Source organism: Syntrophorhabdus sp. (genome assembly GCA_012719415.1).
GTDB lineage: Bacteria > Desulfobacterota > Syntrophorhabdia > Syntrophorhabdales > Syntrophorhabdaceae > Delta-02.
In genome coordinates this window covers 1-44,786 of record JAAYAK010000313.1, presented here as the reverse complement: position 1 = coordinate 44,786, position 44,786 = coordinate 1, and the positions used below count along the sequence as shown (strand labels likewise).

Annotated in this window: 39 protein-coding genes; 9 read left to right on the top strand and 30 right to left on the bottom strand. The window is 58.6% G+C overall.

Translation table 11 applies throughout. The features are described from left to right. Nucleotides 1-342: 342 nt before the first annotated feature. The 3 genes from GXX82_17595 to GXX82_17585 form a co-directional block, all read right to left on the bottom strand. Nucleotides 343-1,239 carry a hypothetical protein gene (locus GXX82_17595; protein NLT24860.1) on the bottom strand — a complete coding sequence of 299 codons (897 nt, stop codon included), beginning with the start codon at nt 1,237-1,239 and terminating at the stop codon, nt 343-345. A 10-nt stretch (nt 1,240-1,249) separates the two neighbouring features. Next, the gene (locus GXX82_17590) at nt 1,250-2,179 is read right to left on the bottom strand and encodes a site-specific DNA-methyltransferase (GenBank protein ID NLT24859.1); all 930 of its coding nucleotides are present in this window, start codon (nt 2,177-2,179) and stop codon (nt 1,250-1,252) included. Nucleotides 2,180-2,560: 381 nt separating this feature from the next. Continuing rightward, the gene (locus GXX82_17585) at nt 2,561-3,283 is read right to left on the bottom strand and encodes a hypothetical protein (GenBank protein ID NLT24858.1); all 723 of its coding nucleotides are present in this window, start codon (nt 3,281-3,283) and stop codon (nt 2,561-2,563) included. 359 nt (nt 3,284-3,642) lie between these two features. Here GXX82_17585 and GXX82_17580 point away from each other — a divergent pair, with 359 nt between their 5' ends. Then, nucleotides 3,643-3,867: a helix-turn-helix transcriptional regulator gene (locus GXX82_17580; protein NLT24857.1), complete on the top strand. Its 225-nt coding sequence runs from the start codon at nt 3,643-3,645 to the stop codon at nt 3,865-3,867. A gap of 311 nt (nt 3,868-4,178) precedes the next feature. On the opposite strand, the gene GXX82_17575 is transcribed toward GXX82_17580, so the two are convergent. The 27 genes from GXX82_17575 to GXX82_17445 all read right to left on the bottom strand — a co-directional run bounded on the left by GXX82_17575 (nt 4,179) and on the right by GXX82_17445 (nt 34,212). Continuing rightward, complete coding sequence (locus GXX82_17575; protein NLT24856.1) at nt 4,179-4,958, bottom strand: ADP-ribosylglycohydrolase family protein; 780 nt, start codon at nt 4,956-4,958, stop codon at nt 4,179-4,181. 290 nt (nt 4,959-5,248) lie between these two features. Then, on the bottom strand, nt 5,249-6,250 hold the full coding sequence (locus GXX82_17570; protein NLT24855.1) for a DUF4065 domain-containing protein: 1,002 nt from the start codon (nt 6,248-6,250) through the stop codon (nt 5,249-5,251). Then, complete coding sequence (locus GXX82_17565) at nt 6,247-6,624, bottom strand: type II toxin-antitoxin system MqsR family toxin (GenBank protein NLT24854.1); 378 nt, start codon at nt 6,622-6,624, stop codon at nt 6,247-6,249. The genes GXX82_17570 and GXX82_17565 overlap by 4 nt, the downstream gene beginning before the upstream one ends. A gap of 448 nt (nt 6,625-7,072) precedes the next feature. Next, entirely contained in the window at nt 7,073-7,315 is a 243-nt protein-coding gene (locus tag GXX82_17560) for a hypothetical protein (GenBank protein ID NLT24853.1), read from the bottom strand. 369 nt (nt 7,316-7,684) lie between these two features. Continuing rightward, nucleotides 7,685-8,212 carry a GNAT family N-acetyltransferase gene (locus tag GXX82_17555; protein ID NLT24852.1) on the bottom strand — a complete coding sequence of 176 codons (528 nt, stop codon included), beginning with the start codon at nt 8,210-8,212 and terminating at the stop codon, nt 7,685-7,687. After that, a complete protein-coding gene (locus GXX82_17550; protein NLT24851.1) occupies nt 8,209-8,487 on the bottom strand; it encodes a DUF1778 domain-containing protein in 279 nt (92 codons plus the stop codon). Before GXX82_17550 ends, GXX82_17555 begins: the two co-directional genes overlap by 4 nt. A gap of 179 nt (nt 8,488-8,666) precedes the next feature. After that, nucleotides 8,667-9,455: an ADP-ribosylglycohydrolase family protein gene (locus GXX82_17545; GenBank protein NLT24850.1), complete on the bottom strand. Its 789-nt coding sequence runs from the start codon at nt 9,453-9,455 to the stop codon at nt 8,667-8,669. A gap of 103 nt (nt 9,456-9,558) precedes the next feature. Beyond that, nucleotides 9,559-10,134, bottom strand: a complete 576-nt coding sequence (locus GXX82_17540) for a hypothetical protein (protein NLT24849.1) — start codon at nt 10,132-10,134, stop codon at nt 9,559-9,561. Then, a complete protein-coding gene (locus tag GXX82_17535; protein NLT24848.1) occupies nt 10,131-11,045 on the bottom strand; it encodes a nucleotidyl transferase AbiEii/AbiGii toxin family protein in 915 nt (304 codons plus the stop codon). Before GXX82_17535 ends, GXX82_17540 begins: the two co-directional genes overlap by 4 nt. 257 nt (nt 11,046-11,302) lie before the next feature. Further along, nucleotides 11,303-12,634: a glycerate kinase gene (locus GXX82_17530; protein NLT24847.1), complete on the bottom strand. Its 1,332-nt coding sequence runs from the start codon at nt 12,632-12,634 to the stop codon at nt 11,303-11,305. A gap of 222 nt (nt 12,635-12,856) precedes the next feature. Beyond that, nucleotides 12,857-14,656 (bottom strand): FAD-dependent oxidoreductase, encoded by a 1,800-nt coding sequence (locus GXX82_17525; GenBank protein ID NLT24846.1) that lies wholly within the window; start codon nt 14,654-14,656, stop codon nt 12,857-12,859. Continuing rightward, nucleotides 14,653-15,333 (bottom strand): hypothetical protein, encoded by a 681-nt coding sequence (locus GXX82_17520; GenBank protein ID NLT24845.1) that lies wholly within the window; start codon nt 15,331-15,333, stop codon nt 14,653-14,655. The genes GXX82_17525 and GXX82_17520 overlap by 4 nt, the downstream gene beginning before the upstream one ends. Nucleotide 15,334: 1 nt before the next feature. Next, nucleotides 15,335-15,793, bottom strand: coding sequence for a hypothetical protein (locus tag GXX82_17515; protein NLT24844.1), 459 nt, complete (start codon nt 15,791-15,793; stop codon nt 15,335-15,337). Then, nucleotides 15,780-16,784, bottom strand: coding sequence for a 4Fe-4S binding protein (locus GXX82_17510; GenBank protein ID NLT24843.1), 1,005 nt, complete (start codon nt 16,782-16,784; stop codon nt 15,780-15,782). The genes GXX82_17515 and GXX82_17510 overlap by 14 nt, the downstream gene beginning before the upstream one ends. After that, nucleotides 16,774-17,181, bottom strand: a complete 408-nt coding sequence (locus tag GXX82_17505) for a hydrogenase iron-sulfur subunit (protein NLT24842.1) — start codon at nt 17,179-17,181, stop codon at nt 16,774-16,776. The genes GXX82_17510 and GXX82_17505 overlap by 11 nt, the downstream gene beginning before the upstream one ends. Before the next feature lie 33 nt (nt 17,182-17,214). Next, the gene (locus GXX82_17500) at nt 17,215-18,885 is read right to left on the bottom strand and encodes a CoB--CoM heterodisulfide reductase iron-sulfur subunit A family protein (GenBank protein ID NLT24841.1); all 1,671 of its coding nucleotides are present in this window, start codon (nt 18,883-18,885) and stop codon (nt 17,215-17,217) included. Beyond that, nucleotides 18,882-21,596, bottom strand: coding sequence for an FAD-dependent oxidoreductase (locus GXX82_17495; GenBank protein ID NLT24840.1), 2,715 nt, complete (start codon nt 21,594-21,596; stop codon nt 18,882-18,884). Before GXX82_17495 ends, GXX82_17500 begins: the two co-directional genes overlap by 4 nt. After that, the gene (locus GXX82_17490) at nt 21,596-22,528 is read right to left on the bottom strand and encodes an electron transfer flavoprotein subunit alpha/FixB family protein (protein ID NLT24839.1); all 933 of its coding nucleotides are present in this window, start codon (nt 22,526-22,528) and stop codon (nt 21,596-21,598) included. Before GXX82_17490 ends, GXX82_17495 begins: the two co-directional genes overlap by 1 nt. Beyond that, nucleotides 22,525-23,301, bottom strand: coding sequence for an electron transfer flavoprotein subunit beta/FixA family protein (locus GXX82_17485; protein NLT24838.1), 777 nt, complete (start codon nt 23,299-23,301; stop codon nt 22,525-22,527). Before GXX82_17485 ends, GXX82_17490 begins: the two co-directional genes overlap by 4 nt. A gap of 1 nt (nt 23,302) precedes the next feature. Then, nucleotides 23,303-24,397 (bottom strand): (Fe-S)-binding protein, encoded by a 1,095-nt coding sequence (locus GXX82_17480; GenBank protein NLT24837.1) that lies wholly within the window; start codon nt 24,395-24,397, stop codon nt 23,303-23,305. A 379-nt stretch (nt 24,398-24,776) separates the two neighbouring features. Then, complete coding sequence (locus GXX82_17475; protein NLT24836.1) at nt 24,777-25,922, bottom strand: acyl-CoA dehydrogenase; 1,146 nt, start codon at nt 25,920-25,922, stop codon at nt 24,777-24,779. A gap of 56 nt (nt 25,923-25,978) precedes the next feature. Then, complete coding sequence (locus tag GXX82_17470) at nt 25,979-27,559, bottom strand: acyl--CoA ligase (protein NLT24835.1); 1,581 nt, start codon at nt 27,557-27,559, stop codon at nt 25,979-25,981. 541 nt (nt 27,560-28,100) lie between these two features. Next, entirely contained in the window at nt 28,101-29,402 is a 1,302-nt protein-coding gene (locus tag GXX82_17465) for a TRAP transporter large permease (GenBank protein ID NLT24834.1), read from the bottom strand. Beyond that, nucleotides 29,395-29,883, bottom strand: coding sequence for a TRAP transporter small permease (locus GXX82_17460; GenBank protein ID NLT24833.1), 489 nt, complete (start codon nt 29,881-29,883; stop codon nt 29,395-29,397). Before GXX82_17460 ends, GXX82_17465 begins: the two co-directional genes overlap by 8 nt. A gap of 69 nt (nt 29,884-29,952) precedes the next feature. Beyond that, complete coding sequence (locus tag GXX82_17455) at nt 29,953-30,969, bottom strand: TRAP transporter substrate-binding protein (protein ID NLT24832.1); 1,017 nt, start codon at nt 30,967-30,969, stop codon at nt 29,953-29,955. A 372-nt stretch (nt 30,970-31,341) separates the two neighbouring features. After that, nucleotides 31,342-32,691, bottom strand: a complete 1,350-nt coding sequence (locus GXX82_17450) for a sigma-54-dependent Fis family transcriptional regulator (GenBank protein ID NLT24831.1) — start codon at nt 32,689-32,691, stop codon at nt 31,342-31,344. A 21-nt stretch (nt 32,692-32,712) separates the two neighbouring features. Further along, a complete protein-coding gene (locus tag GXX82_17445; protein NLT24830.1) occupies nt 32,713-34,212 on the bottom strand; it encodes a PAS domain-containing protein in 1,500 nt (499 codons plus the stop codon). Nucleotides 34,213-34,602: 390 nt separating this feature from the next. On the opposite strand from GXX82_17445, the gene tssJ reads away from it, so the two are divergent. The 8 genes from tssJ to hcp all read left to right on the top strand — a co-directional run. Further along, entirely contained in the window at nt 34,603-35,262 is a 660-nt protein-coding gene (tssJ, locus tag GXX82_17440; GenBank protein NLT24829.1) for a type VI secretion system lipoprotein TssJ, read from the top strand. Next, nucleotides 35,259-36,638: a type VI secretion system baseplate subunit TssK gene (tssK, locus tag GXX82_17435; protein NLT24828.1), complete on the top strand. Its 1,380-nt coding sequence runs from the start codon at nt 35,259-35,261 to the stop codon at nt 36,636-36,638. Before tssJ ends, tssK begins: the two co-directional genes overlap by 4 nt. Nucleotides 36,639-36,648: 10 nt before the next feature. Beyond that, a complete protein-coding gene (locus GXX82_17430) occupies nt 36,649-37,305 on the top strand; it encodes a DotU family type IV/VI secretion system protein (protein ID NLT24827.1) in 657 nt (218 codons plus the stop codon). 44 nt (nt 37,306-37,349) lie between these two features. Further along, nucleotides 37,350-40,847 carry a hypothetical protein gene (locus GXX82_17425; GenBank protein ID NLT24826.1) on the top strand — a complete coding sequence of 1,166 codons (3,498 nt, stop codon included), beginning with the start codon at nt 37,350-37,352 and terminating at the stop codon, nt 40,845-40,847. Between the two features lie 26 nt (nt 40,848-40,873). Continuing rightward, complete coding sequence (tssA, locus tag GXX82_17420; GenBank protein ID NLT24825.1) at nt 40,874-42,391, top strand: type VI secretion system protein TssA; 1,518 nt, start codon at nt 40,874-40,876, stop codon at nt 42,389-42,391. 147 nt (nt 42,392-42,538) lie between these two features. Continuing rightward, complete coding sequence (gene tssB, locus GXX82_17415; protein NLT24824.1) at nt 42,539-43,024, top strand: type VI secretion system contractile sheath small subunit; 486 nt, start codon at nt 42,539-42,541, stop codon at nt 43,022-43,024. A 10-nt stretch (nt 43,025-43,034) separates the two neighbouring features. After that, complete coding sequence (tssC, locus tag GXX82_17410) at nt 43,035-44,510, top strand: type VI secretion system contractile sheath large subunit (GenBank protein ID NLT24823.1); 1,476 nt, start codon at nt 43,035-43,037, stop codon at nt 44,508-44,510. A 46-nt stretch (nt 44,511-44,556) separates the two neighbouring features. Continuing rightward, a partial coding sequence (hcp, locus tag GXX82_17405; GenBank protein NLT24822.1) for a type VI secretion system tube protein Hcp occupies nt 44,557-44,786 on the top strand: 230 nt, incomplete at its 3' end.

Sequence of the window (44,786 nt, the reverse complement as noted above, 5' to 3'; positions counted from 1 at the left end):
CCTTCCTTATAGTTACCCGGGAATGGCCCGTCTCCTTCTGTATCTGCCGGATGCTCTTCCCGTAGACCCGGTGCGCCGTCCTGATGTACTCGTACTGATCCATCGTTATCACCCTTTCCCTCCGGTACCGTCGGTCTTGTCTTCAAGACCAAACTTACCAGAGATCGTCTCCGGGGTGGGTCAATTTTCGGTGATCATTTGCCCGTTGGGTGGGTCAGTTTTAGGTTATCACAACCAGGCGAGAAAGGAGTACATGGTGGTCGATGTTGTCGATATCCTGAGAAGGCTTCAGATCGGCTCCTTTTCATGTGCTCAAGAATTGCCTTTCCCGCCCTGACTCATTTAGATGAAACTCCAAATATCTTCACAGAGTAAGTAATCAAAGGTTTTGATATGGTCTTTTAGTATGTTTTCCGTTTTCATATTGGGCCGAATATCGCAATAATAAACTCCGTCCAAAGGGTTAAGCTTTACTGTATACCCCTTGAAATGCCCTGGCAAAAAAGTCGCGTTTATTCCATACTCGTTCTCTCTGCTTGTATTCTTGCGTTGCACATCGTTGAGAAAAATGGCTATATGCGGAGTTACGGTTTCTGTCAGTTTGTTATAAAGAAATTTATCGACGAATATTTTGTCGATTCTGTCTTTGCTTGATGTCTTTATTGACCCGATGACCTTTATACTGTCTTTGTACTGGACTATAAGATCGTGTTGATAGCTCATATCGAACAGTTTTGCTCCGTTCATAAGGACAGGGACTTGAACCACCCCGGCCCGACAAGGAATACCTATTTCTTTGATGATCAACCGTACAAAATTCTCAAATAAATCGCCGTTTAATTTTCTTGCGCGGTTGGATTTACCGGCCGGTAGCGCATCAAGTGCGGCGCCAATACATTGTTGAATGGTGTAGACCGAGTGTAACAGAATGTTTCTTTGTTCGACATCTTTTGAACCAATCTCTCTTGCGACCTTAAGGAGCCTGAGAAATTCTTCGCCCTTCTTAGGAAAAGACTTGATGTCGTACATCAAATTGGAATTAATTGGCCTCGTTATCTGATAGTCTCCTTCGCGGCCATATTGGTAGAAATTGTAGTAGTTTTCGTTTTGGGAAACGATGGTTGCTTGGAGATTGCTTGCAATGTAATCGAGATATGTTCGACAGAAATTAACATATCCCTTCAAATTGGTGAAATTATCTTTATTGGTAGCTTTACCAACGATGGCTCTCAGCCTCATAATTTCAGCCTTATTTTATAGAGTTTCTTCTTTGCATGTTTCCCAAATCATATTGAATCCATTTTTCTATGGGCCAATTCTCCACTAATTCAATGCGCTTGACGGCCCAATCAAGATATTCACGGCTTGTATCGCAACCCAGCCATTTTCGTTTCAGTTGTTCTGAGGTAACCGCCGTCGTCCCAGAACCCAAAAACGGATCTAACACCATGTCGCCGACATTTGAGGACGCTAGAATTATCTTCCTCAACAGTTCTTCCGGTTTTTGCGTTGGGTGTGCGGTTTTTTCGTGCATACCGTTGCAGGTCGTCGGAATGTCGATAACATCTTGAGGCTTAGCACCACCCGGATGTGGTTTCCAAATATGATTTTTCCCATTGCCGTATTGACTCGTCAACGCTTGCGGGTGGTCCGGATATTTTAGGGTGTGCCTTGAATACGGGATTCTAATCAGATCCACATTGAAAGTAAATTGTTTCGATTTTCTAAAAAGCAAAATACTCTCATGCGATCTGCCCCAGTCTTTGCCTAAATTTGCCTTGTTCTTGTAATTCCAAATAATCCATCGACAACTCTTGAAAAACTTCATTGAAGGAGCTTTTAGGTCCGCGAGTATTTCCGAGAATCCACATATATAGAGTGTTCCCGTTTCTTTCAGAACCGTCGCTGCGGGCTCGATCCATTTTAGAGACCACTCAATATACTCTTGTTGAGATTCAAAATTATCCCAATCGGCTTTTTTTATATTGTACGGCGGATCGGCAAAGACCAAGTCCACCGAGTCTTTCGGCAATGATTTCAGCCAAGCCACTGAGTCGCCAATCCAAATCTCCCCATTTGGATGTTTATAAAATAACTCGGGCTTTTCCGGGCTCATCGTATTAGTGTCAAGAGAATATTTTGTGCCATTAAGCTGGGGCTGGCCAAGGAAGGTTGGCATTTCTTTCTGTCGGACAAATGTTTGTCTCATAGGTAATATATAGAGGCTCACCACAGCCGCTACTACGTCTATCATAGCTTAAGGCGTCAAAAAATGGAAGGCCAAAGAGCAGCGGACCCTAGGGAGCAATACGGATTGAGAACGGGCCGGGGGGGTTCCCTGCGAGGCCAGGGGGCCCAGTGGGACATCGTTAGCAAGAAAATAACTCAACCCACAGAAGGATCAGACACCTCATTTTCCCTGAAGAAAAGCAATATGGATTGAGAACGGACCGGGGGGTTCCCTGCGAGGCCAGGGGTTCCCCCGGTCACTAGGGAGCCTAGGGGGATATCCTGTAGTCCTCCTGGCCTGTGGCCTGTGACCCCAAGATGCTCCTGCAGCTTAGCAAAGCTCAACAAGCTTCTCTCTCAGCGCGATGGCCACGGCATGGGTTCTGTTGACCGCATCAAGCTTCTTCATGGTGTTGTCTATGTGGAACTTTACCGTCCGCTCGCTGATCTGCAGGATGGTCGAGATGTCCCATGTGCTTTTGCCTTCCATAAGCCATTTTAAGATCTCTTTCTCCCGGCTGCTCAGGGGTGGCAGATCAGAACGGGCCTTGCCCAGTATCCGGCTCATCGCCTCATGGAGATGAGGGGAAAACAGTGATAAGATGGTCTTGTGCCGCTCTCTCTTGGAAAGTCCGTAATAATGCAAAACACCATTCTCATCGCCGTTCAGGTTCTTTATGCCACAACTGTATCCCTTGCCCTCCCACGTAGCATCAAGACCGAAATCCCGACACAATCCAAACGCCCCCTTGTAGAGTTCACGGGGCTCAACGTAACGCTTGAGTATATCCGACCAATACTGCAGGTCATAGACTCCAAAGCTATCCTTTACATAGGGGTCAATTTCATGGAACCTCTGCTTGACATATTCATCTACAAATTGGTCCGGGTAGTTGTGGTTGACGCTCACGGCCGTAATCTTGCCCGCCAGGTTAACCCTTCCCAGCATGGCACCCGCTTTCTCAAAAGGTACAAGCCGATTCAGTTTTCCAATGAGAATCTCGATCTCGTTGTCCTGAGTGCATCGTGTGGCATCATGTATCAATTCGAGCAAAGAGACTGCTTCATTCTTTGTCAGGTCCTGTATTTTCACGATCGAGTGAGAAAATTCTAAGCCATTTCCGGAATATGTTCAAGCAAATTGACTAGTTGTCGAGCAGAGTTGTCGGGCAGGCAACTAACCCATAGGACCAGCGTGGAAGAAAACCGCACTTCATTTGATCAGCTCAGAATGTGTTCTCGAGAAAAGGGGTGACTTCTTGAAACGCGTCTCCCTCACCCGTACTTTCGGACAGTTGTCTGGATGCCGTAAGCCGATTAGCATATACCGGTACACATGTCCTGAAAGGAGAAGCCAGAACACCCCGCAACCTCGTTTCATTGTTATGCGTCTGAGGGAGGGTACATGGCATTATGAAGAAAGCATCTGCGCAATTCCCTCCGCTCTCTGTACGGGAGCGAGAGATGCTTCGTTGCTTGATGAGTGGAAAGAGCACAAAGGATATTGCTGCAATCCTCGAGGTCAGCGAGAGAACAATAAAGTTTCACATAGACAACATTATGAAAAAACTCGATGCCGAAAACAGAACCCACGCCGTGGCCATTGTTCTTGGAGAAAAACTCATGAAGATCGATTAGATCCGCTGGGCGCAGGGGACTTTGGGCCCTTCTGATTTTCACATTCTCCCGTGTTCTCTGTGCCGTTGGCAATGGCAGTCCAGGAATGATGATAGGTACTGCCAAAACAATGCTCGTCAGCGCTTACTCTCCTTCCAGGAAAACTGTCTCCTTATGGCGTCTCTCCCTACCGTCGCAGACGGGATGCGAAGGCGGCCTGATTCTGGTGGGCTCCGGAATCATCAGACCGGGATCTTTTATTTCGTCTCTTCGTGTCCTCCACACCCTCGAGCAAAGCGGACGTGAGATAATTCTTCCAGTCTTCAGTCTTCCTACAAATACGTCGGCCCGTATTCCCCGCAAAACCGTTCCACAACCCCCCACAGCTCCCCCGGCAAAACCGCCTTCACCTTGTCAAAGACCTCCTGCCCAACCGGACCGTAATACGCTTCGGCGATGGCGCCCGTGATGCAGGCGAGCGTGTCGCTATCACCCCCAAGAGAAATGGCGTTGCGGATGGCGTCTTCGTAGTTGTCGGCGCTCACGAAGGAGATGATGGCTTCCGGTACTGTCCCTTGGCACGATACGTCGAAGCTGTACGACGGGCGGATGCCATCCACCGTGCGGTTGAGATCGTAGCCGAATCGTTCGGTTATTTCCTTCTTGATGAGCTCTTTGTCCCCCGTTGTTCTGGCCAGGAACACGGCCAGCGCCGCGGCCTCTGCGCCTTTGATGCCTTCGGGGTGGTTGTGGGATATTTCCGCCGTGCGGGCGGCTTCGGTGAGGACCTCGTCGACGCTATCGAATGCCCACCCCACGGGACTTACCCGCATGGCGGAGCCGTTGCCCCAGCTGTTGTATGGTTCGGGGGAACTGGAGCTGAGCCAGCGCCTGAAGTCGCCGCCGTACCCCGCGTGCGGATACCGGCGGCCCAGCTCCCACACTGAGCGGCGGTAGTCCCCGTACGTCATGATGGCCTCAGCTACCGCGATGGTAAGAACGGAGTCATCGGTGAAACGGCACCGGGGATGGAAAAGCGGAAAATCCTTCGTCTTGATAGGATGCGCCTCATACACCGACCCAACAATATCACCCGCAATAGCACCAACCATTCACCCACCTCCGACGTTCACTTCCTGCAAATCACAAACACGTCCGACGGGATAAAGAGTATCAAAGACTTGCCTCTCGCCCTCCCGTCGCAGACGGGATCAAGTCCGCAGAGATCGCAGAGAAAGGACGCCGCCTGATCCCGAAGCCTCCCAGGATCAGATTTTGGTAGGCTCCGAAATCTGGCCGCAATCTTTTATGCATTTCTCTGTGCCCTCTGCGGTCTTGAGCGAAGCGGGCGAGAGATAGAGTCTTTTCGTCTTTTCCGCCCCCCCCCAGGACCTGTCTCCACTCACGGAATCTGTAGGGCGTCAGAATATCCATACGAAATACACTGGCCGTCCGCTGTTTCCTGGTATCCTTTCTCCTTGTGGGAGAAATCCCGTATTGCCGTCGCAGTGTAATCCTTGAAGAACTCCTTGACCGTGATCAGTGTCTTGACTTCATTCTCGGAAAACCATGAGAACAGGTCGGGGGTCCTGATCGTTATGAGTTTCTCCGCTATATGGTCCGATCCGCAGGGCACTTCTTCGACTTTCAGTGAATTGTTTCCGATGAGTTCAGCGAAATAGCGTTCGTAGTTGTCAGGCACGGGGCCATGTGTGGCATGCGCATAGCGGGCTCCCGTTATTGATGTGGTCTTTTCCCTGAAGTGACTGAAATCGGCATAGAAGAGGAGCTTGTTCACCTTCGTTTTGAAATCCCCCCCCTTGCAGAAAAAGAGTATCGCGTTCAGAACCCTCGACACGTCGAGATGCCTGTAGCCGCTCAATTCGTTCGCCTCGTACTTCCCGAAGCGCTCCTCGAAGATCCTCTCGAAGGAGAACGTCTCCTCTTCTTCTCTCCTGAGGTTCTCGAGAAACAGCTCCCTTTTCCGGTCGCTGAGCGCGGACGGCGTCTTCTCTACTAGATTGATCAGGTTCCGAGGGTCCATCGCGAGTCGGGCTTCCTTGTCATGGGCCTCGTCCTGCAATGCCCCGTTCTCGTACCGATTGAGGGTTACCTGACCCCAGCCAAGCAACCTGCTGAACTCACTCTGGGTCAGGCCATGTCTCTTTCGAAAGTCCTTGAACTCCCAGGGCTGGAGCATCCCGTGCCGGGAGCGGTACTCCGTATAGGCCTTTTCCAGAGGATCCCCGCCAGCCTTGGGGTCGTCGAAAGTTTCGCCGCAGGCCGAGCACTTGTAATAGGTGACGGGAACTTCTATGCGCTCGCCTTTCACCTTGATCTCTTCAGTGGCGTTGACCACCTCCACGTCCTTAACGTCTTCGCAGTATGGGCAGATGATTCTCATTTCTTCTCTCCTTTCTTTTCATCTCTGAAAGGGAAACGAAGCGGATGTTTTGCCGGGTGAAACGACAGGCACTTCGCTATGGTTTGCGACCTGACCGGCGCCAGTTTCAGCTTGATATATATGTCTGTACCACTCGTGTTTATCCCAAAGACCCACACTTCACCGGGCATGTCCCTGTCTGGGCCCGGCCCCTCGCAGTAATCGTCGACGGTGAGGTTCAAGATCTCATCACGGCAGTTGGCTTTCGTAAAACCCAACCATTCCATGGCTTCCATGAAACCCTCTCGCGTGACAAAGTAGATGCCCTGCTCCTGCGCAACCTTCTTGAAAACCCTCAGGAATGCCTTGACTGCCTCCCGCTTCTCCTCAGTCACTACCCGCCCCTTGATAGAATTCCTGCTACAGATTCATTATACCACGTTATGATAAATAATCAATCATAAGTTATCATATGATATAATATAATTCCAAGAAGACGCCCTTCATCGTCTAAAAAGGCAGTCCCGTTTGTGGTGCATTACCCTCCCGTCGCAGACGGGATGCGAAGCATCAAAGACTTGCCTCTCGCCCGCTTCGCTCAAGACCGCAGAGAGCGCAGAGAAAGGACGCCGCCAGATCCCGAAGCCTCCCAGGATCAGGCGGCATTCTCGGCCCGCCCTTCGGCGGGAGAGAGGACCCTATGTCTTGCCTCCCGTCGCAGACGGGATGCAAAGGCGGCCAGATCGTGGGAGGTTCCGCGATCTGGCCGCAATCTTTTATGCATTTCTCTGTGCCCTCTGCGGACTCTAGCGAAGCGGGCGTGAGATAAGGTCTTTTCGTCTCTTACGGCCTCTCGATCAAGACGATCTCGAGGTCCATCACGTTTGTCCCCGTCGGCCCCGTTATCAATAGCTCCCCCGTTTCCTTGAAGAAGCTATACGAATCATTCCTCTCCAAAAAGTCCCTTGCATCCAACCCCTTCTCCTTCCCTCTCTTCACCGTCCCCCCGTCGACTATCGCCCCTGCCGCATCCGTCGGACCGTCCGTCCCGTCCGTACCCGCCGACAGGAACGTGACGCCTTCCATCCCGTCCCCAGCTATGGCAAAAGGGAGCCCAGTGGGACGTCCCCAAGAAACCAAGAAAGCGCGTTTCTTCGGGGCCTTGAGGCGCTCTGAAGAATAGCTTAATTTCTTAACGTCCCCGTGGTGGGTGCTTTCTCGGCGGGGGTCCTCCCAGTTCCACGAAGAGAACAGTACTGCAGCGATTGGTATGGCGGCAGAACAAATGGGGAAGAGACCTTGAAGAAGAGGGCACAACCGTCGGCGACTGCCGAAAGAATTGACCGAAAGGATAGAATGTGAAAATGCGGAGGGTGTCTCCAAAGTCCAATTTGTTGGCAGAGTGCCCTCTAATAGGTGACCCCGCGGGGTTGGTCGTTTTTTGTTCCGCGACCGCTAAAGCCGGCCTGCCTTCTTTAACTCGGCTTCAAGGGAGGCAAGGGCCATGACGAGGGTCAATGGCGCATCCAGCAGTGGGACCGCGCCATAGGCGGCATACCATTTGGCGGCCCGGTCGTTCTTCCCGTCGATGATGAGGATCACGCCGCCGACTTCAGTTGCGGCGCGCAGGCAGCGCCGGCCGGCCGCGGCGATGAGTTGACCGCCAAGCCCCCGTCCTTGCACGTTTACGTGCGTGGCGATGCGCGCGAGTCTGAAACCCGGTACATCGTGGCGGGCGAGGCCGCGGCGCAGGGTCTTCGGTGCCCGCTCATAGCTGAGCGACGCCGGCGCGAGGCTGTAAAAACCGAGAACGGTCCTGTCGTCAGCGTCGTCGATCGCGAGGATGGTCTTTGCCGCGCCGAGATCGTGACTCTGGCGCGCATAACGGTAGAGAAAATCGTTCAGGTCTGCGTCACCGCAATCGAAATCCTTGCGACCGTGCTTTTTTGCAACAGGCTCTTCGTGCCAGCCCGGAAGGGTCATGCCTTTTTCGGCATCGCCGCGATCGCGGCGCGAAGCCTGGCATTCGCCGGCGGCGGGTTTTCGAGCAGATCGAGAACAAGCAGGCTGTCTCTCTCTGACAGCTTGATGTGTTCTGCCTCCTCGATCACGGCTTCCGCCTCGTGCAACGCGGTCCGCGTCACAAACTCCGTCAGGTCCATGTGGCGCAACGCGGCTGCCCGGACAAGGCGTGCTTTCACCTCCGGCTTGACCCGGAGGTTCATCCTTTCACTAGCTTCAACAACAGCTCTTGGCATGACAGTCTCCTATCTTGTGTACTCACGTAAAGCGTACACCAGTTTTGCGCGCCGGTCAACTTCGCCTGAGCAGGGACAGGAGATCGAGCGAAGAAGCATCAATGTTCTCTCTCGTTTCATCTCTTCGCGCCCTCTGCGAAATCGGTCCCGTCTGCGACGGGTGGGCGCGAGGCAAGCTCTTAGCCCTTCCACACATACACGGGTCCGTATTTTCCGCAAAACCCCTCCGCAATCCCCCACAGGTCCCCCGGCAAAATCACCTTAACCTTATCGAAGATACTCTGCGCAACCGGCCCGTAATATGCTTCTGCAATCGCCCCTGTGATACACGCAAGCGTGTCGCTATCACCCCCAAGAGAAATGGCGTTGCGGATGGCGTCTTCGTAGTCGTTGGCGTCGAGGAAGGCGATGATGGCTTCCGGTACCGTGCCCTGGCAGGATACGTCGAAGCCGTAGGATGGGCGGATGCTGTCGACCGTGCGGTTGAGGTCGTAGCCGAAGCGTTCGGATATTTCCTTCTTCATGAGCTCTTTGTCCCCTGTCGTCCTGGCCAGGAACACGGCTAATGCTGCGGCCTGTGCGCCTTTGATGCCTTCGGGGTGGTTGTGGGATATTTCCGCCGTCCGGGCGGCCTCGGTGAGGACCTCGTCGATGCTGTTAAATGCCCACCCCACGGGACTGACCCGCATGGCGGAGCCGTTGCCCCAACTGTTGTATGGTTCGGGGGAACTCGAGTTCAGCCAGCGTCTGAAGTCGCCGCCGTACCCCGCATACGGATACCGGCGACCCAACTCCCACACTGAGCGGCGGTAGTCCCCGTCCGTCAAAATGGCCTCGGCCACCGCGATGGTGAGCACGGAATCATCGGTGAAACGGCACCGGGGGTGAAAAAGAGGGAAATCCTTCATCTTGACAGGATGCGCCTCATACACCGACCCAATAATATCACCCGCGATAGCACCAACCATTCACTCGCCTCCAATGTTCACTTCCCCCGAATCACAAACACGTCCGCACCTGGCTATGGCGTCTCTCGAGATGTTTCGCATATGTCCCTCCCAGCGGTTCGTTTCATGGGATCAATGAAAGTGCCATGTTACGGGTTGTGGACGGGAAGGGAGCCGCCATTTCTTTGAGCTTTGCGGGGTCGAGGACATCCGTTTCCAGTTCGTCCCTGAAGGGGACATATTTCCTGAGGTACACGGCGTCGAGGAGAGCCTTCTCGGCGGTGGCGATGCTGACCCCGTCTCTCGTGTCGAACCCGAAGAACAGCTTGTCGGCGATCGAGGAGAACTCGATCATGCGGTTCCCGTAGCTGATCCTGTTGCGTGCCCCGTACGTGGAGTGCAGCGTGACGGCCGTGCATGTCAGGGGAACCTGGAGCAAGAGCCCGTGGTAGTTCATAGCCCATTCGCAGGAGACATATGTCGGCATCCGGACGAAGCATGCCACCTCCTCCACGGTGGGGGGCTCACTCCTGAAGATCAGGGCGTTGAAATAGCACCCTTTCGCCAGCCGGGTCACATATCCGACCTTCAGCGCCCGGGTCAGGAAGACGTTGGCGTTGCCGGTGAGCTGCCCGGCGTCGGCGTAGGTGAAGAGCCTGGGCAGTTTCTCCAGTACCGCGAAGCTCGTCTGCCTGCTCATGACCCCGTTTCCCGTTCATTGCCGACGGTTCGGTACCCGGCAAGATCGAGGCCCTCCCCGAGGAGTTTCTCGAATGCTTCACCGGTTGCGGCGAGGATCGGTTGGAAGCTGTCCTTCCTGAGGACCTTCATCACGTCTTCGTGGATGAACCGGCTGAGGTCCCTGTCGATCTCCGCGCGAGCCCTGGCCGCCTCGTCACTTTCGGGGTTTTGTGCCAGTTGAGGGAAATAACCCGGCTCCCTCGTAAGCGCAAAAGGATGCTCGTACATCTCCAGTTTCCTCTTCACCAGCCCGATATCGGGTGTCAGGCTCAGCGTCTTCGTCATAAACCAGATATCGTAGAGATCCCTGCCTTTGAGGTAGCGGCGTTCCAGGAGGGCCCTGATCTTGTCGGAAAAGATCTCCTCCACCGTTTCGATGTTGACGACGCGTCCGGGCGGGAACATGACCTGGCCGGTCCTGATGAAATACGAAACCGCCGGCGCCGAGGAAAGGATCACCTGTTCCTGCCCGGGGGAGGCGCCCGCCTTCAGCCTCTCGAACTCCAGTTTCACCATGGTTTTCCCGCGCTGCCCTTCCGAAGCATACTCGACAAAAGCCGTGACAGACCCTTCTCTCCCCCTGTCCTTCTGTCTCAGCGTGAAGGCCCCGGGACCGAATTGGGCCTTGATGCCTGTTTCGATGCTGACGGCAAGGGAATTAAGCAGACCCGTCAGCTCCGTCATGCTAAGGGATGTCACGAAGTCCAGGTCCTCGGAAAACCTTTCGTTCCCATGAAACCATCGCAACGCGGTGCCGCCCTGAAAGATGATATTCCTGCTTTCCTTCCTTGAAAAGAGGTTGTAGAGCGTGATGAGCTGGATAACCTCAGCGGATTTGATCCTGCCCTCGTCGAACGATTTGACTCCCATCACACCCTCCATTACCATCAGATGATTGCAGTATAATACACTTGAGTATTATAAAGCAAGCCAAACAGATCAAACCTCGGGGTTCAGGAGGATAACCTGCGCGGGGTCTCTGTGCGGTGTCTTTCATTCCCGTCTGCGACGCGAGGGCGTGAGGTAAGTCTTCAAGTCTTTCTATCTGTTAACGCTCAAGCTGTTCAAACGGCTCAAGCCATTCAAGCCGTCTTTTCTTCCACCTTCCAACGGCTCTAACGCGCCCTTCAAGGGCGCTCAATAAGGACGATCTCGAGGTCCATCACGTTCGTCCCCGTCGGCCCCGTTATCAATAGCTCTCCCGTTTCCTTGAAGAAGCTGTACGAATCATTCCTCTCCAGGTACTCCCGCGCGTCGAGCCCCTTCTCTCTCCCTCGCTTCACCGTCCCCCCGTCCACTATGGCCCCCGCGGCATCCGTGGGCCCGTCCGTTCCGTCGGTACCCGCCGAGAGGAACGTGACGCCCTCCATACCGTCAGCGGCGATGGCGAAGGCCAGTGCCAGCTCCGTGTTCCGCCCCCCCTTGCCGTCCCCCTTCACCGTTACCGTCGGTTCGCCGCCGTAGATGAAGCACATGCTCTGGCGTTGGGGGTCGTTGCCTATCCATCTCTGGGTGGACCTGACGGCGCGGGCGTAGCGGGCGCCCAGTTTGCTGGCTTCGCCCTCCACGTTGTTGGCGGGGGCGACGGGGTTGAAGCCGAGTTCGATCGCGCGTGCTTCGGCGGCGGCTGTGGCCTTCTGGTTGCCGGCTATGATGATGTTCTCGAAGTTCGCGAAGACGGGGTCGCCCTTCTTCGGGGTCTCGGGGAAGGTACCGGCGGCGCCGTCAAGGAGTATCTTCATGACATTGGCGGGGACTTTGTCCTTCAGGTTGTACCTGCCGAGGACATCGATGGCCTCCGCGTACGTCGAGGGATCGGGCGCCGTGGGGCCCGAGGCGATGACGTCCAGGCGGTCGCCGATGACATCGGAGAGGATAAGGGATATACCGTGGGCGGGGTAGGCGGCCTTCGCCAGTCTGCCGCCCTTTACCCGGGAGAGGTGCTTGCGCACCGTGTTGAGCTCGTCTATGCTGGCGCCGGATCTGAGCAGGAGGTCCGTCACGGCCTGCTTGTCGGCAAGGGTCATGCCCTCCGCGGGGGACGCGAGAAGCGCCGAGCCGCCTCCGGAGATGAGAAAGAGGGCAAGCATTGTCTCGTCGGCGTCCTCAAGGACCCTCAGGATCCTCTGCGCCGCCGCGTGGCCCGCCTCGTCCGGTATGGGGTGTCCCGCCTCGAAGACCTCCACGTTGCCGTGAAAGACAACACCATGGGCGTGGCCGTACTTCGTAAGGACGATCCCCCTGGCGTGGACCTTGTCGTTGAGTTCGTCCATGGCCGCCTTCGCCATGGTGGCCGCGCCCTTGCCGAGGGCGATGACCTCCACCTCCGTGACACCCGTCTCCCGGCACACGTTGAACACATGAGGCATATGCTCCCTCACGGACCGCCCCGGATCAACAGCCCGAAGCCCTGCCCTGAAAATATCAACGATCGCGTCTCTTCTCTTTTCCGGCGTCATAGTAACTAGTATAACTCGTAAAGGATCAAGTTCAAGACATAAAGATGGCTTGAATGGCTTGAATGGCTTGAGCGGCTTAAGCGGCTTAAGCGTGGGAAACAAAGAATAAGCCTCCACATCTCCGACAGGCTGGAGCAACCGTATTCGCACCAGGTCAAAGATACGAGCAGCAGTATTTTCTATTTTTTAACGTTCGAGCGGCTCAAGCGGTCTTCTCTTCGTTCAAGCCGTCTTTTCGGATGGCACGTGCGTCATGCATTCCTCGATCTTGTGCTTCTCTTCCTCAGACGGGAATTTGATGACGTCCGACGGGCACGTTGACACGCACAGGCCGCAGGCCACGCAGGCACCTTCGTCTATGTGCGCTATGGGGACGCTCGTTGAGCTTAAGAGACCAAAGATGGACAGATCTCTTTGCTTGATCATGATGTCGATGGCCTGCTGGGGACACGCGTTCTTGCAGGAGCCGCAACCACTGCAGCTCTCTTCCGCCACCGTGGGATAGAGGCGTTCCTCGCCGCGGTCGAGGAGGATCTCGCCGAGGGCTCCGAGGACCTCGCGCGGCTTCCAGCGCCTGTCACGGGGATGACGCAAGAAGCCGATGTGGTATTTTTTGCGGCTCCACCGCGTCGGGTTCCAGCGCAGCTGGGGCTCGGAGCGATAGACACAGAGGAATTCCCTGCCCTTGAAATGCTCGGTGTAATCGTCGAAGGAAACCACCCGGTCCGCCGCCAGGGTGAGGTCCCGTCCCGGCCCGCCTATGTGGATGGCACCGTCGGAGGCGCTGAAGTTCTCGCCTTCCTCGAGGTTGATGATGATGACGCCCTCGCGTCTCGCTTTCTCGAAGGTCACCTCGTCGTAGGAGGGCATCACGGTGTTCTTCGTGACAATGTAGACGGTCTTGTCCGCCTCGTTCAGCTTCCGCGCGGCCTCGATGAAGCGGGCCGACATGTACTCGTAGAACATCGCGTCGCCGGCGTCGCCGGTACCGAGATAGAAGGCGCAGGACCCGAAGTCGCCCTCGGGCATGGTGATCTCCGGGGGGTCCTCGTCGTTGATGAGACCATCTTCCCTGGCGGCGGCCAGGAGGAGGTCCGCGTCCTTCACGGCAAGGACACCGGCGCCAAAGCCTGTCATGATGGAATCCTTGATGTTCATGGGCTCCAGGGCGCCGCCGCAGGCGAAGACGCCCGGGGCGTCCGTCACGAGGGGCTCTTCCTCCACGACAAAGCCGTATTCGTTGAGGGAAAATCCGAAGAGGGCGGAGAGGTCCTTGAGCCCGGGGTTGGGGCGCAGCCCGATGGCAAGGACGATGTAATTGAATCGTTCCTCCCTGAGCACTCCATCGACGAAGTAACGGACCGTCACACCCTCCTCGTCTTCTTCAAAGTAGCGGGAATTGGCGCGCACGAAGCGGACGCCCGCGTCGCGGTAGACCTTCTCGAGGTAGAATTCCTGACCGAAGAGCCGTAAGTCGTTGTAGAAGACCGCTATCTCCGGTTTCGCCCTCTGCAGGGTCCACTTGACCTCGCGGATCGTGTAGGAGCAGCACACCGAGGAACACAGGGGGTACTCCTTCGAGCGCGAGCCCACGCAGAGGAAAAACCCGATCTTGGTGAAGTCTTCCGGCAGTTCGCCGTTCTTCTGGTCGATGCGGGCGTCGTACTCGAGGCTCGTCAAGACCCTCTTGCCCTTGTACTCGACGGGGTCATAGGGGGAAAGGCCGGCGGCCACGATCACCCGGTGGGCCTCGACCACCTCGCCGTCACTCAAGGTAACCGAGAACCCATCGGCCTCTTTGCGCGCCGCCGTGACGGACGCGCCCCGTATGACCTCAAGGTTGGGGTGGTCCTTTATCTCGTCGAAGAATGTCTTGAACCCGATGCGGCAGTTCGCGATGCGGGCCATGGTGCCGCCCAGCTCCGGCGTGCTCTCAAGGATGATCGCCCTGTGGCCTTCCTTCAGAACGACCTTGGCCGCCGATACGCCGCTTATGCCCCCGCCAAGTATCAGCACGTTCACAGGGCACCCCCTTCTCCCATGATGTGGAGCAGAAGGTCCGTGTAGTAGACGACCTTCCTTTCCCCGGAGAACGTCTTCATCGCCATGTGGCAGAGGGGACAGAAAACGACGATCGTCCCCTGCGACCTGTCGAGGACGAGACGCGAGAGCTTCTCCGTGACGTCCTTGTTGATGAAGATCTGATTGCCGCCGCAGCAGCGGTCCTTCACCGCCTCGCCGGACACATCCCCGCCGAAGCGGGCGATGGTCTCCTCCATGACGGTGGTGTTCCGTATCGCCGTCTCTTTGGGCCTCAGCAGGATGCAGCCATAGTAAGGCGTGAAGACCTGGCCGGTGAGGTCGCGGTCCTGCTTCATCGCGGCGAAGAAGGCCTCGTCGAAGAGGTCAAGAGGGTGCGTGACCGCGAATTCCCGCTCCTCGTCCGCCTCTTTCAGGTTCTTGTAGCACGCCGGACAGGGGGCGACGATCTCGCTGAAATGCCCCCGTGCCTTCTCGAGGTTCTTTTTCGAAAGCCCCGCGAGTTCCCTCCGGTCACCGTACTCGAAGGCCCCGCAGCAGTTCCAGTCGGGTATCTCCCTCAAGGTGTGGCCCTGTTTCGCGAAGACCTTCTTGATGCCCTTGTCGAGCCTGTGCGCCGAGCCTGTCAGCGAGCAGCCGGGATAGTAGCCGTATTCCATCTTACATCCCCTTTACCTTGTGGGGCAGGTGGAAACCCATGTATTCCATCCACCGCGTCATGTGCTTCATGTACCCTCCCTTCAGGAGAAAGGGCACGGCCTTCATGAGCACGTAGGGCTCGTAGACCCTGCCGAAGAGAGAGACCGACCCCTTGAAGGCCTTTTCGAAGGGAGATTCCGTCCCGAGCTCATGGCGCAGGGCCCTTACCACCTCGGGTATGCGTATCTCCCAGGGGCAGGCGCCGGTGCAGCGGTAGCATCCCGTGCAGAAGCGCACCAGCGGCTCGTCGGCGGCCACGTCCTGTCCCAGGAAGAGCCTCTGGAGCATCTCCTGGGGGTTCGTGCCGGGAGACAGGTCGTTCACGGTGCACACCGAGGCGCAGATCTTGCATCCCAGGCACACGGCGAAGTCCTGCCTTCCGTAATCGGTGAGTTCCAGGGCGTGCTCAGTCTTCGGCATCTTTCAGTTCTTCCTCTATAAAGGTAAGGTAAGGTATGATCTCGTCCTTGCTGCGTCCCGACATGTAGGAAAACATCCCCTGGAGCCTCTCGGAGACGCCCTTGAAGTACTTCGTCAGCGGTATCCCCTGAGGGCAGGCCTCCTCGCAGGCACCGCATCCCACACAGGTCTGGGAGACATGGTACATGCGGATGAGGTGGAAGAGTTCCTTGCCCCGGGGCATCCCCGTCGACCCGGCGCGGAAGACCTTGTTGAAGAGCGCGTCACCCTTTGGCAGGTATTCGTCGCCGTTGAAGACGCAGTCAACGCAGTAGCACACGGGACACATATCGCGGCAGTTCATGCACATGATACACTTCGAGAAGTCTTTGGCGAACTCCTTCATGTCGATCTGGAACGCCGGCCGGGGTTCGGCAGGTCCTATTGCCATCTGCGCGGGCGCTTCGGCGGCCTCGCCTTCGAGAAGGGAGAAGAACGCCTGTCCCTTGTCCGTGTAGGGAAAGGCCCAGTAGTCCCCGTTCGCGTCGACGCGTATCCCCGCGTCACCGACGACACCGCGCCGCTCGCGGCAGTTCGCGCAGGCCCAGCGCGCCTTTTCGGCATCCTTCGTGAGCCCTTTAAGCTCCTCTCCGGCCGGGATGTCGCCCTCCTTCTTCGACGAGACCGTCCCGAAGCAATCGACGGACACGGCGATGATGTTCTCGGGTTCTATCTGCGTCAGCTTGACGAGCTCCACGTAGGACCGTATCTCGCAGGGCCGGAGCATGAGGATGATCTGCGCCCCCTTCGCGAAGAGTCTTCTCAGGTAGAGGGCGCCGTTCATGGCGAAGACGGGGCTCATGAGGGCGTAGTTGTCCAGTCTGTCCTTGAAGACCCGGTGGTAGACGTTGCTCGCGTCCTTCTCGAACCCCATCACCAGGTATTCCTTCTCCGCGAGGAACGTGTCGAGAGCGCTTTCGAGTGCGCCGTTCTTTATCTTCTTACCCTGCATTTTTCTTTTCCTTTATGTCGTTGTAGAATTCCGTCACCTTTTCAACGAACCGCCGCGCCTCCGAGGCGCTCACCCAGAAGAGCCGGAGCCTGTCCTTCATGCCGAAGGCGTCGAAAAGCTCCTTCAGGGCCGCTATCTTCCGGCGGGTATAGTAGTTGCCCTTGATGAAGTGACAGTCCCCCGGGTGACAGCCCGCGACGAAAACGCCGTCGGCCCCCTCGAAGATGGCCTTTATCACAAAGGCCGGGTCGACCCTGCTGGAACAGGGAACCTGGATCACCTTCACCCCTTCCGGGTACTTCATCCTCAGGCTTCCCGCCATCTCCGAGGCCTTGAATGTACAGTAGGTACACGCAAAACCCACGATCTCCGGGTTCTTTGCCGTTCTATCTTCCATGTACTTCCCCTCTACCCTTGACGTCGTTCGAGGTCATATTGCCTCCAAAAATGCGCTTATCTCATCATCGAGGATGGCGTCGTAATAGCCCCTCAGGCTGATCGCCGATGACGGGCAGGTGGCGTTGCAGAGCCCGCAGCCCTGACAGGCGGCCTCCTCGACGTGAACGACCCGTTTGTCCTCATCGTACTTTATCGCCTTCGAGAAGCACGCCTGCTCGCACATGCGGCAGCCGCTGCACCGCTTGGGGTCCACGAAGGAGATGAAGGGGTCCACGAAGGCGTAGCCCAGGTTCAAAAGGCCATACAACTTCAGGGCCGAGGCCCTGCCGTGGTTGATCGACTCCTCCATGTCCTTGGGCCCGGAACAGGAACCGGCGATGAAGATACCCTTGACGGCGGTATCGAAAGGCCTCAATTTGATGTGGGCCTCAAGGAAGAACCTGTCCTTGTCGAGGCTGATCTTGAGAAGCGTGGCGAGCTTCTGGCTGTCCACGGGATAGGACATCCCGATGGAGAGGACCACGAGGTCGAACTCGCGCTCGAAGGTCTCGCCGAGAAGCGTGTCCTCACCCCTCAGGAGGATCCCCGTCGGCGCGGGCACGATCTCCCCGATATTCCCCCGGGTGAAGAGAACTCCCTTTTCCTGGGTGTCTTCGAAGAACTCCTCGGCCCCCCGCGGATGGGCCCTCATGTCCATGTAGAAGGACTCCACGTAGGAATCGGCGTACCTTTCCCTGACGGCTTCTCCCACGCGCAGGGCGTTGATGCAGCAGATACGCGAGCAATAGGGCCTGCCGATCTGCTCGTCCCGGGAACCGATGCAGTGGAGGATCGCGACCCGGGGATTCTCGGGCAGGGCAAGCTCGCCCGCGCGCTCGAGGTCGAGTGTCGTCACGATCCGCGGGTCCTTCCCGTACTGCAGCTCGGGCTTTATCGCGGGATCGAAGGGCGCGAAGCCTATGGCCGCGACCGCCCCGCCGATGATGATCTTCCTCTCCCCCGCCGGGGTGTCGAGGGTCGCCTGGTAGTTGCCGAAGAAGCCTTCGAAGGCCTTAAGCTCCGAGGACGTCAGGATCTCCACGTTCTGCCTGCTCCTGAGCTCCTTCTCCATGTCTCCCGTTATCTTCGCGCCGCTCGTCCTCGCCGGCCAGATGTTCCTTATCTCCCGCACGACCCCGCCGAGCTCAGGCTCCTTTTCCACGAGATAGACCTGCATGCCCATCTTCGACAGGAAAAGCGCCGCGGAGAGACCCGAAACACCGCCCCCGATGACGAGGGCCGTCTTGTTGACCTCCACGATCTTTTCCTCGAGGGGAACCTGGTGCGCCACGCCGTAGAGACCCGACAGGATAAGCCTCTTCGCCTTTTCCGTGTTCTCTTCTATGTCGTCGCCCACCCACGAGCAGTGCTCCCTGATGCTCACCCTGCGCAGCAGGAAGGGGTTGAGGTCTTTCTTTCTCAGCACATCCTTGAACATCTCGCCGTGGAGGGACGGGGTGCAGGACGCTACGATGACGCGGTCGAGGCCGTACTTCTCGATGCTCTCGCTGATCAAGTCCTGCCCCGGCTCGGAGCACACGAAAGGGTAATCCTGGGAAACGACCACATTCGGCAGTTTCCCGAAGAACTCGCTCAACCTCTTGACGTCCACCGTGTGCTTGATGTTGTGCCCGCAGTGGCAGATGAAGATCCCTGTTTTCATGAAGAGGCACTCTCCTTCACGTATTCCATGCACCGCGACGCCGCTTCCCCTCCCGAGGCCACCGTGTCGGGGACGTCTCTCGGCCCCGATGCCATGCCGCAGACGAAAATGCCGTCCACGCTCGTTCTCGAAGGCTCCACCACGCTGGTGCTTATGAAACCGTACTCGTCCCTCTCGAGGGACATCATCTCGCACATCTCCCTGGTACCCGCCCGGGGCCTCACCCCCGTCGCGAGGACGACCACATCCACCTCTATCTCGTGGAGCTCGCCGGAGAGCATGTCCTCGACACGCACCAGGAGGCCGTTCTCGCCCTGCGTCACCTCTCCGGGGATGCCGCGGATGTACATGGCGCCGTTCTCCTGGGTGCTCTTGTAGAACTCTTCGTAGCCCTTGCCGTAGGTCCTCACGTCGATGTAGGAGATATAGATCGTGGCATCCTTGATCCTGTCCTTCACGATGCACGCGTGCTTTGCCGTGTACATGCAGCAGACCCGGGAACAGAATCGGGCACCGCTCTGGCGGTCGCGGCTGCCGACGCACTGGATGAAGTAGAAGCGCTTCGGCGTCTTCCCGTTCATGACGATGTCCCCACCCGTCGGCCCCGTCACCGAGGTGAGCCTCTCGAACTCCATCCCCGTTATGACACCTTTCAGCCTGCCGTAGCCGAACTCCGTCTTCTCCGTTGGGTCATAGAGGTCGAAACCGGGGGCGACGACGATCCCGTCGAAGTACATCTCCGCCAGTTCGTCCCGCATGGAGTAGTCTATTGCCTTTGCCTCGCAGCGACGGAGGCATTCCCCGCACCCTATGCATCCCTCGACCTGGCCGGCGATGCACCGTCGTGCCTCGGCCATGGCGTCCGCGCTCGGGTAGCCGAGCCCCACCTCGCGAAAATCGGTAACCCTCTCGCCCACCGGCTCTTCGGGCATTGCTATCCGCGGCAGGTGCTCGATCCTGCCGGTGAGGACCTCACGCTGCTCTTCCGAAAGCCTCTGTGGCGTGCCGCGCTCCTCATCGCCCGCCGGGGCCTCGCCCCTGAGGTAGGAGCCGATCGACCACGCCGCCTTCCTTCCGGCGGCTATGGCATCGATGACGTACGCGGGCCCGGTGACCACGTCCCCGCCCGCGAACACCCCTTCGATGTTGGTGGCACCCGTCGCGGGGTCTATCGTCACCGTGCCCCCCCTGCCCAGGGCGACGCCAAGGGATTCGAGGAAAGAGGTCTCCACGGCCTGGCCCAGGGCGGTTATGACCGAGTCCACGGGCATCGTGAACTCCGAACCGGCCTTCGGCACGGGCCGGCGGCGGCCGCTCTCATCGGGCTCGCCCAGCTCCATGCGAACGCACTCCATCTCCGCGACCTTTCCGCCATCCCCCCGGAAACGGACCGGCGCGGCGAGGAACTCGATGCCTATCCCTTCGTGAAGCAGGGCGTCTATCTCTTCGCCGGCCGCGGGCATCTCCTCCCGGGTGCGGCGATAGACGACGGTGACGGACGCGCTGCCCAGCCTCTTTGCCGTCCGCGCGCAATCGACGGCCGTGTTCCCGCCGCCGATGACCGCGACACGGTCGCCAGGGGACACGTGCTCGCCCCTGTTGACACCACGCAGGAACCTGATGCCGTCGACGATCCCTTCAAGCGTTTCGCCTTCCACACCGAGGGGAAGACCCTTCGGGGCACCCGTCGCCACGAAGAGGGCATCACAGGCGTCCCGGATCACGGCGGCGGTCTTTTCTCCGCCAACATCCACGCCGCAGAGGATCTCCACCCCGAGCCTGCGGATATAGTCGATCTCGCCCTTCAACTCCTCCTTCGGGAGCCTGTATTCGGGAATGGCATACCGGAGCATGCCGCCCGGCTCGGGGAGCGCCTCGTACACGGTCACGTCGTGGCCTTCCAGGGCGAGGTCGTTGGCGCAGGCAAGCCCCGCCGGGCCGGCGCCGATCACGGCCACCTTCCTGCCCGTCCTCTGCACCTGGGGGACCTCCAGGGAGGCGATGTCGAAGTTATCGACGGCGAAGCGCTTGAGGTCCCGGATCGCCAGCGGCTCGTCGATCTCGCCCCTGTTGCACACCCTCTCGCAGGGGGCGTAACAGACCCTGCCGCAGACCGACGGGAAGGGGTTCGTCGCCCTGATGAGCCTGTAGGCGTCGGCAAACCTCCCCTCACTGATGTGCTTCAGGTAGCCGGGCACATTGGTGTTGACGGGACAGGCATCCATGCAGGCCATGTTGCACAGGCGCTCTTCCCGCTTGTCTATGAGGGCCTTGTTGGGAATGGCCTGGGGGAAGGGGATGTAGACGGCCTTCCGCGGTCCCGTTCCCACGTTGAACTCGTTCTTCATCACCACCGGACAGCCTCCGGAACAGACGCCGCAGGCGGTGCATTTCTTCAGGTCCACGTACCGGGACCTTTTCAGGATGGTGGCCGTGAACCCCCTGCCCTCCTTCTTCACGGCCATCACCTTCGCCCACGACAGGAGGTCTATCTTCTGGTTCAGCGCGACCTCCACCATCTTCGGTGAAAGGACACAGGTGGAACAGTCGAGGGTGGGGAAGGTCTTGTCGAGCTGTATCATCCTGCCCCCGATGGAGGGACTCTCTTCCACCATGGTCACATTGATGCCGCAGGAGGCGATCTCCAGGGCGGCGGTGATGCCGCCTATCCCTCCACCCACAACGAGAACTTTTGTTTCTTTTTCGTCCATCAGCCCTTTGCCAGCTCTTTGAGTTTGTCACGCACCTTGTGGATGTCCCCGACGATGCCGTAATGGGCATACTGGAAAATGGGGGCCTCCGGGTCCTTGTTGACGGCGATGATGCAGTCCGAGTCCTTCATGCCCGCGATGTGCTGGAAGGCGCCCGATATGCCCATGGCAAGGTATACCTTCGGTTTCACCGTCTTGCCCGACGTTCCCACCTGCCGCGCCTTGGGCAGCCACATCTTGTCGATGACGGGGCGCGATCCGGAAAGGACCGCCTTCAGGATGCCCGCAAGCTCCTCGTAGCCGGAGACCTCGTCCTGGTTCCCGACACCCCTTCCCACGGAAAGGAGGAACTCCGCCTTGGTGATGTCGATGTCCGCCTTCTCTTCCTCGACGTATTCCACGAATGTACGGGTCTCGACGGCGGGGACGGCTTCGATGGTCTCCGCGGGAGCGGCGGCCTTTTCCACCGCGAACTCCCGGAAGCTCCCGCTCCTCACGGTGAGTATGGCGGGAGAGCCCGCGGCCTTGAACTGCCCGAAGACCTTATCGGAGTAGTAGCTCTTCAGGAAGATGCCGGCATCCCTGTCATAACCGCTCACATCTGTTATCACGGGCATTCCGAAAAGGCCCGCGGCGTATGCCGCAGCTTCCATCCCCGATGAGGACTGGGTGAAGAGGATGTGGTCCGGCTTGCCTTTCGCGGCAAAGAGGGCTTCCAGTATCTTCCCCATGTTCATGGGATTGAGGTACACCTCTTCGGCTGCCGTGACCTTCACGATGGCGTCGACGAGCTTGTCCGCCACCTCATAGGCCCCGTCCGGGACGAGAAGGACCGACTGCCCTCCGAGAAGGGCGCCAAGACCCAGCGAGTCGAGGTTCCTCTCCTCGAAGACGCCGCGCCTCACCTCTGCAACGATCAGCGTGTAACTCATTGGCACACCCCCTTCTCCTTGAGAATGCCGAGGAGCTGGCCGCACACATCGGCGAGCTCTCCCTCGAGCATCGTCGCCCCGCCCTTTTTCTCGGGATAGACCCACTTCGTGAGCTCGATCTTAGGGGAGCCCTTTTCATATCCATCTGCCTTGAAGACCTTGCGTTCCACCTTCGAGGCCTTGCGGATACCCATGATGGAAACGTACCGGGGCTCATTGATGCCGCTCTGTATCGAAAGGACACAGGGGGTTGCCACCTTCACCTTCTCCTGGAGGCCTCCCTCGAGCTCCCTGCGGATCATGACATGGTCAGCCTCGACGGCGTCGATGCCGATCACCATGGACGCGTAGGGAAGACCCATCAGGGCGGCAACGATACCTCCGACGGCCCCGAACTGGTCGTCTTCCGACTGCACACCCGTCAGGATGATATCAAAGGGGACCTTCTCCTTGTCGATGAAGCTGCGGATGAGCTCGCCCCTCATGAAGGGGTCGTTGAGGACATCCCCCGTTTCCACGAGAAAGCCGTCCTTCGCCCCCATGGCGATGGCGCGCCGCAGAACCTCGTCGGATTCGGCGTCACCGATGGAAATGGCCGTCACCGAACCGCCCGCCTTGTCGACGATGCGCACCGCCTCTTCCACGCTGTAGTTGTCCCAGTCATTGACCTTGAAGGGCACCTTCGAGAGATCGACGGCCTGCCCTTCCCCGGTGATGCGCAGCTCTTCTTCCTGGGTTGCGGCAACCCTCTTCGTAAATACAAGGATATTCATCTTATAAGACCTCCGTAAGTATTTCTGAAAGCTCCTTCACGGCGAGACCTTTTTCTGTGGCCGGGTCTTCCAGGGTCATGACGCAGAAGGGGCATGCCGTCGCGATGATCTCGGCACCCCTGCTGACGGCGTCGAGGACGCGGACCTCGGCGTTCCGCTGGTACGTCGCCTCGACCTCAAAGAACATCCTTCCGCCGCCGCCTTCGCAGCACAGGGACATTTCCCTCGACCGGGAGAACTCGAGAAGCTCGAGGTCGGGGACGGCGCCGAGGATCGAGCGCGGCTCATCGAAGACACCGTTCTGTTTCCCGAGAAAACAGGGGTCGTGGTAGATGACCTTCTTCCCGAAAGACCCCGGCAGCTTGATCGCACCCTCTTCGACGAGGGGTGCGAGAAGCTCCGTGTAATGGACGACCTTGATGCCCAGGTCCCCGTACTCTTTCTTCAGGACGTTCATGCAGTGCGGCGAGAGGGCGACGATCTCCTTGACGCCGTACTCCTCGAAGGCCGCCTTGTTCTCCTCCATGAGCTCCTCGAAAAGACCCGCCTCCCCGATGCGCCGGATCTCGTTGCCGCAGCACGCCTCCTCCTCGCCGAGGATGCCGAACTCCAAACCACCGGCGTTGAAGAGCCGCGCGACATTCACGGGAATGACCATGCACCTCGGGTCGTAGGCCTGTATGCAGCAGACGAAGAGCAGCCTCTTACTCTGGGTCTCCGACACGTGGGGAACCTCGAAATCGAGTTTCTGCGCCCAGTCGGCGCGCTTGTTGCGGGAACGTCCCCAGGGGTTCTTCTGCACGAAAGTGTTCTCCAGGGCCTTTTGGAGCGCGACGGGGATGTCGCCGTCCTCCACGAGCTTCGCGCGAAGCTCGATGATGACCTCCGAAGGCTTCACGTCCCTCGGGCACCGTATGGTACAGGCGCCGCAGGAGGTGCAGTACCACGGAAGGGCCTCGTCGATGGCGGACTGGAACTGCTTCTTCCTGACGAGCATCCTCACGTTGAAGGGCGTCCTGCCCGATTCGGGGCAACTCCCCGTGCACTTCCCGCACTGGATGCATGTCAATACCCTGGTCGCGGCTTGTTCAACCATTACACGTAACCCCCGATGGTGATTCCATATGTATGACGGTAATTATTTTCCATGTTCCGGTGCAAGGACATATGCAATGGGGATACCAAAAAAGCCGGGTAACCCTTCGCCAATTATTATGGTATGTTAGCCCAAACGCGGCACAGGATGCAACACCCCCCGCGTGTTCGCTATGGAACAGGTGTATACTTTTGATACAGGCATATGGTGGCGTGAGCGGCTTTGATTGTCGGAACTGTTGGAGCGAGAGGAATGGCCGGAACAACAATGCGGCGAGAGCGGCTTGAGGGCCGGAAACGATATCCCCAGGAACCGGGGAAAGATCTTTCCGTCTATGCCCCTCAAACCGCTCACGTCATTCAAGTGGTTCAAGCCGCGTCTAGAAGACACGTTTCAGCAGTTCGCTGGCGATGACCGCCTTTTCGACCTCCTTGGAGCCTTCGTAGATCTCGACTATCTTCGCGTCGCGGTAGAACCGCTGAATATCGTACTCGATTATGTAGCCGTAGCCGCCGTGGAGCTGCAGGGCCTCGTTGGCCACGTAAACAGCGGTCTCGCCGGCGAACCACTTCGCCATGGAAACGAGCGCGGGGTCGAGCTTGCCGTTGTCGAGGAGGTACGCGGCCCTCCAATAGAGGCTGCGGGCGGCCTCGATGCGGGTCGCCATCTCGGCTATCTTGAACTGCACGCCCTGGAGCCGCGACAGATATCCGCCGAAGGCCTTTCTCTTCTTCACGTAGGAGATGGCCATCTCGAGGGCCCCCTGGGCGACGCCCACGCCCTGCGCGGCGACGTGGTTGCGGGTCATGTTGAAGAACTCCATGAGCTGGTAGAAACCCCGGCCCTCCTTGCCGATGAGGTTCTCGGCGGGAACCTCCACGTTGTCGAAGCTCACCTCCGCCGTGTTCGAGGCCCTGATGCCCATCTTGCCGTAGATCTTCGTCGCCGTGAAGCCCGGGGTCGCCGTGTCGAGGAGTATGACGCTGCATCTCTTGTGCACGTCCTTCGCCTCGGGGTCGGTGACGGCGTAAACGAGGAGGTACTTCGCGTTGCACCCGTTCGTTATGAACATCTTCGCGCCGTTGATGACATATGTGTCGCCCTTCTTCTCGGCGCGGGTCTTCACCATCGTCACGTCACTGCCCGCGTCGGGCTCCGTTATCGCCGTGCCGATGATGGCCTCGCCGGACGCGATCTTCGGGAGGTAGAACCGCTTCTGGTCCTCCGTTCCGAAGGTCTGGATCATCTCGGCGCCGAAACCGGCGGAGCAGATGTTCTGGCCGCAGCCGGGATCGACACGCCACACCTCCTCGGTGATGAGCGAATGCTCGAGGAACCCGAGGCCCGCTCCCCCGTACTCTTCCTTGATGAAGACCCCGATGAAGCCGTTCTCGGCTGCGCGCTTCACGATGGAGAGGTCGAACTCCTCTTTCTCATCGAAATCCTTCGCCTTGTCCCTGAACTCCTTCTCGGCGAATTCACGTGCCGCCTTGCATATGTCCTTCTGTTCCGTTGTCAGTTCCATCTGTCTTCCTCCAAAAGGTTATTCCCGGCATCTGTGCCGCTGACCCGTCTGTCCCTTCAGGCTGCGCCGAACTGCTTGCGGAGCTCCGGCTTCGAGATCTTGCCCGCGGGGTTGCGCGGCATCTCCGGGATGAAATGGACGATCTTGGGCACTTTGTAACCAGCTATCCTGCCCTTGCAGTACTGTATCAGTCCGGCCGCGTCGAGGGTCGCGCCGTCGTTGAGCACCACGATCGCCGCTATCGCTTCTCCCCACACCGGATGGGGCACGCCTATGGCTGACGACTCCCGCACTGCGGGGTGTTCGTTGACGACCTTCTCTATCTCCGCCGGGTAGACGTTCTCGCCGCCGGTGATGATCATGTCCTTCTTGCGGTCTATTATATAAATGTAGCCCTTCTCGTCGATGTGGCAGATGTCCTCGGTGTAGAACCAGCCGTTCCGGAAGGCCTTCTTCGTCTGTTCCTCCTTGCGCCAGTAGCCGAGCGACGTGCCGAGGCCGCGTACCTTCATCTCCCCTTCGCCGGGAGCGACGACGGGGTTGTCGTTGTCGTCGACGATGAGGACCTCGCAGTCGTAGGCGTCCCTTCCGCAGGATTCCAGGATACGCAGGTTGTCGTCGGTGAGCTCCTTCGCGATGTCCTTCGCCGAGAGGTTCGCCGTCACGCCCGTCGTCTCCGTGGTGCCGTGGTGCTCGCCGAGGATGCAGCCGAAGGTGTCGATAAACTGCTTGTAGACGGCAGGGATGATGCCCGCCCCGGCGAACCAGAGCTTCTTCATGCTCGACACGTCGCAGCGGTCCTTCACCGAGGGCCACACGTCGAGGAGCATGCGGACCATGGGCGTCGCGAGCATGCCCGCGACGATGTGTTCTTCCCTGGCGGCCTCGAAGAGGGCCTCGGCGTCGAACTTCTGGAAGAGGATGCTCGTCGCCCCCCGGTAGAAGGGACCGAAAAAGGAGGTCGTCGCCGTCACGTGATACATGGGGCATATCGTGAAGCCGATGTCCTCGGTTTCGATGCAGTTGTTGAAGGCGCAGGTGCGCCCGCAGTGATAGAGGTTGAGGTGGGTCTGCATGACCCCCTTCGGCGCACCCGTCGTCCCGCTCGTGTACATGAGCATGGCAAGGTCATCCTCGTCGAGGGCCTCGACCCATCCCATCGGTGCGGCGCACTGTATCATCTCCTCGTATCCGCGCCACCCGTCGGGCCGGGTCTCGACAGGCCCAATGTGCACGTACTCCCGCACCGAGGGCAGTTCTCCTTTTATCTCCTGCGCCGTCTTCACGTACTGTTCCTGGACGAAGAGCACCACGGGCTCGGCGTCGGAGAGGACCCCCGCCATCTCCCGGCCTGCCAGCCTGAAGTTCACGGGCACGAAGACATATCCCGCCGCCGTCACGGACAGGACGAGCTCCATGTACTCGTAGCTGTTCTGGCTCATGATGCCGACGCGCTCCCCTTTCTTCACCCCCATGCCGTGAAGGGCGCTTCCGATCTTCTTCGCCCTCTCCAGCAGGTCCTCAAAGGTACAGCTCCTTCCTGTCTCGAATTCCTTCATCGCCGTCTTGTGCGGGTACAGGGCTGCGTTGCGGGCGATCAACGTCCTTACCGTCTGAAAGTCATGGTTCGGGGTCATTTCCAGTCGCCTCCTGAAGTGCAGTAATAGAGTGAGATTCGCACATCATCATGAGCAATTAGCATGCCACTGAAAAGACGGTTGCAGGTCGCAGGTTGCAGGTCTCAGGTTGAAGACAAGAGAACCGACTGGTGGGGGCGGGCTCTCGCTATACGATTGATTTCGGGCTGTTACGTGGATGTGATGGAAACGATAAAGAACGGCGGGACGGGCACGCACGGGACCCCGGTAACCCTGTCTGTCTCCCGCCTGTGCATTTTCTGCACACCTGTTCAATTTCATTACAGAGGTCTGACAGGGCAGGAGGTCCGGCAAAGCGCCGACCCCCCTCAATTGTCAACACAATTGCCGAACCTACTCTGCCCGCCCTCTCACTCCGATGGTTCTTCCCTTGAACTCTTGACCCCTTGAACTCTTGAACCGCCTCTCAGGTCTTTAACCTGCAACCTGAGACCTGAAACCTGAGACCGTCTTTACAAGCTTTGGGCCGGATGGCAGCGCTCCATCCGGCCCGGGCATTGAAGGAGTGTATACGAACGGCCTATTTCATGAGAACCGACGGCAGATACAGCGTCAGTTCGGGGAAGACAAAAAGGAGCGCCACGCAGAGGAAAAGCGCGAGAAGGAAGGGGTACACGCCCTTGTAGATGACACCCATGGGGACCTTGGTTATGTTCTTCACCACGAAGACGCACATGGCGACCGGCGGGATGACGGAACCCACGCAGACGGTAAGGGAGAGCATGATGCACGCCCAGATCGGGTCATATCCCATGTTCGTGATCGCAGGGTAGAATATCGGTGTCGCGAGGATGAGGAACGCGAGGTCGTCGATGAAGGAACCACCGATGAGGTAGATCAGGAAGATGAAGATCATGATGATGTGGCGATGGACCGGTAGGCTCACCACCCATTCCGCCACACCGTTGGGGATGTTCGTGACGGCGATGAAGTGGCCCAGCACCGTCGAGGCCGCCACGATGACAAGGACCATACAGGAGGTCCGGAGGGCCTCCTTGATCGACTGCCGGATACCCTGGAACTTGATGTCACCCTTCAGGACGCACAGCACGAGGACAGCGAAGGTGCCGATCGAGCCTGCCTCGGTGGGCGTGAAGAAACCGTTCATCAACCCGCCGATGATGACGAGGAAGATCAGCACCGGCCACATGACATCGGGAAGGGTCTTCACACGGGCCGGCCAGGAGTATTTCTCGCTCTTTGGTCCTATCTCCGGGTTGATGCGGGCCCACCCGAAGATGACGACGGCAAAGAAGAAGGAGATCATGAGGCCCGGGATCAATCCCGCCATGAAGAGCTTACCTATGGAGACCTGCGTAATGAGGCCGAGGAGGATGAGCGTCACGCTGGGGGGGATAAGAACACCAAGGGTCCCGACGGTGGCCACGATACCCGTGGAGAGCTTCTTGCTGTAGTTGAACCTGTCCATCTCGGGCACGGCGACGCTCGCGAAGGTGGCACTCGTCGCCACGATGGAGCCGCATATGGCCTTGAAGATCGTCGCTCCGGCAACGGTGGCCATCGCCAGGCCTCCGGGGATGTGCCCCAGGAACTTGTGGCAACAATCGTAGAGACGCTTTGCCACCCCGGCGTTGAAGGCGATCTGCCCCATGAGGACAAAGAGCGGCACCACCGTGAGACTGTATGACTCGAGAGAGTCGTAGAAATCGTTGGCCAGCATGTTCATTGCCTGTGCGGGCCCGACGATGTAAGCGTACCCCGCCACACCGATGAGCGCCATGCCGAAGGCCAGCTCCAAGCCGGTCAGGAAGAGTGCCAGCAGGACAAAGATACCGATGACCCCTATGGTTATTTCATCCATTGTTCTCACCACCCTTGAACAGCATTACGATGTGCAGGACGAGGACGAGGACCTCCATGAAGGCACAGAACGCCAGCCCATAGGCTACGGGATAGTAGGGTATTCCCAAGGTGAGGGAGACATCCCCGGCTCGGAAAAGGTGGTTCGCCTTTGTGAGGAGGTACCAGCCCAACATCACGAAAAGTATCACCCCGAGGACCTTCGTGAAGCAGCCGAAGGCCGTCTTTACCCCCCGGGAACGTTTCTCAAGTAAAAAGTCCACGAATATATGGGCATTGTCCCAGGAGGTCTGCGGTATGGCAAAGGCCACGACGACGGCCCCTGCCATCGCAACGAGCTCATAGGTCCCCGTGATGGGTTTCCAGAAGATCCGAAGGGCAACATCCACCACCGTGAGCATCATCATCAGGAACAGAACGATGCCGCTCAACCCGTTCATCCAGCCGCTAAACCTCCTGACGGCACCGACGACGCTGTTCATCGATCATCCTCCTTAGGGAGCCGGCTGCCGGGGCCGTTTATTCTCCCCGGCAGCCTGGCCTTATGGGGGCTATTTCGTGTTCTTCTTTATGTACTCGCGGACGAACTTGAGCGCCTTGTCACCGGGAAGGTTCTTCTCTTTCATCTTCTTGACATACTCGGCGAAGAGCGGCTCGATCTTGGTGACCCATTTCTGGTTCTCTTCGGCGGAGAGCTTGACCACCTGGTTTCCCCTCTTCGTGGAGAATTCCTTTCCGTCCTGATCCATCTTGTCCCAGAGCTTGCCCTGTTTCTCGATGAACTCCTGGTTGATCGCCTCGATCACCTTCTGGGCGTCGGGGGGAATGCTGTTCCATTTCGCCTTGTTCATGGCGATGACGAAGGTCGCGGTGTAAGCGGTGCCGTAGTTCTCCGTCGTCGACTTGACGACCTCGCCGAGCTTCCAGCCCTTCAGGGCCTCGTAGCCGCACAGGAGGCCGTCGGCGACACCCTTGGACAGGGCGTCATAGGCGTCGCCCATGGGCATGGCAACCGGCGAACCGCCGAGCATGGACATCATCTTCGCGTTGGAGCCGAAGGTCCGTATCTTCATACCCTTCAGGTCATCGAGGTTCTTCACGGGTTTTCTCGTGTGGAGTATGCCCGGGCCCTGGGCGTGGAAGTACATGACCTTCACGTCATCGAATTCTTTCGGCTTGAACTGTTTATAGAACTCGTTGCCGAGTCTCGTCGCGACGGCGCCGCTCGGATAACCCAGCGGGTAGTCCAGGATCTCGGAGAGGGGGAATTTCCCCATCGTGTACCCGAGGACACAGTTCGCGATGTCCACGACGCCAGTCAGGATGCTGTCATACTGGGACTGGGGCGACGTCAGGGTCGCGCCCGGGAAATGCTGCACCTTCACCTTCCCGTTCGTCCTCTTCTCCACCTCCTTGCACCACTCCGCCGTGATGGCCGCGTTCGGATGGCTCACGGGAAAGAAGGTGGCGAAACGAAGCTTCACCTGGGCGCTCGCCGGCACCGACGTAAAACAGAAAGCCACCGCAAGGATAAGGACAACGGACACGATACTCACACACCGTTTCATAAAAACCCCCTTGATCTTGGATTTGTTGATGCTTTTGAAAAGCAATTTTGATGCCACCCCCGAAACCCCCGTAAAACCCTGAAATCAGTATACCACACCCCACCTTCCCGGCAATGGTGTGCATAAATGATACATGGGTGTGCATCTTTTGACCAGTTTCAACCGGTCAAAACGTGTACGGGCATACGGGTCGGCGCGCGAGCGCGCCTAACGGGCATACGAGGTAAAGACAAAAGACCAGGGTGGCGGGCCACGGATATTTCGTTCCGACAGATATCTTCCCCCCCCGTTTGCCCGCAGGGCAGACCCGTCCACCCGTTAGACGCGAAGCGGCGACCCGTTTGCCCGGAGGGCAGACCCGTCCTGAGGCCGCTACTTTTCCTGTGTTTTCAGGTACAGCTTCCTTCTGCTTATCCCCAGGAGACGGGCGGCTTTGCTCTTGTTGCCCTTTGCGAGGGTCAGGACGCGTTCGATGTGTTCCTGTTCGATGTGCTGGAGGCTCAGCTCGTCGGCGGAGGTGAGCTCCCACCCCTGCGCTTCCCGGTCCGCGAGACGGCTTTCCATCATGCTCTGGGGAAGGTCTTCGGGCAGGATGGTTTCCCGGGAGGCACTAAGGAGGACCGCCCGTTCCATGACGTTCGCCAGCTCGCGGACGTTGCCGGGCCAGCGGTAGTCCTTGAGGAGCTCCATGGCCTCGGGGGAGAGGGCCTTCTTCGCCCCGCCGCGGGCGAACTTCCCCAGGAAGTAGTCGGCGAGAAGAGGTATGTCGTCCTTGCGCTCCCTTAAGGGAGGCAGGGTGATGATGAAGGTGTTGAGCCGGAAGAAGAGGTCCTTGCGAAACCTTTTTTCCTTCACCTCCGCCTCGAGGGACTTGTTGGTGGCGAATATGAACCTCACGTCCACCCTGGACTCCCGCGTGTCGCCAAGGCGGCGGAAGATACCCGTCTCGAGGGTCCTTAAGAACTTGGCCTGGATGGCCATGCCCATGTCGCCTATCTCGTCGATGAAAAAGGTGCCCTTGTCGGCGAGCTCGAGAAGGCCCATCTTGTCTGCCTGGGCACCCGTGAAGGCGCCCTTCTTGTATCCAAAAAGCTCGCTCTCCAGGATGCTCTCCTGGAGCGTGCTCGAATTGACGGCCACGAACTGGCTGGGCTGCCGGGGGCTCAGATTGTGGATGGCCCGTGCCACCAGCTCCTTTCCCGTACCCGTCTCCCCGAGCACGAGGACGGGGACCTCCGAGGGCGCGACAAGGCGGATGAGGCGTTTCACCTCGTTCATGGGCTCCGAGCCGCCGATGAAGGAGTCGTGCGCCTCCACCCTCTGGAGCTGCTCCTGGAGGACGATGTTCCTCTCCCGGAGGGCCTTTTTCTCGTAGGCCTTCTGGATGACGTTGGAGAGTTCCGTCAGCTTGCAGGGCTTGCTGAGGTAGTCGTAGGCACCGAGCTTCATCGACTGGATGGCCGTGTCGACGGAGGCATGGCCCGTGAGCATGATGATCTCGAGGTTGGGTTCGTTCTTCTTGACCGATTCGAGGAGTTCCACCCCATCCATGTCGGGCAGCCTGATGTCGAGGACGCAGACATCGAAGGTCTGCTTCTTCATCAGGGCGAGGGCGTCGCGCGCTGTGGACGCGACGGACACCGAGAAACCTTCTCGGGAGAGCTTCTTCTTGAAGGCCTCAACAAGCTGTTCCTCGTCGTCGACGATCAATATCCGGATCACCTCTGCCTCCTCGGCGGCAGCTTACCTGGCGTAGAGGGGAAGGGAGATCCTGAAGACGCTCCCTCCATCGAGGCGCTGCCCCACCTCGATGCCGCCCCCCATCCTCTGCAGAAAATCATAGCACAGCGTGAGCCCCAGACCCGTGCCCTTCTTTATCCCCTTCGTCGTGAAGAAGGGCTCGAAGATGAGCTCGCGCATCTTCTCGGGGATCCCCGGACCGTTGTCCTCTATCGCAACCTCGAGAGTGTTGCCGGACACCTGCCGGGCCTTTATCCATATGGCCGCGTTCTTCTGCCCCTCGACGGCATCGACGGCATTGACAATGACGTTGAGAAAGACCTGCCGCACCGCGTCGAAATCGCCCTTTACCGCCGGCAGGGGCGAGGGCACATCCTGAACGAACCTCACCGGGAGCCTCTGGAAATTGATGTGGTCCAGGATCTCATCGAGGAGCCCGGTGAGGTCGATGCTCGTCTTCCCCAGGTCCTTTTTCCTCGTCACGTCGAGGAGGCTCTTGATCGTCTTGGTGCACCTGAACGCCTGCTCCTCGATCACCCTCAGACTTTCCTTGAACTCCTCCAGGTCCCTCCTGCTGAACTTTCCCCCCTCGAGGTTCTCAAGGGATTCCAGAGCAAGCTCCGCGTTGGCCGTTATGGTGGCGAGGGGATTGTTGAGCTCGTGGGCGATGCCCGTCGTAAGCCTCCCTATCATGGACATCTTGGCTTCCTGCATCAACTGGTCCCGCGCCCTGACGCGCTCCGTCGTCTCCTCGATGATGCACAGGAGGCCTTCCACACGGCCATCCTTGTCCTTGATGGGAACACCCTTGAAGTAGATGTACTGCGGCACCCCCCAGTAATCGATAAAGGGGAAATCCCAGAGCTGAAAGGGCTTGCCCTTGAGACCCTCTTTTATATGGTTAGACATGCCGCATTTCTTCGTGTAGGGGTTCTTTATCCAGTTGAACCCGAGGAGCTTCTCCTTCGCCTTCGCCATGTTCTCGAATCCCGACAGGGTGGCGAGAGCCGGGTTGACGCTGGAGAACTCCCCCTTTCTATTAATGGTAAAGATCGCCACCGGGGCGTTCTCCACGATCTCATAATTGAACTCCCCGAGTTGGCGAAGGTCTTCCTCGGTCCTGCGGAAGGCCGTGACGTCCCGTATGATCTCGACGACCCCCATGAGGCCGTCTCCCTCATTGCCCTCGAGAGGGGACGCGGTGAGGACAAAGTACTCGGCGCTGCCGCCCTTACCGATCTTCATCTCCAGCTCTTCCATCCTGCCGCTCTCGTAGCACCGCATGACAGGACAGCCTTCACAGGGCTTGCGCCTCCCCATGATCACGGAATAGCAGTGCTTTCCCTCAAGCTCCCCGGCACCCTTGCCTCCCGACCACCGGCGGCTCACGGACCCTACCCATTCGATCCTGAGGTCGGGGCTGATGAGGAAGGACCCCCCGCACAAAAGGCGCATGATCGACTGGAGGGTTGAGGAACTCTTCCGGGAATTCATCTCGGCCATGACGACATAGGATAGCAAAAAAGGTGCCAGAAGGGAAGCGGTCCCCCGGACCGCTTCCCGTTCAAGGGTTCAAAAGTTCAAGAGTTCAAGGGAAAGGTTGTTCTTTTGTCTCCTGCTCTTGAACTCTTGAACTTTTGAACCCTTGAACTTTCTTTACCCTGTTCTTCACCCCGTTTTCCCTTGACTTTATCCCCACATCCCCATATTATCTAACGGAAAATGTTCGCTATGTGCCTTATCTTATTGAGATAGTTCCTGCCCGGTTCAGACCGCTTACTGGCTGTTCCGTCGGCAGATTGCATCATCGGGCAGGGTTTGAGGGAAAGCCCGGGTCTATGATAGTCTCTCTTGTGCGATAAACAGGTGGGGGGCCATGCAAGCGGCAGACAGATGAGATTGCAGATTGACAGACAATTTTCCATCGGCCTCGTGATGGCCCTGTGCGTCCTTGTACTTTCGGCCATGTCCTGCTCCTCGGGCAATAAGGCACAGGGGGGAGGAGGACAGCAGGGTGGATCACAGGCGCAGGCGCCGGTGCAACAAAGCGGGCCGCAGCCGCAGCAGGACGAGAAGCTTAAAAGCCTCGGCCTCGACCCCTCGCGGCCGTATGCCGCGAAGGCCATCCAGATCGAGTACCGGGCGGACCCGAACCTGAACCTCTACCAGGACAAGCCGCACACCCTTGCCTTCGTGGTCTACCAGCTCTCCGACATCAATCCCTTCACCAACCTCACGAAGGATGCCGCCGGGCTCACAACCCTTCTCAAGGGAGAGGCCTTCGACAAGACCGTCATGGCGGTGAACCGTTTCTTTATCGAGCCGGGCAGCACCAACCGCCTTGACATAGACCGTTACGAGAACGTAAAATGGGTGGGCATCGTGGCAGGGTATTACGACCTCACGCCGGGGCAGGTCACGCGGAGCTATGAGATGCCCGTGCTCATCGACACAAAAGGGATGATCTTCAAGACCAATGAAGCCAAAATGGGGCTGTTGGGGATGAACCTCTATTTCGGTCCCACCAGCATTCAGGAGGTGCCAGGCCCATGACGGAACCCAGGAAACCGGTTTTCTGGTATCAGGGACTTTTCCTGCAACCCCAGCATCTGCAACAGGCGGACCTCTTCCATCAGTCCGCCCTCGCCCCCTTGAAGGAGCACCTTCAGCCCTTCTTCTACGGGACCTGCGGTCACACCATCGACGAGGGGGCCTTGAGGGAGATGGTCTTCAACCTTGCCGACGGCGAATTCCTCTTCCAGGACGGGACCTGGGTCAAGACCACTCAGAACGCGAAGCTCGAGGCGCGGTCCTTCAAGGATGCCTGGACCAACATGGAGAAGTCCTTCAAGATCTTCCTGGGGCTGCGCCGATGGGACCAGACGGGGAAGAACGTCGCCGAACCGGGCGATCACATGGAACGGCGGCGGTACATAGAAGGCGAACCGACGGGCGGGACGAGGGACATCCACGTGGGCGACAACATCGCGGAGGTCAAGCTCCTCGACCACCTGCTCAGGTTCTTCTGGGAGGACGAGATCGGCGATGCCGCGGACTACCATCTCATCCCGCTGGCTGTCCTCACCTTCAACGGTCAGGACGTGGTCCTTTCCCGGGATTTCGTCCCTCCCGCCGTCACCGTCGCGGCGGCGGAGCCGCTCCTTAAGATCACGCGAAACATACGGGAGCTCGTCCTCTCCCGCTGCCGCATCCTTGAGGAGTACAAAAACCCGCGGGGCTTCCAGAAGGCCGACCTCCAGGCGGCATACCTCAATTTCTTCCTCGCCCTCCATACACTCAACCGGTATGTCCCGCTTTTCGAGCATTTTACCGAGGTCTCGACGGTCCATCCCTGGACGGTATACGGCATGCTCAGGCAGTGCGCAGGCGAGCTCAGCTCCTTCACGGACCGCGTCGACGCCCTGGGCAGGCTCGCCAACGGCACGGAGCTCATTCCCCCCTACGATCACGAGAACCTCCTGTTCTGCTTCCGCCAGGTGCAGCTGCTCATCGAGGAGATCATCGCCTCCATGATCCTCGGGATGGAGAACGTCATCCATTTCGAGAGGGACAACCATTATTTCCGCGGTCGGCTGCCCCAGGAGCTCCTTGACAACAGGAATTTCTTCTATCTCATCGTCAAGTCGGCGGCCGAACCCGACAGTATCTGTGATATGGTGAGACACATCGTGAAGCTCGGGTGCGAGGAAGAGGTCCCGGTACTCATCACGAGGGCCCTGCCCGGCATCCCGCTGGAGCAGAAACTGGAGATGCCCCCGGGATTGCCGAAGAAGCCGGGCATGCTTTGCTTCGAAATAGACAAGACGAACCGGTACTGGCATGACGTCCTGAAAAACGGGAAGATCGCCCTGTACTGGCCGGACGCGCCGGAGGACATGATCATCGAACTTGCGATCCTGAAACCATGAGCGGGCGCTTATGAGACTTGTTGACTGCTATTCCGAACTCCTGGCTTACACGGTCTATCTCACGGGTTCCGAACCGTCGGCGGCCACGGTGTCCTATGAAGAAGCGCGGGGGCGCTATGAAGGCCTGTGCGGGCGCGCCGAGGCCACAAGGGTCAGCGGCGAGATCTCCGAAAAGGATTGGCGCGAAGGGCTCTTCGCCGTATGCGCCCTCATCGACGAGATGATACTCTGCAGCGCCTGGCCGGGAAGGGACAAATGGCAGCTCAACCAGCTCCAGCACCATTTCTTCAATACCACCAACGCCGGGACGGAGTTCTTCGACCGCCTCAAGGCCCTCACCCCCGACGAGGACGGGGTCCGGGAGGTCTACGGGTGGTGCCTTGCCATGGGGTTCAAGGGCGCCTATTTCAGGCCTGAGGATGCCAGAGAGCTCGAAAGTATCACAGGGGCCAACCTCGACCTTTCCGGAAGGCGCCTCTTGGAAGAGGACATCCCGCATATGTTTCCCGACGCTTACGGCGCCGAGGGAAAAAGACGCAGGAAGGGTATGGGAGCTACCGTCGCCTTCATGGTGCTCGCGGGCATCGTGCCCGTCCTCGTCTTCCTGATACTTTTTGGCTTTTACAGCAGTGTTCTTAAGGGTATCCTCGCCGGCTACTTCCATTAGCCGGCGGCGATACGGGGCCGTCCTTGCCGGCCGGGGTTTTTGATATGATTAAGAAGATACTCAAGGTAGTGCTCATCGTTCTCCTTCTGGCCGTCCTTGCCGCGCTCGACGCCTGGCTCGTCTGGAAGAAAGGTTGGCCCCCCTGGGTGGGAGGCGCCATCTTCGCGGGGGTCATCGGCATCTTCGTGGGCATCATCTTCCTCAAGAAGTATCTCCTGCGGCGCAGGGAGAAGAAATTCGTCGAGAGGGTGGTGCAGCTCGATGAAAGCGCCATACGGGGCGCCCCCCTCCACGAAAGGCGTGAGCTTCAGGACCTCCAGGAACACTGGAAGGAGTCCTTGGGCCTCCTTAAGAGATCTTCCCTCAGGAAACGCGGCAACCCTCTCTACGCCCTGCCATGGTTCGTCGTCATAGGGGAATCGGGTTCGGGCAAGACGACGGCCATACGGAACTCGAGGCTTGAGTCCCCCGTAGCCTACCCCGACCGCGCGGCCACCATCTCCGCCACGATAAACTGCGACTGGTGGTTCTTCGAGGATTCCATCGTCCTCGACACGGCGGGACGCTATACCATCCCCCTCGACGAGGTCCCCGACAGGGAAGAATGGGAGAGGTTCCTCACCCTTCTCGCGAAATACCGCCGCAGGGAACCTATAAACGGGGTCATCATCACGGTCCCCGCGGACAAGCTTCTCGGGTCCGACAGGAGCGTCCTCAGGGAGGACGGCCAGAACATACGCAAGAGGGTCGACCAGCTCATGCGCGTCGTGGGCGCCCGTTTCCCCGTGTACGTCCTGGTGACCAAGATGGACAAGGTTTACGGCTTCAATGACATCTTCGAGGGCCTTGCCCCGGAAGACGCGGCGCAGGCCATGGGGTACCTCAACAGGGACACAAGACCCCACTGGGACACCCTCCTCGAGGAGGCCTTCGAAAGCGTATCGGGTCGCATCGGTGAGGCATCCCTCACGGCAATACGGGAGAAGAGGGCCGTGAAGCCCGGTACGATAGTGTTCCGGGAGGAGTTCCTGAGGCTTAAGGCCGGCATGATAGAGTTCCTGAAGGCGGTTTTCGGAGACAACCCCTATCAGGAGACTCCGCTCATGCGGGGCATCTTCTTTTCCAGCGGCAGGCAGGACGGCGCGCCGTCGTCGGAGTTCCTCGACGCGGCAGGGTTCGTCCCCTCGTCGAAGGACGCCCCTGCCCCTGAAAGAGGCATGTTCCTGAGCGACATATTCGCCCGGGTCCTCCCCGACGACCGATCCCTGTACACGCACACCCATGACTTCCTGCGCTGGAGGCGCATCATTCGCAGCCTCGGCTTCACCTCATGGCTCTTTCTCTGGGTTGCCCTCATCGGGCTTCTCTCCTTCAGCTTCTTCCACAACATAAGCACCCTGAAGGAGTTCACCGACGTCTTCAGGAGCCTGCCCGCCCTTCCCGGAGATCCGGGGCCGAACCTTCTGACCATCGAGAAGTTCAGGTTCGAGATCGACGAGCTGCAAAGGAACAATTCGCGATGGTTCCTGCCCTCATTCGGCCTTGCCGCATCCCGCGCGGCTGAGAGGCGGGCGAAGAAGCACTACATCATTCTCGTCAATAAGGGTTTCCTCTGGGACTTCGACAAGGAGGTTTCCCGCAAGCTCAACACGGTGAACACCGATTCCGATCCCGACGCGATCGCCACCTACGCCGATTTCTACGTCATGCGCACGGGGCTCGAGAACGGCCTTTTGGACAAGGGAAAGTTCCCGGACATGAAGGGTTTCGACCGGGTGGCGGCGGCGGCGATAGACCTCCACTATTCCACCCTGCCCTATGAGGCGGCCCAGGTATTCGGGAACGTCTACCGCGATTATCTCCTGTGGCACGACAACTGGGCCGAGCTTGAACGAAACCGCGAGCTTCTCCAGGCCGGCCTTGTCTCTCTCGTCACGAGGCACAAGAGCCTGGACTGGCTGGTCCGCAAATCCATCCCGGACGCCTCCGACGTGACGCTCGTCGATTTCTGGGGGAGCGCCGAGGTGGGGGAACATGATGACACCGTCCTCATTCCCGGGGCGTACACAAAGGCGGGCCGGAAACACATCTCCGATTTCATCGACCACCTTGAGGGCGTGTTGAAGGAGGACAACGCCATCGCGGCCATGACCCCGTCGTTCTGGCAATGGTACCATGGGGAATACTATAAAGCCTGGTATGATTTCGCCGATAACTTCCACAAAGGGGCGGACGCGTATCAGACGGAGACTGCGCGGCGCAACATGGCCGTCCTCATGGGCACGGACCGCAATCCTTACTGGAAGCTCATCTCGCGTATGAGCGTCGAGCTGACACTGCCGGATTCGAAGACAAAGCCCCCGAAATGGGCGGAGCTTCCGACGGAGCTCGTGAACATCGCCATGCTCTCTGGCGCGGGCGACAAGAAGGCCGCCAAGAATGAGAGCCTTGTGACCAGGATAGGCGAGAGACTGAAGAAGGCGGAGACCTCGGCCGAGGCGAAACTGGACAAGCTGGATCCCCAAATGATGCAAAGAGCCGAGCAGCGCTCCTCGAGGGCAAAGGTGTACGCCGAATACGTGAAGGCCCTTGGCCTGACGGCCCCCATGGCCTCATCGGGAGACACGGCGATGCGCATGATCTCCGACCTCTTTGCCGGCCAGGCGGCGCTCGCCGAGGACAAATCCCCCTTCAACCAGGCATATACACAGTACCTCGCGCTCAAGAACATGATGAAAGAGGACGACTACGGCGATTCCGATTTCCTCTGGGCCCTCGTCGGCGGCCCCCTCAACTACCTCGTCGACTACGGCGTTGCAAAGACATCATGCTCCCTCCAGGACAGGTGGGAGGGTGACGTTATCCGCAAGATGGACGGCGTCCCCAAAGACAAGGTCCTGAAATCCCTCTTCGACAAGACCGACGGTGTCGTGGTCAAGTACCGGGACGATACGGCAAAACCCTTCCTCGTGCAGGCCAGGGTGGGATACACACCGAGGAAGGCTTACGAGAACACGGTGTTCCAGCACAGCATACCCTTCAAGCCGGACTTTCTGAAATTCCTCAACGCGGCTCCTTCGGCGCCGGTGGAATTCCAGTCGGACCATGTCGTGCCCATTCAGACGGTGCCCATCGAGGTCAACGCCGAGGCCGCCGTGAAACCGCTGGGGAACACCCTGTCGCTGCAGTGCGCCGATGGAACGGTGGTGCTTAACAATTATAACTACCCCGACTCCAGGTCCTTCACGTGGTCGCCCGAGAAATGCGGCAACACTGTTCTGAAGATCATGTTCCCCGACTTCACGCTTACAAAGGTCTACAAAGGGTCTACGGCCTTCGCCAATTTCCTTACCGATTTTTCCTCGGGCGCGAAGACCTTCAAAGCGGGTGATTTCCCCGCGGACAAGACGGGCCTCGCGAAGGCCGGCGTCACATGGATAAAGGTACGGTACAAGATCGACAACGCTCAGCCGGTCATCGCCGGGCTCAAGAAGAGCTCGAAGAAGGCCCCTGCGGTCGTTGCGGACTGCACCTTCAAATAGGCAACAGAACGTGAGAGGCTCTGTTCATGGAACTTAACGAACTGGGGATCACACCAATACCGGGAGCTTCGGCCGCCGGCGCCGACGTGCGGTCCGAGGAGATATTCGACAAGCTCTCCACGGAGATCGAGAAGATGTCCTCACCGTCCGCGGCAGGCGCCATCGACTGGGAGAGGGTCAAGACCATCTGCGCCGACATCCTCGGCGGCAGTTCCAAGGACCTCCTCGTGGCCGGCTACCTATCCGTGGCGCTCCTCAAGACCGACGGCCTCGCGGGTCTCCGGACGGGGGTGCACATATGGCGGGACATGCTCTCCACATACTGGGACAGCCTTTTCCCCGCGAAGTCCCGCATGAGAGGGCGCCGCAACGCCATTGAGTGGTGGGCGGAGAAGGTCTCCTCGACGGTCAGGGACCTCAAGCCGGAACAATGGAAGAAAGAGGATATAGATTCCCTTTATACCGATCTCGACGCAATCGACACATTCCTCAGGAACAACATGGAAGAGGCGCCGGCGGTGGGACCGCTCATGTCCATCATCGGCTCCGTCCTGGCCCCCGTCGAGGAGAAACCGGCGCCTGAAGCGCCGCCGCCGAAAACCCCCGAACCCAGGCAGCCAGCCGCGCCGCCGTCCACTTCAAGGCCTGCGGCCGATCCGGGACCCGTCCCCGCGGGGGACGATCCCGACCCGCTCATCAGGCACGCCATTGAAACGCTGAGGGCCGCCGCGGGGCTCCTTGTGGAGAAGAATGGCGCCGACAACCTGTACTTCCGCGTCAACAGGACCGTGGCATGGATGACCGTCACGGCGCCGCCGCCGAGCCACGGCGGCAGGACGATGATTGAATCCCCGGACGAGGAAGTCCGGGATTCCATAAAGAGCATGCACCGTTCCGGCAGCTGGAAGAACCTCCTTTCCGCCTGTGAATCCCGGGTAGCGCAGTTCCTCTTCTGGCTCGACCTCAGCCGCTACGCGGCCGAGGCCCTCGAGAACCTGGGGATGAAGGCGGCCTCCGCCGAGGTCACGGGCCTCACGGTCCTCTACGTGAAACGCCTGCCCGGTGTCGAGAGGCTCACCTTCTCCGACGGCACACCCTTTGCCGATCCGGACACGAAAAGGTGGCTCGCCGAGGCGGACTCGGCCCCGGCGCAGGGTGACTCCGAGGGTCTCGTGAAACAGGTGGAGGACGACACGGGCAAGGCGAGGGCCATGGCCCAGGCGGGCAACCTGCCCGCGGCGGTGGCATCGCTGAGGGACGCCCTTACGAGGTCGCCGTCGGTGCGGGAGCGTTTCCTGCGCCAGGTCCACCTGTGCCGGTTCCTCAGCGAGAACGACCAGACCAGGGTGTCAGGCTCGCATTTCCGCGAGCTCGTCACGCTCATGGACGCCTACAGGCTGGGTGAGTGGGAGCCCGCCCTGGCCGCTGAGGCCTGCGAGGTGATACTGGCGGGGGCTCGAGGACAGGGGCTCGAGGACCTCGTTCCCGATGTCTTCAGGCGCCTGAGCCTTATCGATCCCGTCAAGGCCATGGAGTACGCCTGATGCCGGTTTCGTTATACACGTGAAAGTGATGGTTTTATTTTGCCGTGATTTGCAATATAATAGTTTGATTCCGAATATTTGTCACGGAATGCATACGCTTCATACAATGTAAGTGGAAACACTATTCCTTGCGAAGGAGGGATTGAAATGGCTAAAGAAGGTTCCGTTGCACCGAAAGAACGTGTGAATATCGTCTATCGGCCGGCAACAGGCGATGCGAAAGAAGAGATCGAGCTTCCTCTCAAGGTCCTCGTCATGGGTGACTTCACGCTCCAGAAGGATTCGAGGAGCGTCGAAGACCGGCAGCCCATCAACATCGACAAGGACAACTTCAACGACGTCCTCGGCGCCCAAAACATCCGGCTGGAGACGGTGGTGGACAACAAGCTTTCCGATGAGCCCGACGCGCAGATGAGCATCAACCTCGATTTCAAGAAGATGAAGGACTTCGAGCCCGATACCATCATACAGAAGATACCGGAGCTCAAGAAGCTCATGGAGCTCAGGGACGCCCTCAAGGCCCTCAAAGGTCCCCTGGGGAACATCCCTGAATTCAGGAAGAAGATCCAGGACATCGTGAAGGACGAGGAAGTGAAGGCCCGTCTCCTGAAAGAACTCGGGATCGAAGGGTAGGGGGTGAAAAGTGGCTGAAGAAAAGAAAGAAGCTCAACAGCGAGAGGCCGAGGGGCAAACGTCCCTCCTCGACGAGATCGTCGCCGCCACGCGTCTGAAACCGTCCGAAGAGGCGTACTCCATCACGAAGCAGGGCCTCCAGGCCTTTATCGACGAGATGCTCAAGCCCGGCAAGGAGATCCGCGTGACGGCCTCCGCCGTGGACGAGATGATCGCCAACCTCGACCAGAAACTGTCGAAGCAGGTGGATGTCATCCTCCACAACAAGGACTTCCAGCAGCTCGAGGCGGCGTGGACGTCCCTCAAGTTCCTCGTCGACAAGACCAATTTCCGCGAGAACATCAAGGTCGAGGTGATGAACGTGACCAAGACGGACCTCCTCGACGATTTCGAGGACGCCCCGGAGATCACGAAGAGCGGCCTGTACAAGCTCGCGTACACCCAGGAATACGGCCAGTTCGGCGGCAAGCCATACGGCCTCATGGTGGGAAACTTCGAGTTCGGCCCCTCGGCGCCGGACATCAAGCTCCTCCAGAACCTGGCGAGCGTCGCCACCATGTCCCACGCGCCCTTCGTCGCGGCCGCGGGCGCGCAGTTCTTCGGCATAGACAGCTTCACAGGCCTTCCCAACCTCAAAGACCTGAAGTCCATCTTCGAGATGCCCCAGTACATCAAGTGGCAGTCCTTCCGGGAATCCGAGGATTCACGCAACGTGGCACTGGCCCTGCCCCATTTTCTCCTTCGCATACCCTACGGCCCGGACACGAAACCGGTGAAGGGCTTCAACTACAGGGAAGACACGACCGCCGGTGACGGCAACTTCCTCTGGGGCAACGCGGCCTTCGCCTTTGCGTCGCGGATAACGGACAGCTTCGCCAAGTACCGCTGGTGCGCCAACATCATAGGGCCCCAGGGCGGCGGTGCCGTCGAAGATCTCCCCATCTACCAGTATGAGGCGATGGGTGAGCTCCAGACGAAGATACCCACGGAGGTCCTCATCTCCGAGCGCCGGGAGTTCGAGCTAGCCGAAGAGGGCTTCGTCGCCCTGACGATGCGCAAGGGGAGTGACAACGCGGCCTTCTTCTCCGCCAATTCCACGCAGAAACCGAAGGTCTTCGCCAACACGCCCGAGGGCAAGCAGGCGGAGCTCAACTACAAGCTCGGCACACAGCTTCCCTACACCTTCATCGTGAGCCGTCTCGCCCATTACATCAAGGTCATCCAGCGCGAGAACATCGGCACCTGGAAGGAGAGGGGAGACCTCGAAACGGAGCTCAACAACTGGATCCGCCAGTACGTCGCCGACCAGGACAATCCTTCACCGGGCGTCCGTTCGCGGCGCCCCTTGAGGAAAGCGAGCATCACCGTCACCGACGTGGAAGGCGAACCCGGCTGGTACAGGGTCAACATGCAGGTACAGCCCCATTTCAAGTACATGGGGGCATCCTTCACGCTATCCCTGGTAGGTAAACTCGACAAGGAGTAGAAAGGATCGAGTTTAGCAGTTAAGTCCAATAAAGGAGGGAAATGTTATGGCAATGACATGCTACATGACCATCAAGGCAAAGAACCAGGGCGACATCCAGGGCGACTGCACTCAGCAGGGGCGTGAGAACACGATAATCCTCTACGGTCTCGACCACACGGTGGAGATACCGAGGGACACCCATACGGGCCTTCCGACGGGGCAGCGTATCCACAAGGCCCTCAAGGTCCTGACACACATGGGCAAGCACACGCCGAAGATCTTCCAGGCGTGCTG

Coding starts and splice junctions, on each gene's coding strand:
- GXX82_17595 (NLT24860.1), bottom strand. CDS start 1,239: ATGAGGCTGAGAGCCATCGTTGGTAAAGCTACCAATAAAGATAATTTC.
- GXX82_17590 (NLT24859.1), bottom strand. CDS start 2,179: ATGCCAACCTTCCTTGGCCAGCCCCAGCTTAATGGCACAAAATATTCT.
- GXX82_17580 (NLT24857.1), top strand. CDS start 3,643: ATGAAGAAAGCATCTGCGCAATTCCCTCCGCTCTCTGTACGGGAGCGA.
- GXX82_17575 (NLT24856.1), bottom strand. CDS start 4,958: ATGGTTGGTGCTATTGCGGGTGATATTGTTGGGTCGGTGTATGAGGCG.
- GXX82_17570 (NLT24855.1), bottom strand. CDS start 6,250: ATGAGAATCATCTGCCCATACTGCGAAGACGTTAAGGACGTGGAGGTG.
- GXX82_17560 (NLT24853.1), bottom strand. CDS start 7,315: ATGGAAGGCGTCACGTTCCTGTCGGCGGGTACGGACGGGACGGACGGT.
- GXX82_17555 (NLT24852.1), bottom strand. CDS start 8,212: ATGACCCTTCCGGGCTGGCACGAAGAGCCTGTTGCAAAAAAGCACGGT.
- GXX82_17550 (NLT24851.1), bottom strand. CDS start 8,487: ATGCCAAGAGCTGTTGTTGAAGCTAGTGAAAGGATGAACCTCCGGGTC.
- GXX82_17545 (NLT24850.1), bottom strand. CDS start 9,455: ATGGTTGGTGCTATCGCGGGTGATATTATTGGGTCGGTGTATGAGGCG.
- GXX82_17540 (NLT24849.1), bottom strand. CDS start 10,134: ATGAGCAGGCAGACGAGCTTCGCGGTACTGGAGAAACTGCCCAGGCTC.
- GXX82_17535 (NLT24848.1), bottom strand. CDS start 11,045: ATGGGAGTCAAATCGTTCGACGAGGGCAGGATCAAATCCGCTGAGGTT.
- GXX82_17530 (NLT24847.1), bottom strand. CDS start 12,634: ATGACGCCGGAAAAGAGAAGAGACGCGATCGTTGATATTTTCAGGGCA.
- GXX82_17520 (NLT24845.1), bottom strand. CDS start 15,333: ATGGAATACGGCTACTATCCCGGCTGCTCGCTGACAGGCTCGGCGCAC.
- GXX82_17515 (NLT24844.1), bottom strand. CDS start 15,793: ATGCCGAAGACTGAGCACGCCCTGGAACTCACCGATTACGGAAGGCAG.
- GXX82_17510 (NLT24843.1), bottom strand. CDS start 16,784: ATGCAGGGTAAGAAGATAAAGAACGGCGCACTCGAAAGCGCTCTCGAC.
- GXX82_17505 (NLT24842.1), bottom strand. CDS start 17,181: ATGGAAGATAGAACGGCAAAGAACCCGGAGATCGTGGGTTTTGCGTGT.
- GXX82_17500 (NLT24841.1), bottom strand. CDS start 18,885: ATGAAAACAGGGATCTTCATCTGCCACTGCGGGCACAACATCAAGCAC.
- GXX82_17495 (NLT24840.1), bottom strand. CDS start 21,596: ATGGACGAAAAAGAAACAAAAGTTCTCGTTGTGGGTGGAGGGATAGGC.
- GXX82_17490 (NLT24839.1), bottom strand. CDS start 22,528: ATGAGTTACACGCTGATCGTTGCAGAGGTGAGGCGCGGCGTCTTCGAG.
- GXX82_17485 (NLT24838.1), bottom strand. CDS start 23,301: ATGAATATCCTTGTATTTACGAAGAGGGTTGCCGCAACCCAGGAAGAA.
- GXX82_17480 (NLT24837.1), bottom strand. CDS start 24,397: ATGGTTGAACAAGCCGCGACCAGGGTATTGACATGCATCCAGTGCGGG.
- GXX82_17475 (NLT24836.1), bottom strand. CDS start 25,922: ATGGAACTGACAACGGAACAGAAGGACATATGCAAGGCGGCACGTGAA.
- GXX82_17470 (NLT24835.1), bottom strand. CDS start 27,559: ATGACCCCGAACCATGACTTTCAGACGGTAAGGACGTTGATCGCCCGC.
- GXX82_17465 (NLT24834.1), bottom strand. CDS start 29,402: ATGGATGAAATAACCATAGGGGTCATCGGTATCTTTGTCCTGCTGGCA.
- GXX82_17460 (NLT24833.1), bottom strand. CDS start 29,883: ATGAACAGCGTCGTCGGTGCCGTCAGGAGGTTTAGCGGCTGGATGAAC.
- GXX82_17455 (NLT24832.1), bottom strand. CDS start 30,969: ATGAAACGGTGTGTGAGTATCGTGTCCGTTGTCCTTATCCTTGCGGTG.
- GXX82_17445 (NLT24830.1), bottom strand. CDS start 34,212: ATGGCCGAGATGAATTCCCGGAAGAGTTCCTCAACCCTCCAGTCGATC.
- tssJ (NLT24829.1), top strand. CDS start 34,603: ATGAGATTGCAGATTGACAGACAATTTTCCATCGGCCTCGTGATGGCC.
- tssK (NLT24828.1), top strand. CDS start 35,259: ATGACGGAACCCAGGAAACCGGTTTTCTGGTATCAGGGACTTTTCCTG.
- GXX82_17430 (NLT24827.1), top strand. CDS start 36,649: ATGAGACTTGTTGACTGCTATTCCGAACTCCTGGCTTACACGGTCTAT.
- GXX82_17425 (NLT24826.1), top strand. CDS start 37,350: ATGATTAAGAAGATACTCAAGGTAGTGCTCATCGTTCTCCTTCTGGCC.
- tssA (NLT24825.1), top strand. CDS start 40,874: ATGGAACTTAACGAACTGGGGATCACACCAATACCGGGAGCTTCGGCC.
- tssB (NLT24824.1), top strand. CDS start 42,539: ATGGCTAAAGAAGGTTCCGTTGCACCGAAAGAACGTGTGAATATCGTC.